Genomic DNA, 56,264 nt, shown 5'->3' with positions numbered 1-56,264 from the left:
ATATTATCGTTGATTGTCTATTAATTTTCAAGTATTCTTTTAAAAATTAATATTTATTCAACTAAATGTATTTTAACACATGTTAATAATTATGCAATATATTTTTTTGATCTATACTATTTCACTATTCTGACAAATATTCTTTTAAAAATAAATAGCAGCCTATTAATATTTCGTTGCATAAATATAAAAAATATTGGATTTTAATAATATGAACAAACAAAAGAAAAAGCCCCTAAAAAGGGACTTTTACAGGTCTTCACAATATTGTTCAAAAGCATTTTGCAGTTTTTGAACGACAGCCATTGGTTCGTGTCCTTCGATTTCATGACGTTCAATCATTGTAACTAGTTTTCCATCTTTTAGTAATGCGAAAGAAGGTGATGATGGCGGATATCCTGTAAAATACTCTCGTGCAGCCGAAGTGGCCTCTTTATCCTGTCCGGCAAATACTGAAACTAAATGATCAGGGCGCTTATCATAGTGAACGGAGTGTGCTGCTGCAGGTCGTGCAATTCCACCGGCACAGCCGCAAACAGAATTAACCATTACTAGAGTAGTTCCTGATTTTTTCAGAGCTTCTCCCACCTCGTCTGGTGTTTTTAGCTCTTCATAGCCAGCAGCCACGATTTCTTTACGTGCTTGATTAACGACATCCGTCATAAATAAATTAAAATCCATATTCATATAAATTGTTCCTCCTTATTTCAAAAGTATGCCATACTTACATCATACCAATAATTAAACATACTTTTCAATGCAACTGCATGATGGACAGCTTCCATTTACAAATTTTTCATGTATGCCTCAAATAATTCTCCCACTGCCGAAGTGACAGTGCGATTCCCAGCAATGACTTCGTTTTCCATCTTTGGCAGCAGCTGCTTGACATCCTGATGATAGAAAAAGCTGAATTGCAGCTGATCTATGATCATAGAATAAATCCATTCCTTTGTCTGCACTCTTCTGCGTTCAGCAAAAACTCCTGATTCTTTCGTATGCCGTTCAAAGGTTTTAATTGAATCCCAGATTTCCTCCATTCCTTCATTGTATTTGGCCGAACAAGTAAACGCTTTTGTTTCCCATCCTTTTGTTGCGGGCTGCAGAAAATGGAGGATTCGGCTATATTCAGATTTTGTTTTTAATGCGAGCTTTTTATTATGTCCATCTGCTTTATTAACGACAACTGCATCTGCCAGCTCCATAATTCCTTTTTTCATCCCCTGAAGCTCATCCCCTGCCCCAGTTAATGTCAAAAGCATAAAAAAGTCGACCATATCTCTGACAATCACTTCGCTTTGTCCAACACCAACCGTTTCAATAAGGATGACATCAAAGCCAGCCGCCTCACAAATCAGCATCGTTTCTCTCGTTTTTCTGTGAACACCCCCGAGCTTGCCGGCAGATGGGGAAGGGCGAATATAGGCTCTTGGATTCCGAGAGAGGTGCTCCATTCTTGTTTTATCACCAAGAATGCTTCCTCCGCTGATTTTTGAGCTCGGATCGATGGCAAGAACCGCCACCTTCAAGCCTAAATCACATAAATAAGATCCGAAAGCTTCAATAAAGGTACTTTTTCCTGCCCCTGGAACACCGGTTATCCCAATTCGAAGAGCTCTCCCCGAATACGGGAGGAGCTGTTGCAAAAGCTCCTGAGCTTTACGAAAATGGTGCTCCGCATTACTTTCAATTAAAGTTATGGCACGTGCAAGTATGGAGCGGCTTCCTTCAAGAATGCCAGCGGCTAATTCATCATTATTAAGTTCAAGCTTATTCTTCTTTTTAAATCTAGTATTCTTTGTAAATCCATAGCCCTCCTGCGGCAATTCTACCCCCTTCTTTACTACACTTGTAAAGCTGTCAGGGTTTGCGCCATCAAACCATTCAGGTTTTTTCTCCTTATCCATTTGCTACTTCCTCGTACCCTAGCCGGCTATAAATCTCACGAATGACTTTTTGCGCTGCCACAGGAATAACTGTACCGGGTCCAAATATAGCTGCTGCACCTTGTTCATATAAGTATTGATAGTCTTGAGCTGGAATAACCCCGCCAATGACGACTAGAATATCTTCCCTGCCAAGCTTTTTAAGCTCATCAATCAACTGAGGAAGTAGTGTTTTATGGCCTGCAGCCAATGAACTAATGCCGATAACATGAACATCATTTTCAACTGCCTGTTTTGCTGTTTCATCAGGTGTCTGGAATAATGGGCCAATATCTACATCAAAGCCTAAATCCGCAAATGCTGTTGCAATGACTTTTGCTCCACGATCATGTCCGTCCTGTCCCATTTTGGCTATGAGAATTCGTGGTCTTCTTCCCTCATTTTCCAGGAAGTCGTCCGTCATCGTCTTCACTTCTGCAATTTCTTCTTCATTAGAAAATGCAGAACTATAAACACCGCTAATTGATCGAATGATCGCTTTATGACGGTTAGCCACCTTTTCGATCGCATAGGAAATTTCACCAAGTGTTGCCCGAGCTCTTGCCGCTTGAACAGCTAGCTCCAGCAAATTGCCATTCCCTGTTTCAGCAGCCTGCGTTATCGATTCAAGTGCCTGAATGACCTTCTCCTCATCACGAGCAGACTTTAAATATTCTAGTTTTTCGATTTGCTTTAAGCGGACTGCGGTATTGTCAATATCCAAAATCTCAATGGGCTCTTCTTGTTCAAGCCGGTATTTATTTACACCGATAATCGTTTCTTTCCCAGAGTCAATCTGTGCTTGCCTGCGTGCAGCCGCCTCTTCAATTTTCATTTTTGGCAGTCCTGTTTCAATAGCCTTTGCCATTCCGCCGAGATTTTCAATTTCTTCAATATGCTCCCAAGCCCGTTTGATTAGTTCATCTGTTAGGGCTTCAACATAATAGGAACCTGCCCATGGATCAATTACATTTGTTATCCCCGTTTCCTCCTGCAGATAAAGCTGTGTATTTCTTGCAATCCGTGCAGAAAAATCGGTTGGTAATGCAATGGCTTCATCTAAAGCATTTGTATGAAGTGACTGTGTGTGCCCCATTGCCGCAGCATGTGCTTCAATTAATGTTCTCGTTACGTTATTAAATGGATCCTGCTCGGTTAAACTCCAGCCCGAAGTCTGAGAGTGAGTTCTAAGCGCCATCGATTTTGCGTTTTTCGGCTCAAAGGTTTTCATCATCTTTGCCCAAATAAACCGGGCTGCACGCATTTTGGCGACTTCCATAAAGTAATTCATGCCGATTGCCCAGAAAAACGATAGTCTTGGAGCAAAAGAATCGACATCTATTCCAGCCTTTAATCCCGTTCTAACATACTCCAGGCCATCAGCAAGTGTATAGGCTAGCTCAATATCTGCCGGTGCTCCTGCCTCCTGCATATGATAGCCGGAAATACTGATGCTATTAAACTTTGGCATATATTTAGACGTATATTGGAAAATATCAGCAATAATTTTCATTGACATTTCCGGAGGATAAATATACGTATTTCTTACCATATATTCTTTTAATATATCATTTTGAATTGTGCCTGATAATTTGTTCTGGCTGACACCTTGCTCTTCTGCCGTTACAATATAGAAAGCCATGATCGGAAGAACTGCACCATTCATTGTCATGGATACAGACATTTGATCTAAAGGGATTCCTTCGAAAAGCGTTTTCATATCTAGGATAGAATCTATCGCTACTCCAGCTTTTCCAACATCTCCAACAACTCTCGGATGATCAGAATCATAGCCTCGATGTGTAGCAAGGTCGAAAGCAACTGATAGCCCCTTTTGCCCCATTGCCAGGTTTCTTCGGTAAAAAGCATTACTTTCCTCAGCTGTTGAAAATCCAGCATATTGACGGACTGTCCATGGACGGTTTACATACATGGTCGGATAAGGCCCACGGGTATATGGAGGCAAACCAGGTGCACCATCCATATGCTGCAAGCCTTTAAGATCATCCTCTGTATACAGAGGTTTTATAGCTATCTGTTCATTCGTTTCAAAAAGAAGATCATCAATCGAAGCGTTATTTTCCGCTTCTGCTTTCTTAATCCACTCTTCCTTAGATGGCTTCTGCCCGTCAAAAAGAGGAATGCTTTTAAAATCTGGCTTTTTATTCATTGCTTGCCACCTCCATTTCGCTTAACAGAGAAGATAGGATTTCAAAACAATTACTGCGAAGGTGAATAAATTGATCGACCCCTGCTAGCCTATATTGCTCCTGTTTATCTGCAGCCGGAAGTCCGGAAAGATAAAGCTTCACATCGGGCCGCTTTTCTTTTATTAAGCTAATAATTTCAATTCCCGATTCGTCATACTGTTTGTCCGTTCCGCAAATAACATAGTGTTTTAGATTAGACTTTATCACGAATTGCACAGCTTGTTCTGACTCAACTATATTCGAACTTTCGTATGCGTAAACCCCGCCTGGGGCAAGGAAACCAATTATAAAATCCTTTCTTGCTTTGTGGGCCTTTAACTCCCCTAAACAAATTAATCCAGCTGCCGGCTTGTTCCCTGCTTTCCCTATTCTTTCCGCCAGTTTGCGCAGTTGTTCAAATGGCTCTGATAGTCGGACTTGAGGAATGCCCCCTTGATTGGCGTTAGCGCTTTCATTTAACTGTAGCGGAGAGTCACTTAGGTTTGCGTAAACATTCGTTCCAATTACACTTTTCTTTCTTGTGAAAATATCTTCGCTTCTTTTAGCCAGGACTTCAGCAATTTGAGCTTTTACCCAGCCAGACGCCAAACATTTCTCAATTCCATCTTGATCTTCTATTTCCTGAAATAATGCCCAAGCTTTTTCGGCAAGCTCTTCTGTTAAACTTTCAATATACCAGGAGCCCCCAGCTGGATCGATCACTTTTTCTAAATGAGCTTCATGTTTTAAGATTAATTGAGTATTGCGTGCAATTCGTTCAGAAAAAGGTGTTGACCTTCCTTCTGGTTCATTAAATGGACTAACATGAAGATATTGAATTCCTCCAAGGACTGCTGCAAATGCTTCATTCCCTGCTCTTAGAATATTTACATATGGGTCAAAAACGGTTTTCGTAAAGGCGGCCGTTTCGGCAGTAATGACCAAGCTGTGATCTTGAGAATTAAGCCCGTATGCTTCCATTACCTTATTCCAAAGAAGTCTTGCAGCACGAAGCTTTGCTATTTCCATGAAAAAGTTTGCACCAATGGAAAATTTAAAAACCATATTACTGAAGATTGTATCAAGCTTTAGTCCTTGGTTATGCAGCTCCTGTACATGGTGGACCCCTGTTGATAATGCCAAAGCAAGTTCTTGAATAGCATTGGCGCCTGCATGATTGTAGACACTTGAATTAACAAGGATAGTCCGAAGATTTGGCATGCTGCTATTTGTTGATTGAATTATATTAGCAAATTTGTCGTATGAAGCTTTTTTATCTGCTGTGCCATTTAAAGCCGTTACCGCTAAAGGATCCATAGCGATATAGCCTGATACCCTTTCACAATTAGACAATTTCGACAATTCTGCGAGAAATTCTATTTGTTTTTCATTTATTTCAATTGAAAAAGGAAATTTAGAATACAAGCCCTCTATTAAACTCATAAATTCTTCAATGGTAACATTATCGGCATTAATCGCAATGGCGGATTGGCCTTTTTCTAAAGATGTAAGAAGGGCTTCCCTAATGCTTTCTCCCTCTTGCACTACTATTTTCTGTGCAACCTTCCATCCCTGTGAAAGATAGCCAAGCGAATTGAAACCCCTTCTGTAGTCAGGCTGACCAGGAAGTTGAGAGGCTTTTTCGTTATCAAAATCCTCTTTTGTATAGAGAGGCTTTAATATAATATTTTCATACGTATTTGTGTTTAAGGAATTTACAGGTTTCCCTTTTAAGGCTTCCTCGGCTTTTTGCTCCCAATCACTAAGGGAAAACGTATCAAATGATTCATTCATCATCTTTTTTATTGTCATCATCACTGTCTTAACGACAGCTTCCCCTCCCTCCGTATGCTTATATATATTTTATTACACATAAAATAAACAAGCAATTAGGGTCTGCCCCTATCAATAAGGTATTCCATTGCCACTCGTCTTAAAAAGGGGCCACCAACTTACTTGGCAGCCCCTAAAAATCATTACCGCTTATTAATAGACGGATGTATTTTCTTTTGATGTATTTTCAAGAATTTCTTTCACACGCTGCAGGAAGCGTCCGCAAACAAGTCCATCTAATACACGATGGTCTAGTGACATACAAAGGTTAACCATATCACGAACGGCGATCATTCCGTTGTTCATTACAACCGGGCGTTTAACAATGGATTCAACCTGTAGAATAGCTGCCTGTGGATAATTAATAATTCCATTAGACTGAATAGAACCAAATGAACCTGTATTGTTAACGGTAAACGTTCCTCCAGACATTTCTGCTGAAGTCAGTTTTCCAGCCCTAACCTTTGCTGCAAGCTCATTAATTTCACGTGCAATGCCTTTGATTGTTTTCTCATCTGCATGTTTAATAACAGGTACAAACAATGCATCTTCTGTAGCAACGGCGATAGAAAGATTAATATCTTTCTTTTGGATGATTTTGTCGCCAGCCCACATGGAATTAATTTGTGGATATTCTTTCAAGGCTTGCGCAACAGCTTTCACAAAGAAAGCAAAGAATGTCAGGTTAAAGCCTTCTTTTTTCTTAAATTCATTCTTAATTGAATTACGATATTCGACTAAATTTGTTACATCGACTTCAATCATTGTCCATGCATGTGGAGCTTCATGCTTGCTGCGAAGCATATTAGCTGCGATTGCCTTACGTACACCAGATACAGGGATTTCTATATCCCCTGGTAGAACCGGGACATTCGGAGCCGGTGCAGTTTGTTTTTCAGTTACTGCAGTTTGTGTCGCAGCTTGCGAAGCAACTGGTTGCGGTGATGCAGTTTCTGTTTGTGCAGGCTGACTAGCTTGTGGAATATTACCTGACTCAATAATCTTCGTTAAGTCTTTGCGAGTAATCCGGCCGCCAGCACCTGTACCTGTTACAAGGCTTAAATCAATGCCATGCTCTTGAGAGAGCTTTAATACAGCAGGTGAGTAGCGAGCTTTGTTCCCCTCAGCTGCCGAAGGAGCAGGTACAGCCGATGCAGCCGGAATGTTGCCGGCCTTATCAGCAGGTGCTGCAGCTTTAGCTTGTGGGGTAACTGGAGCATCAGCAGTACCGCCGCCTTCTGTTTCAATAGTCAGAATCACATCACCTACTGCATAGGCAACACCTTCTTCTGCAATTAATTCTTTAATTGTTCCGGTAAAAGAAGATGGAACTTCTGCATTTACTTTATCAGTCATTACTTCTGCAAGCGGGTCATATTTATTTACTTTATCTCCAACAGAAACTAACCATTTACTTATTGTGCCTTCAGTAACACTTTCACCTAATTGAGGCATCTTAATTTGTTCAATTGCCAATGAATTTGCCCTCCTTCTAGCTTCAGAACTTTAGCTGTATTCTATAATTTTTAGCATCTGCGTCTAAACTGGACGCATGCGCTTTCCTATTAAAATTCAGCTAGTTCTCTCATTGCTTTTTCAACTTTATCTGGATTGACCATGAAGAATTTTTCCATCGTTGGAGCATATGGCATAGCAGGAACATCAGGGCCAGCAAGACGCTTAATCGGTGCATCAAGCTCAAAGAGGCAATTTTCAGCGATAATAGCTGAAACTTCACTCATGATGCTTCCTTCTTTGTTATCCTCTGTTAATAATAAAACTTTACCTGTTTTTGAAGCTGCTTCAATAATCGCTTCTTTATCGAGCGGATAGACGGTTCTTAAATCTAGAATGTGCGCAGAGATGCCGTCTTTTGCTAATCTTTCTGCTGCCTGAAGAGCGAAATGAACACATAATCCGTAAGTAATGACAGTAATATCTTCACCTTCACGCTTTACGTCAGCTTTCCCAATTGGCAGCACATAATCATCATCTGGAACTTCTCCTTTAATTAAACGGTATGCACGTTTATGTTCAAAGAAAAGAACGGGATCTTCATCACGGATTGCTGCTTTTAATAATCCCTTCACATCATAAGGTGTAGAAGGCATGACTATTTTTAGGCCGGGCTGGTTGGCAAATATGGCTTCAACAGATTGTGAATGATATAAAGCGCCATGAACGCCTCCGCCATAAGGTGCACGAATAACGATAGGACAGCTCCAATCATTATTGGAGCGGTAACGAATTCTTGCCGCCTCAGAAATAATTTGGTTGACAGCGGGCATAATAAAGTCAGCGAATTGCATTTCTGCTATCGGACGCATTCCGTACATAGCCGCTCCAATTCCAACTCCGGCAATAGCAGATTCGGCAAGCGGTGTATCAATGACACGATCCTCTCCAAATTGGTCATATAAGCCTTGAGTTGCTTTAAATACGCCGCCTTTTTTGCCTACGTCTTCCCCTAAAACAAAAACCTTCGGATCTCTCTCCATTTCTTCACGGATTGCCATTGTAACAGCATCAATATAAGAAATTACAGCCATTATAGTTCCCCCCTACTATTCAGCATAAACATATTTCAGTGCATGGTCCGGTTCTGCATACGGTGCATTTTCTGCATAATCAGTCGCTTCATTAACTTGACCCATAACACGATCATTTATTTCTTTCTCTTTGGCATCATTCATAATTCCTAATTCCTTCAGATAAGCACCAAAGGTTATGATTGAATCCTTTTCCTTCGCTTTGGCCACTTCATCAGGTGAACGATAGCTGCGGTCATCATCATCAGAAGAGTGTGGTGTTAAACGATAAGAAACTGTCTCGACAAGGGTTGGCCCTTCTCCTCTTCTTCCTCTGTCAGCTGCTTCCTTAACAGCTTTATATACGGCAAGCGGATCATTGCCATCAACCGTAACTCCAGGCATACCATATCCAATCGCACGATCAGATACATTTTCGCAAGCTAATTGCTTTTCAATTGGAACTGATATCGCATATTTATTATTTTCACACATGAAAATTACTGGAAGCTTATGCACTCCCGCAAAGTTAGCACCTTCATGGAAGTCTCCCTGGTTTGAGGACCCTTCACCAAATGTCACGAATGTTACTAAATCTTTTCCTTCCATTCTTCCTGCCAATGCGACACCTACAGCATGAGGAACTTGAGTAGTAACAGGCGAAGAACCCGTAACAATACGATTTTTCTTTTGGCCAAAGTGTCCAGGCATTTGTCGCCCGCCTGAGTTTGGATCTTCCGCTTTTGCAAAAGCGGAAAGCATTAAATCTGTTGGAGTCATCCCGAATGTAAGAACAACACCCATATCCCGGTAGTATGGAAGAACATAATCCTTTTCCTTATCAAGTGCAAAAGCTGCTCCAACCTGTGCTGCTTCTTGACCTTGGCATGAAATTACGAAGGGAATTTTACCAGCACGGTTTAATAGCCACATCCGCTCATCAATGCGACGGGCTAAAAGCATGGTTTCATACATATTTAATACCGTTTCATCACTTAAACCTAACTCTTTATGACGGTTTTCAACCATTTCAATACCTCCTAAATAAGTATGGATCAAGAGCTGAAAAGCCCTTGTTTGCTTTATGAAAAATAATAATTCAGCTTAGCCGTGAATGGCCTTTCCATCGACTGCGAGAGCAGCCTCGCCGATTGCTTCTGATAATGTTGGATGAGGGTGGATCGTATGTGCTACTTCCCAAGGGGTAGCATCTAGGACACGAGCTAGACCTGCTTCAGAAATCATATCCGTTACATGCGGCCCAATCATATGAACACCTAATATATCATTTGTATCCTCATCTGCAATAATTTTTACGAACCCATCAGCTTCACCAAAAACTAATGCTTTCCCTATTGCCCGGAAGGAGAACTTTCCTGTTTTTACCTTAAAGCCCATTTCTTTGGCTTCTTCTTCTGTATAACCGACACTTGCTGCTTCTGGTGAGCTGTAGATGCATTTAGAAACAAGGCTGTAATTTATCGGTTGAGGATTTTCGTTAGCTATATGCTCAACGGCTACAATTCCTTCATGTGAAGCAACATGTGCAAGCTGAAGTCCGCCAATCACATCACCAATTGCATAAATATGGGATTCTTTCGTTTGGAAAAATTCATTCGTTGCAATAAAGCCCTTCTCTACTTGAATATCTGTATTTTCAAGCCCAATTCCTTCAATATTTGCTTGGCGGCCAACGGAAACGAGTAGCTTTTCAGCAGTAAATTCCCTTTGCTCACCTTTCACTTCAGCTGAAATGGCAACATTGCTTTCAGCTTGTTTGAGAGTTTCAGGAAGCACTTTTGCACCTGTAACGATTTTTACACCTTTTTTCTTCATTAATCTCTGCATTTCTCTTGATACTTCTTTATCTTCTGTAGGAATGATTCTGTCCGCATATTCGACAACCGTAACTTCTGCCCCGAAATCAGAGAGCATGGATGCCCATTCGATTCCGATTACTCCACCTCCAACAATGATGATTGAGCTTGGAATCTCTTCCATCATAAGTGCTTCATCAGAAGTCATGACATTTCCGCCAATTTCAAGACCTGGTAAAGTTCTTGGACGGGAGCCTGTTGCCACAATTACATTTTTAGGAATAAGCATGGCGTTCTCGTCCCCATTATTCATTTCAACTGAAATGGTTCCCGGCATAGGAGAAAAAATCGATGGACCTAAAATACGGCCAGTTCCTTCATAAATGTCAATTTTGCCTTGCTTCATCAAATGCTGAACCCCTTTATGAAGCTGGTCAACAATTTTATTTTTTCTTTCTTGGACTTTACTGAAATTGACTTCAATATTACTTGCGGAAATACCGAACTCTTCACTTCGCTTCGTTGTTGCGTACACCTCTGCACTTCTAAGCAGTGCTTTACTTGGTATGCATCCTTTATGCAAGCATGTTCCGCCAAGTTTTCCTTTTTCAACTAGAGCTGTTTTTAAACCTAATTGGGAAGCACGGATCGCTGCAACATAACCGCCGGTGCCCCCGCCTAAAATGACTAAATCATATTCTTCTGCCACGTTTATTCCTCCTATTTGAATAGGGCTAGCACTTAGAACAAAATGTGCATTTGCTATTCAACCATATTCTAATGAACTGCAGCTCTTGTTTGCATTCCTGGATATTCCTTTTCTGCTTCCTCTCCACGAAGTATACGAAGCGCACCTTCTGCTAAAGCCTGCAGCTCGTTTTCTCCAGGATGGACGATAACATCTGCAATCCAATTAATTCGATCACTTATTTCTTTCACAAAATCTTTTCCGAACGCAATACCGCCGGTTATAACAATGGCATCGACCTTTCCGCTTAACACCGTGCTGGCTGCACCGATTTCTTTCGCTACTTGATAGGCCATTGCGGAATATATGAGCTTTGCGTTTTCATCCCCGTTTTTAATCATTTGTTCAACTTTAACCGCGTCATTTGTACCTAAATAACCAACAAGTCCACCATGACCGACTATTTTTTTCATTATCTCTTCACGATAATAGGAACCGGAATAACATAGAGAAACTAAATCCCCAACTGGAACAGTTCCTGCACGTTCAGGACTAAATGGTCCTTCCCCATGTAAACCATTGTTGACATCGATTACTTTTCCTTTTTGATGAGCACCGACTGTAATTCCTCCGCCCATATGAGTAACGATTAAATTTAGTTCTTCATATTTTTTCCCGATTTCTTTCGCTGCTCTTCTCGCGACAGCTTTTTGGTTCAATGCATGAAAAATACTTTTTCTTTCAATTAATGAAAAACCGGAAATACGTGCAATTGGAGCTAATTCATCAACGACTACCGGGTCAACAATATAGGAAGGAATATTTAATGCGGCAGCAATTTCATAAGCGATTATGCCTCCAAGATTAGAAGCATGCTGACCTGCATAGCCTTCTCTCAAATCCTTTAGCATAGCCTCATTGACGGAATAGGTTCCACCCTCAATTGGTCTTAATAAGCCTCCTCTTCCGCAAACTGCATTAAGCTTAGAAATATTAAATCCTTCTTTATCCAATGTCTCGAGGATTACATTTTTGCGGAATTCGTACTGGTCAATAATATTTTCGAAAGCATTTATTTCATCTGTATCATGGCGTATTGTTTTTTCCAAGATAGATAAGTCATTATCGAAAACTCCGATTTTCGTAGAGGTGGATCCAGGATTGATAACGAGAATTCGATGTTCTTGTTCTTGCACTTTGAAACCTCCGTGTGAAAAGCGATTATGCTCACCGAACTAAATTTTAATCCGGTGAGCAAAGTATAATCCGCTATTCTTCAGTCTATTATTAAATATTTTAACGCACCTATTTACGACGGCTTAAAATATGGTGGCCATTTTGCAGGAATTGGCTCCTAGAATTGCGCATTCTTTCAATTCTTTCTTCTACCATACGGTCAGCAGCTTTATAGGTAGGAATTTGATCTCGTTTTGAAATTTCAATAACCTTTTCAATGCTTTGGTAAAGTCCTTCAACCTTTTTCAATGCCCGCTCTGCATTGTAGCCGTATAATTCATCTGCAACGTTAATGACTCCGCCAGCATTAATAACATAGTCTGGAGCGTAAACAATTCCCATTTCATGAAGGATATCTCCATGACGCTCTTCTTTTAATTGATTATTTGCAGAGCCAGCAATGACCTTTGCTTTTAATTGTGGAATGGTTTCATCATTCACTGTTGCACCAAGTGCACAAGGCGCATAAATATCACATTCGACTCCATAAATTTCATTTGGGTCAACTGCCTTTGCACCGAAGTCATTCACTGCACGCTGAACAGCTTCTTTATTTATATCTGTTACGATTAATTGAGCACCTTCTTCATGAAGATGCTTGCATAGGCTGTACGCAACATTTCCAACACCTTGTACTGCGATTACTTTTCCTTCTAATGAATCTGTTCCGAACGCTTCTTTCGCCGCAGCCTTCATTCCAACGTAAACCCCATAAGCTGTTACAGGTGAAGGGTTGCCTGATGAACCAAATGCAGGTGAAATTCCAGTTACATAATCAGTTTCTTCATGAATAAGATCCATATCTGCTACAGTCGTACCGACATCTTCAGCAGTGATATAGCGGCCATTTAACCCTTGGATATAACGGCCAAAGGCACGGAACATTTCTTCGTTTTTATCCTTCTTAGGATCACCGATGATGACAGTTTTTCCTCCACCAAGGTTAAGTCCAGCCGCAGCATTTTTATAAGTCATTCCTTTTGCAAGACGCAATGCATCTTCAATAGCAGCTTCTTCTGATGCATATGTCCACATACGCGTTCCGCCTAAAGCTGGTCCTAATGTTGTATCATGGATCGCGATAATGGCCTTTAAGCCTGATGTTTTGTCCTGGCAGAATACTACTTGCTCGTAATCATATTTTTCTAGATATTTGAAAATTTCCATTTGAAATTCCTCCTAAGATAGTTTGCTTTTTTGTAAGTACGATAAACATTCGTTAAGTTCTAGTTTGAGATTTATATTTAATTGGCCGAGCATATAGCCAATGCTAAGGAATAAAGCTTGCTTTCGGCTGTATCTGCCCTGGATGTTAAGACAATTGGCGCCTTTGCACCTGCTATAACAGCACCAACCTTTGCTTTGGCGAAATAAATCAATGATTTATAAAGTGCATTCCCAACCTCAATCGTTGGAACTAATAATATATCCGCTCTTCCAGCTACATCGCTCTTTATTCCTTTATGTTCGGCAGCAGATATAGAAATGGCATTATCTAAAGCTAATGGTCCATCAACAATACAATCTGTCAGCTGCCCTCGCTTGTTCATTAAGGTTAAGGCTGCTGCATCAAGAGTAGCCTGCATAGCCGGATTTATCACTTCCACTGCTGCAATCGGTGCAACAAGCGGTTTGTTAATCCCAATGCTCCGCGCTATTCCGATCGCATTTTTAAGAATCTGTGCCTTCTGATCTAAATCGGGGGATATATTCATGGCAGCATCGGTAATTATAATAAATTTGTCATAGCTTGGAACTTCAAATACAGCTACGTGAGATAAGACACTTCCAGTCCTTAAACCATACTCTTTATTCAAGACGGCTTTTAAAATAGTTGCAGTTGGCACATTTCCCTTCATTAAAACATCCGCTTCATTTAATTTTACAGCCTTTACAGCATTTTCTGCTGCTAATCCATTTGATAACGTATGAATGATTTGGATATTTTTACTTGAGGCAAGGTTTTCATGCTTATTGACGATTTTTAAAATTTGTTCCTTATCACCGTACAATAAAAAATTTGCTAAATTTCGTTTAACTGCTTCAGAAACTGCCTCGATCACTTCATGATCCTCTGCTGCAGCAACGGCTACTGTTTTCATTTGAAATTGGGTTGCTCTCTCTATAAGCGAATCCAAATCCATCTAGTTCTCAACCCCTTTACTCCAAAGCGAATAATGCTTGTTTATTGCAATTTGACCTAGACTAGCTAGTTCAAATTGCAATTAACACAATGACTGCAACAGCCATTTTATTATTCTGCAAGAATTGTGCCAAACGAAATCATTATGAAAACGCTTTATTTACGGTTTATTAAGTATGAAAAAAATTGCACATCATGAAATTTATTGCACGCTATTATTTGCAATCCCATACTTCTCAAGCTTATAGTATAAATTTCTTACTGATAAACCGAGGGATTTAGCGGTAATGGTTTTGTTTCCGGCAGATTTTTTTAAGGTTTGCAATATTAGCTCTTTCTCATACTGTTCGAGCAGCTGATTTAATGTGAGATTTGGAATTGTTTCATCTCGTTCAATTTCGTTTTGGGTTTTTTCGTTTATTTTTATTAATTCCGGGACATGAGCTTCATCCAAAACATTTTCATTATAACTCATGAAAATAATAGCTCTTCCGAGAATATTATCTAGCTCTCTTACATTTCCAGGCCAATCATACAACATTAATTTATGCAATGCCGACTGAGTTATTTTTTCTACATTCCGTCCATATTCCTGATTGATTTTCTGGATCAAACGATTACAAAGCAACGGAATATCTTCCTTTCTTTTTCTCAGCGGCGGTATATGAATGGGCATTCGATTCAAACGATAATATAAGTCTTCCCTAAAAGTTCCATTTGCAATTCCTTTTTCTAAATTTACATTTGTCGCAGCAATCACTCTAACATTGATTTGTATAGGCTTTGTTCCACCTACACGAGTAATCTCTTTTTCCTGTAAAACCCTTAGTAGTTTAGCCTGTGTATTCGCTGATAACTCACCGATTTCATCTAAGAAAATACTGCCATTGTTGGCCTCTTCAAAAAGACCTCTCTTTCCTCCCCTTTTCGCTCCTGAAAATGCGCCTTCTTCATATCCGAATAGCTCACTTTCTAATAAAGTTTCAGAAAGAGCTGCACAATTAACCCGAATGAATTTATTGTATTTACGATCACTTCCATTATGAATAGCGTGAGCAAACAATTCTTTCCCTGTGCCAGATTCCCCTCTTAATAATACAGTTGCAGGAGTTTTTGCCCCAAGCCGAGCCTGCTCAATCGCAATGGTCATCTCTTCAGATTTGCCAATAATATCATCAAATGAATATTTCGCTTCAAGATTTCGAATGATTTGCCGTGCATGATTTAATTCTCTATTTAATGTTTTGATTTCTGAGACATCATGAATGACACCAACACTGCCTTTTAATTTCCCATCGACTATGACAGGAGCTACATTAACGATAACCTCTTTCTTATTAGGTCCGACTCGCATCGCAACCCCTCTAACTGCTCTTCGTGTTTGAAGGACCTTCATATGTACACTCTCACCCTCAGAAATATCTGCGGTTGCCGGTTTCCCAATAACCTCATCCTCTCTGAGACCAGTGATTCTAGAATAGGCTGGATTTATTAATAATCCTCGGCCATTTTCATCTACAACAGAAATGGCTTCGTCACTTGAATGAATAATAGCCTGAAGCATCGTTTGGATTTCTTTTAAATTTGTGATTTCCTCGGCAAGGTTCATCACTTCGGTAATATCCTTGAACACCGCAAAGGCGCCTATAAGCTCATTATTCTCCCCAACCATCGGGATTCTTGTCGTAATAATTTTCACACCATTATTTAGGACTAACTCTTGATTAGCATATGTACGTCTTGTTTCTAATACTCTTGGTAATTCACTGTTAGAAATCACCTCAAGAATATGCTTTCCGATGGCTTCCTTCCTATTTGTTCCTGTCATTCTTTCGGCACTTTTATTAAAAAAAATAATTTCACAATGTTTATTAATGACAATCATGCCATCACCAGTAGAATTGAAAATGAGATCATGCTTATACTTTTCGTTTTCTATACTTGTTATTAAATCTTCTTTTTCCTCAATTAGATTTGCAATCAAGGCAGCAACACTGCCTGGTATAAGAACTGAATCTTTTCTTTTCGCTTCTCTTAGTCCAATAAACACATCTTTATTGCCTGTCACTTCAACGATTATATCAATATCCTGCAAAATAAACTTCCGCCAGTCAGTGCCAGTGGGTATTCCTTCTTCTTTCGCAATTATGAGTCCAGGTGCATGAATATTGTGGTCTACAACAGCTATTACTTTTAACATCGCCGTTTCTTTCATAATTTTTAAGATTGCTGATCCGCCTTTTCCCGCACCTACAATCATTACGGTTTGCATCGTATGCGACCACCCTCTAGATTGAAATTTATTTCATTAATTCCAGCCTTTTTATTGCAAGTTATTTCATACAAGTTTATTTTATCCTAGAAAGTCAGCCAAGCCAAATAAAAACGGTCGCACTTATTTGTATAAAGGTATCTTAAGGCTGAATAGCTTGACAAATTTCCCTATTGATTTATTATTTTTATGAACGGTGTATTATGTAGTATTTATGAAACGAAGGGATTTTTCAGATGGTTAGATTAATCGCTTTAATAATTATGCTCATACCAGGCCTTTTCGCTGCCTATGGAATAAAATTAATGAGAGACATGGTTTTTGGAATTTTACAAAATCCTTTTCCATATTTATGGGTGCAATTTCTATCAGGGCTGCTTTTCTTCCTAGTCGGACTTGGCTTTATTGCCGGATTTATTCTTCACCGCGATCGAAAGAAAAATAAGGTACAGCCGCGTTTCCAAAGGAAAAATGAAAGAGGATGACTCAAAGTCGTCCTCTTTTTTATTCATACATTTTTCTAATAATCTTTGCTAGAACAGGATCATCCGTAATAAAAGCTGAACAGTCAACAGAAAATAATCGGTGCATTTCTTTTTCCTTATTAACAGTATAAGGCCTAACCGCAATGCCATACTCTTCTGATGCCTTTATAAGCTCTGATTTGGCGATTGTATGTTTAGGATGGATACTTTTGGAACCAATGGATTCTGCATAAATCCAAGGCATATAGAGGCCTTCAGAAAACAATGGTGCTGTTTCTATCTCCGGGGCTAGGTGGTAGCAATAAACAATGCTGTAGTGATTGAATGATGAAAGGATGACACGATCTGCTAAATCATATGCACGAATAAGGCTAATGACCTTTTCTTCCATCCCTTCATATGGAAAAACCCCATTTTTCAGTTCAATATTACAAATGATGTGATTTGTCTTCATCCATTCTAAAACTTCAATTAAAGACGGAATTGGCTCCATTTGCGAAAAAAGCCTTTTTTTCTGACTGCTTGCGTCAAGTTTTCTTAAATCTCTATATGTATAATCTTTTACATAGCCTTTTCCATTTGTTGTCCGATCTACTTTTTCATCATGGATAACAACTATTTCGCCGTCCCTCGTTAGCTGAACATCCAGTTCGATCCCGTCTGCACCTGCTTTTTCTGCTTCCCTAAATGCCTTCATCGTGTTTTCAGGATACAAGGCGGAATATCCTCTATGAGCAAAAATTAATGTCATGATCATTACTCCCCATTAGAAAAGCGCTCTCCAGAAAGAGAACGCTTTTTCAATTTACTAAAATTCCTAACTCTTTCAGGAAGCCTTATGCTCCAGCCTTAATTTATCTGCTACCATCGCAATGAACTCTGAATTGGTTGGCTTTGCTTTAGACATAGAAACAGTGTAACCAAATAGGGAAGAAATTGAATCTATATTCCCCCTGCTCCATGCTACTTCAATGGCATGACGTATAGCCCGTTCAACTCGGCTTGCTGTCGTATTGTATTTTTTCGCAATATCTGGGTAAAGAACCTTTGTTATTGAACCGAGAAGCTCAATATCATTATAGACCATGGAAATCGCTTCACGAAGATACATATAACCTTTAATATGTGCCGGCACACCTATTTCATGAATAATACTCGTAATGCTCGCATCAAGATTTTTCGGTTTTGCTTCAATTGTTGATCGATAAGCTGTCGATGAAGGCTTTCTAATGACTGGATTTGCTTTTCCACTTACTTGACGTATATGGCTAGCCAGATTCTCCATATCAAATGGCTTCAGAATAAAATAGGAAGCCCCTAAATCTACTGCTTTCTTTGTCACGTCCTCCTGTCCGAAAGCAGTAAGCATAATCACATTTGGCAAGTTAGCCTTTTTCATTTCTCGCATCTTTCCACGAACCGCTAAACCATCTAAATGAGGCATAATAATATCTAAAATAAGAACATCAGGATCTTCATGCTCTAAAATGTCCAGGCATTCCTGTCCATTATGACCGACACCCACAACTTCCATATCTTCTTGAGTTGATATATATTCTTCTAAAAGTCCGACAAGCTCTCTATTGTCATCGACAACACAAACCTTAATTTTCTTCACGTATTCTTTCCTCCTCGATCCATAATGGTCTCTTTATTATCTATTCTTATTCTAAATGAGAAATTCGACAATGCAACTGAAAATCCTTTAGTTTTTTTAAAAATTCTCAAAAATAGGTGAAAATCATTAGTTTTCTTTTGTTTTCTTTATTATTCGACCGTTTTCGATAATTGATTAGAATTTCAACACAGTTTTGTCGAAAAATCTTTATATCTATTATAGCATATGTAATTATTTTCGATTAAATGCTTTTTTAGGCTAAAAAAGAGACGGGGGATCCCCGTCTTTAGATTATGATGCTTTTTCTTTTTGTTTCTCATATATATCAATTTCTGCTTCATTTAGCATCCACTCAATATGAACACCATATCCGCTCGTCGGATCATTTACAAAAACATGTGTTACTGCCCCAATCACTTTATCATTTTGGATGATGGGACTTCCGCTCATTCCTTGAACAATTCCTCCCGTTTTTGCTAAAAGCTTTGGATCCGTTACTTTTATAACCATTCCTTTTGTCGCAGGGAATTTTTGCGGAATCGTGCTGACAATTTCAATATCAAATAAATTTACCTCATCATTTTCAACAACTGTTAATATTTTTGCCGGACCTTCCTTTACTTGATGAGATAATGCAATCGGCATCGGCTTATCCAAGATGCCATTCTTTATGTCCTGATTAAGTTCCCCAAAGATTCCAAAAGGACTATTTCTGACAATATTTCCGATTACTTCTTTATCCTCTGAAAAACGAGCTAGTTTTTCTCCAGGATTGCCATTGCTCCCTTTCTCAATAGAGGTGACTGTGGAGCGAACAATTTGACCATCATCAACAACAATTGGTTTTTTCGTATCCATATCGGAAATAACATGGCCTAAAGCTCCATATTTCCTAGATTCTGGATGATAAAACGTCATTGTTCCGATTCCAGCAGCTGAGTCGCGAATATATAATCCAAGCTTAAAGGAACCCTCTCCTTTTTCTTTTAAGGGGGTTAATTCAGTTGTAAAATGATTATTTTCTCTATTCACACCTATCGTAAGGGGCTTACCGGATTTCCCTGCTTGCTGGACAAAAGGGGCAACATCAGACATTTTTTCAATATTTTTGCCGTTTATTTTAGTGATGATGTCTCCCACTTTGATTCCTGCTATTTCTCCAGGAGAGGATTTTCCGTTTACTGTATTTATTTGATGGTGTCCCACTACTAAGACACCAACGGTATTTAGTTTGACACCGATAGACTGTCCACCTGGAATCACTTTAAAATCCTTTAGTACATTTACATCGACCTTTTTAATCGGAAAACCTGCTAATTCTAAAAACATTTCATTTTCCCCGCGTTTTTTTGCTTTTAGGGAAACTGAATGATTGTCCTGTTTAAGTGCAATACTTGAATCTGTAGACATAGTTGCCGTTACCATTTCTGCTTTAGCCAGATCAATATGCTGGCCCTCAAAAAGAGTGATTGAAGTTGGAATTTCTAAATATTTTTGAATGGGTTTGGAAAATCCAATTGCAATTAATGAAACAAGGAGAATTCCACCAATTATTTTTCTTAAAACTTCTGTTATCAAAACTTTCACTCTCCTCGCTTCTAATCCACAACGTCAAATGGCTACATCTATAATTTTGCCTGTAAAGCGCGCATTTATAACTGATATGGCGATAAAAAAAGCTATCCTGCTTTGGATAGCTTTTCATGTATTTTTTTTTCTACACCTTAATTTTGTTTGCAAGCTGAAGAAGCTCTTTAGCATGCTCTTTCGTTAAATCGGTAATTTCGACTCCTGATATCATCCGGCCAATTTCTTTAATTTTTTCTGCTTCATTTAAAGCTTTAACCGTTGTTTTCGTCCGGCCATCTTTAATATTTTTTGCGATATACAAATGAGTATCTGCCATTGCAGCTACTTGCGGTAAATGGGAGATGCACAACACTTGCGAATTAATGGCAACATGGTGAATCTTTTCTGCAATCGCTTGTGCAACCCTGCCACTCACTCCCGTATCCACTTCATCGAAAATAATAGAAGTAACCCCTTGATGCTTTGAAAAAATACTTTTTAGCGCAAGCATAATTCTAGATAATTCTCCACCTGATGCAATTTTGGAGAGGGGTTTTGATGGTTCCCCTGGATTAGTCGATAAGTAAAATTCAACTTTATCAAATCCATTTTTTGTGAAGTTCTCCATATCTGCTTCAAATTTCACTTCAAATACAGTCTTGTCCATATAAAGCTCTTTTAATTCTTTATGTATTAATTTTATTAAAGTTTTAGCCGTGTTTTTCCTTAAATTTGATAATTCTTCTGCTTCAACTGTAAGATCCTTTCGCAATGAGGAAATTTCTTTTTCTAACTTTCCGATATGTGTTTCTTTATTTTGCAATGTTTCTATTTCTTCTTCAATTTTTGAGGCATATTCAAGAATTTCAACAATTGTCTTCCCGTACTTTCGTTTTAATTGTTGAATCTCATTAAGCCGGTCTTCGATTTCGGCAAGTCTTCTAGGGTCGTATTCCAGAAAATCAAGCTCATTCCGAAGACTTCTCATGACATCCTCAAGCTGATAAAAGCTATTCGACACAGATTCAGCAAGTTCCTTATAGGCAGGATCAACTTCCGCAGCATCTTCAACATGCCCCATAACAAGACCAATCCAATCGAGTCCTCTTTGTTCCCCTTGAAGACCAGCATATCCTGCCTGTAAGGAATCATAAATCCGTTCGAAGTTACTAAGCTTTTTGCGCTCTTCGAAAAGCTCTTCATCTTCATTTAGCTTTAAATTCGCTTTAAGAATTTCATCATATTGAAACTGTATTAAATCTAGCCGATGGGCCATCTGCTGATCATTTTCACTTAATGTTTTTAATGATTTTAATTTTTGCTCATACTTATGATAAACTTGCTGGTATTCTAAAAGTGCAGAGCTTATCTTCCTGCCGCCAAATTGGTCAAGAAGACTGATATGCTTTATTTCGTCCATCAATTCCTGATGCTCATGCTGCCCATGAATATCAATCAATGTACTTCCAATTTCCCTTAAAATCGAAATTGTGACAAGCTTGCCATTGATTCTGCATACACTTTTTCCTGATTTCGAAATATCTCTTCTAAGTACAATCATTCCATCTTCAAGCTCAATGCCAAATTCATAAGCCTTTTTGCAAATAGGATGATTGGGATCTTCAAACTGAAAAAGACCTTCTATTTCTGCCTTTTCCTCTCCATGCCTTACAAATTCAGCTGATCCTCTTCCTCCAACGAGTAAGTGTATCGCATCAATGATAATTGACTTACCAGCACCTGTTTCTCCGCTTAATACAGTTAAGCCCTTGTCAAATGAGATCGAAAGGGCTTCAATAATAGCAAAGTTTCTAATTGATAATTCAGTTAACAAATGAAATCATCCCCATTACAGCATTTCTAGAAAACGATTTGTGATAGCTTCAGTTTGCTCAGGTGTTCTGCAAATAATTAAGCACGTATCATCGCCGCAAATAGTCCCCATTATCTCTTCCCAATCCAAATTATCAATAAGCGCCCCTATCGCCATCGCATTTCCAGGCAGGGTTTTCATTACGAGCAGGTTTCCTGCTGAATCTATCCGGACAAATGCATCCATTAGGTTACGTCTTAATTTTTGTAAAGGATTGAATCGCTGATCAGCAGGAAGGCTATATTTATATCTGCCATCTTGCAGAGGAACTTTTACAAGATGAAGTTCTTTAATATCTCGTGATACTGTTGCTTGTGTTACATTGTATCCGGCATTTTTTAACTCATCTACAAGATCATCCTGTGTCTCAATATCATTATTTGCAATAATCTCCCGAATTTTAATATGACGTTGACCCTTTGTCATATACTCACCCCAATTATGAAAAACGCTATGCGCCTAAATTTTATAACAAACTTCAAAATAGTTGTAAATAAAAGAATAAAATCTAATTATATGTTAGCTGATTTTCCCTATAAAGTACAATTTTTCTTTGTTTTTCATGATATTATTAGTCTTTTAGACATACATAAATAAAATGAAGAGGAATAAGCAGCAGCCTAATCCTCTTCATTTTGCTTTGTCTTAAGTTCTGTATGGGCTTCATTCACTACTGCCTGAGCTTCAAAATTTAAAATATTTTCACCGATTTCCTTCTGACCTGTCCAATAAAGGTGCAGCAGGAATTCAATATTCCCATCACCGCCAGTTATAGGAGAAAACGATAGATTTTTCACATCGAATCCCAGATTTAGGGCAAAGGAAATCATTGATTCTAAAACCTGTACATGGACCTTGGCATCACGTACAATCCCTTTTTTTCCAACCTGTTCGCGTCCTGCCTCAAACTGAGGCTTAACGAGCGCCACTACATCACTGCCTGAAACTAATAAGGTCTTTAATACAGGAAGGATAAGCTTTAAAGAGATAAATGAAACATCAATGGAAGCGAAGGTTGGCATTCCTTCTTGAAGATCGGCTGGTGTTACATAACGGAAATTAGTTCGCTCCATAACAACAACACGTTCATCCTGTCTTAACTTCCAAGCGAGCTGATTGTATCCGACATCAAGGGCATAAGACATTTTCGCCCCATTTTGTAAAGCACAATCAGTAAATCCGCCAGTTGATGCACCGATATCAAGAAGAATTTTGTCCTTCACTTCAAGATCAAATATTTTTAATGCTTTTTCAAGCTTTAGCCCGCCTCTGCTAACATACGGCATGACTTTTCCCTTTACTCTTAGCGGAATATCGCTGCTAACCTTTTCTCCCGGCTTGTCGAGACGAGTTTCATTACTAAATACAATTCCAGCCATTATCGTTCGTTTTGCCTTCTCCCTCGTCTCAGCTAAGCCTCTTTCAACTAATAAAATATCTAACCGTTCCTTCTTTGCTTTCATTCCTTAAGCCCTTTTCTGTTTCTTTCTTGCAAGATTATTTATTCGATCGACTACATCACCCGTAGTCATTCCGATTTCTTCTAATAGCTTATCAACGCTGCCATGCTCGATGAAACGGTCTGGAATACCCATCCGGTCAATTTCTATATGATGAAAGCCGTTTTCATGGGCAAATTCAAGTACCGTACTCCCAAAACCGCCTTGAAGAACTGCCTCTTCAATCGTTAAAATCGGCATATGATCTTTAAATAATTCGAGAAGCATTTTTTCATCTAAAGGTTTAATAAATCTTGCATTGATTACCTTTATAGATTGGCCTTGTTTCTCTAGAATAGCAGCCGCTTTTAATGCCATTGGAATCGTTGTACCGAATGTGAGAATGGCAGCATCTGTACCATTCTTAAGCACTTCCCAAGTCCCAATCGGAATTTTGTGAAAGCTTGTATCCATTGGTACACCCAATCCATTTCCGCGTGGAAATCTCAAAGCTATCGGGCCATCATCATAGTTTACAGCAGTATAAACCATATGCTGGCCTTCATTTTCATCTTTAGGCATCATCAATACAAGATTTGGCACATGTCTCAAAAAGGCAATATCAAAAACACCTTGATGTGTTTCACCATCAGCACCAACTAAGCCAGCACGGTCAATTCCAATAAAGACATTTAAATTCTGCCGGCAAATATCATGCACAACCTGATCATAGGCACGTTGAAGAAATGTTGAATAAATAGCAAGAAACGGCTTCATTTTCTGTGTTGCTAAGCCAGCAGCGACAGTTGCAGCATGCTGTTCTGCAATTCCAACATCAAACATCCGTTCAGGGAATTCACTTGCAAACCCTTCTAATCTAGAGCCTACCGGCATAGCTGGAGTAATGGCAACAATCCGGTCATCTTCTCTTGCTAATTTTCGAACCGTTTCACTTACAAGCGAGCTCCATGCTGGCGGCGTATTAACCGGTTTCACAAAATCCCCTGTTTCAATTTTGTATGGTCCTGTACCATGCCATGTTCCAGTTGTATCACGTTCAGCAGGGGAATAACCCTTTCCTTTTTTTGTAATAACATGCAACAGGACGGGTCCCTCAGTTTTCTTAGCATAGCTTAAATTTTCAAATAAGCTTTCAAAATTATGACCATCTACTGGTCCAAGATAGGTGAAGCCCATCTCCTCAAAAAACATCCCTGATACAAAAAGATATTTAAGGCTATCCTTTAATCTTTCAGCTGTTGAAGCAAGCTTGCCTCCTACTGCAGGGATTTTTTTCAGGAGAAGTTCGAGTTCATCCTTTGCCCACTGGTATTTTCCAGCTGTACGAAGTCTTCCAAGAACATTGTGCAGTGCCCCTACATTTGGAGCAATGGACATTTCATTATCATTTAAAATGACAATCATATTCTTTTTTTCATGGCCAATATGGTTTAATGCCTCTAAAGCCATTCCGCCCGTTAAGGCACCATCACCAATAACAGGTATTACGAAGGATTTTTCTTTTTTCAAATCCCTGGCAATCGCCATTCCCATTGCAGCAGATAATGAGGTTGAACTATGCCCAGTTTCCCATACATCATGTTCACTCTCAGCCATTTTTGGAAATCCGCATAAGCCCTTATATTGCCTCAATGTATCGAATTGATCGGCACGGCCAGTTAGGATTTTATGAACATATGATTGATGGCCTACATCCCAAATAATTTTGTCCTTCGGGCTGTCAAAGCATTTATGCAAAGCAATCGTTAATTCGACAACGCCTAAATTAGGTCCAATATGGCCCCCGGTATAAGACAACTTTTCAATTAGAAATTGGCGTATATCTTGACTTACTGCCTCTAGTTCTTTATTTGATAACCCTTTTAAAAAAGAAGGGTCTTTAATTTTCATTAGATCCATACAGAGGATCACTCGCTTTCATTTCTTTATCATGCACATATCTCTTAGATGTTCATAAAACTTAACCTTATATATGGTTTATTATAACAGTATGAATGAAATCCTCAAGGTAGTGTAGTAATTTGCCAATTAGAGATATTGCCTAATGCTTTATCATATAGTGTTTAATGATTTCGCGTTTCTATTAGTTCAGTAATTTCCTCAAGCAGCTTTGTATTCAGACCTGTAACTGAAAGCTTGGACTTTGCTTGCTGGATATGATGGTGCAGAGCTTCTTTTGCGCCATCCAATGTAAGCAATGATGGATAGGTACTCTTATGTTTAGAAGCATCACTGCCAACAGGCTTTCCAATTACTTCTTCCGTTCCTTCTAGATCAAGGATGTCGTCACGTATTTGAAAGGCGATTCCAAGATGGTAAGCAAACTCAGCAAGTGTTTTCAATGTTTCCTTGTCTGCCCCTGCAAGAATAGCACCTGCCACTACACTGTATTGCAACAGTTTACCCGTTTTGTGAACATGAATATACTCTAATTCATTTAAGTTTAAGGCCTTGTCCTCTCCGCTTATATCAGCAACTTGTCCGCCGACCATTCCTTCAGCTCCAGCTGCTATTGACATTTCTCTAATGAGATTAAGCTTCGTTTCTGCATCCGTAAATTCTGAAGGGGTTTCAGTAATTAATTGGAAGCTGTATGTTAATAAGGCATCACCTGCCAAAATCGCAAAAGCATCACCAAACACCTTGTGATTTGTTGGCTTTCCCCGCCTTAAATCATCATTATCCATGCTCGGAAGATCATCATGAATGAGCGAGTACGTATGAATCATTTCTATTGCTGCAGCAGTTTGAAGACCTTTTCGTGTGTCTTCTCCAAATGCTTCGAGAGTAGCGAATAACAGAAGCGGTCTTATTCGCTTCCCTCCGGCTTCTAATGAATAAAGCATCGATTCTTTTATAACGGAAGGTGCATTCAGTTTGCTGACACTTTCCTTAAACATATTTTCTAACAAGATTTTTTGATTTTTTGCAAATAAAGAAAAGGATGACTGCTGCAAAATTACTCCTCCTCGGAGATGACGAAATTTTCTTTTCGGCCATCCTCTGTCAAAATTTGAGTGAGCTGTGATTCTACACTTTTCAGCTTATCATGACAAAGCTTAGATAGCTCCATACCTTGCTTATAAATATTGATGGCCTCTTCAAGAGGGACGTCCCCTTCTTCCAGCTTTTCTACAATCACTTCTAATTTCTCCATAGCCTCTTCAAATGTTAATTTTTGTTCTGAAGACAACGTATTCACTCCTCTATTTCCGTAACAAGGCAATTAATGATTCCATCAGGTACCTTTATTTTTACTTGGTCATTTTCCTTAATTTGTTTAACGGATTTAATTAAGTTTTCTTGCTTTGTATATACAAGACTATAGCCTCTATCCATAATTTTTAATGGACTTAATGCTTCTAAAGTAGCAATTTTATGTGAAAAGTCTTTTTCTTTAGCGGCTAAAATATTAAGCATGACTTTGTTTAGCTGTTTTTGCATTTTTTCCTGTTGTTCTTTAGAGGCTAGTATTAAATCGTTCAAAGGCTTTCGCTGTATTCGTTTCTGTATTTTCTGCCATTCGTCAATTTTTTGATCAAAAAGCTTTTTAGAACCTTTCTCAAGCTGCTCTGCTAATCTGTCTACCTGCTCAAGCTTTTGTTCATACAATTTCTGCGGGTAACGAAAAGCATATGATTTTTGAATTCTTGAAAGTCTTTCGCTTTTTAGTGTCATATGTTCCTTAAGTGCCCTTAGTAAGCGCGACTCTCGATTTAGAACTCTTTCTGTCAAATCCTCAATATGGGGGACGGCCATTTCAGCAGCACCTGTTGGCGTAGGAGCACGTAAATCAGCTACAAAATCAGCAATAGTAAAATCAGTTTCATGACCAACAGCCGAAATGATGGGAATTTGCGAATGAAAAATGGCTTTTGCCACCTCTTCTTCATTAAAAGCCCAAAGCTCTTCAATCGAACCCCCGCCACGCCCAATAATAAGCACATCTGCCTCATTTAATTGATTGGCTAATTGTATTTGCTTCACAATAGATGGTGCAGCCTGTAAACCTTGTACAAGTGCAGGGAATATTAAGATATTTACCACTGGATAACGCCTCTTAATCGTGGTCAAAATATCACGGATTGCAGCTCCAGTTGGGGAAGTAATAATACCGACTGTCTTTGGAAATTTCGGGATAGGCTTTTTATTTTGAGGTGAAAAAATTCCTTCCTTGTCAAGCCGTTCTTTTAACTGTTCAAAAGCTAAATATAAATCGCCAACTCCGTCAGGATGCATTTCTTTAATATAGATTTGATACTGACCACTTGGCTCATAAACGGTGAGATCGCCTCTAATAAGAACCTTCATCCCATTTTCAGGCGAAAATTTCATTCCCCGATTATTGCTTGAAAACATGACAGCAAGAACGCGGGCTTTCTCATCCTTTAATGTAAAATACATATGTCCGCTGGAATGCTGTTTATAATTCGAGATTTCCCCTTTTACAAGGACATTCTGCAAATGCGGATCAGCATCAAATTTTCTTTTTATATATTTAGTAAGAGCATTCACCGATAAATAGCGTTGGTCTTTCATAATATTCTCCTTATAGAAATGCGCAAGCGCCTTGCTCACCCCCGACAAGCACAANNTGGAGCTAGACAGTTCTCAAATTTGAAAAATGTTCATTATCTTTAGTATACCAACACAACAAAACTGCCCTTTCATTATAGATTTAGTTTCTCAAACCGTCACGTAAAAAGCGTGCAGTGTAAGAGGACTAAAGCATCATTTGAAAAGGGCAGAAGCTAGACAATTTATTAATTTTTACTTTGCAATTTTTGCTGAATGGACTTAGCGGCCTTTAATGTATTGGACATAAGCATCGTAATCGTCATTGGACCTACACCGCCTGGTACAGGTGTAATATAGCTTGCTACTTCTTTCACTTCATCGAAGTCCACGTCTCCGCACAGCTTACCTTCATTATTACGGTTAATTCCAACATCAATAACGATCGCACCTTCTTTCACATGCTCCTTCGTTATGAAATTCACCTTCCCAACAGCTGCCACAAGAATATCTGCTTGTCTAGTAAATTCTTTCAAATCTGTTGTTTTGGAATGACAATATGTAACCGTTGCATGTTTATTTAGGAACAGCTGGCCTGCCGGTTTTCCCACAATATTACTGCGGCCAACGACAACTACATGCTTGCCCGAAATATCTGCATTAATAAAATCAAGCATTTCCATTACACCATATGGGGTACATGGCAGAAACGCATCCTGGCCTGTCATCATTCTTCCAATATTAACAGGGTGAAAACCGTCAACATCTTTATCTGGAGAAATTGTTTCAATTACTTTCACTTCATCAATATGTTTAGGCAAAGGCAATTGGACTAGAATCCCATGAATATTTGGGTTCTCATTAAGTTGTATTACTTTCCCAAGGACCTCTTCTTCACTTACCCCTTCAGGCAGCTCAATTAACTCAGAATGCATTCCAAGATCCTTACACGTTTTCTCTTTACTCGTGACATATGTTCTGGATGCTGGATTATTGCCGACTAAAATCACCGCAAGTCCCGGAGTAATGCCTTCATTTTTTAATTTTTCTACTTCTTCAGCAATAAAGGATTTTTTTTGTCTAGCTATTTCTTTTCCATCAATCAAATTCACAGTCATGTCATCTTCCCCCTAATCATTAATAAAGGAACCTGCTGAATCATCAAAGCTGCTGTTTAATCTTGGAAAGAACTCCATTTATAAACTTGCTCGACTGGTCATCCCCATATAATTTTGCAATTTCAATTCCCTCGTCAATAACGACATTTTGTGGTGTATCTGTGCAAAATAATAGCTCATAAACGGATAGTCTTAAAAGATTTCGATCTACAGTTCCCAATCTTTCTAATGTCCAATTTTCTAAATTTTTCTTAATTGTTTCATCAATTGTTACTTTGTTTTCTACAACTCCATTGACAAGCTGACTGAGAAATTCATTGCTTGGTGAATCCTCTAAAACGTGTTCAATGGCTAAGGCTGGATCTACTTCGCTTACATCAATTTGAAAAATGGCTTGTAATGCTTTTTCTCTTGCTGTTCTTCGTTTCATCTATTATTAACTCCTTTAACAGGGAAAGATTCAGTTAACGCTCAATTTTCTTATACTTACATGGGCTATTATCATTTATGCCATTTACTTCTCTAAAAAATACATTTTAAATCATAGCACAAGTATGTCCAATAAGCACTGAGTAAGAAAAAATTTTTCCCCCGTTAAGCCAATACCTATACCCACCATTACTCTAGCAGAAAACAGAATAAATTTAAACTATGTAAAGAAGATTCAAGTAAAAAAGCCAAAGACAAATTTGGCGTCTTTGGCCTTTTCATATTCAATTACATTTCCTGCTCATATTCCACTGCTTGTTTTTGATTTTCAAAAACGATTCCAACAACATGGACATTTACTTCTTGTGCTTCTAGTGCAGTCATATTCAATAATGCCTGCCGAATATTGTCTTGAATTTTCTGGGCAACATTTGGAATAGAGATGCCGAATACCATAGAACAATATACATCTACCTTAATACCGTCCTCAGAAAGCTCAACCTTTACACCTTTGCCATGATTTTTCTTTCCTAATCGTTCTACAACGCCTGTAGCGAAGTTGCCGCGCATTTGCGCCACTCCTTCTACTTCTGACGCAGCGATACCAGCAATGACTTCAATTACTTCCGGAGCAATTTCAATTTTGCCTAATCCACTATTCTCATGACTCATTTCCAGAATATTCTCGTTCACCTCAGCACCTCCAATTAGTCTTCTTTCTGCATAACATTATACATTTCTAAGAATTTAGTGTTAAATTGACCATCCACAAATTTTTCATGACTAAGAAGCTTTAAATGGAACGGAATAGTCGTGTGCACACCTTCAATAACAAATTCGCTTAACGCTCTTTTCATTCGGGCAATGGCTTCGTCCCTTGTTGCCCCATAGGTGATTACCTTTGCAATCATAGAGTCATAATAAGGAGGAATCATATACCCCGGATATGCAGCGGAATCAACACGAACTCCTAAACCGCCTGGAGGAAGATACATATTAATTCTCCCTGCTGATGGCATAAAGTTCTTCTCTGGATTTTCAGCATTAATTCGGCATTCAATTGACCACCCGCTAAAAGTAACATCTTGTTGCGTAAAATTCAGCTTTTCACCTGACGCAACTTTAATCTGTTCCTTAATCAAGTCAACCCCAGTTACCATTTCAGTAACTGGATGCTCAACCTGAATCCGAGTATTCATTTCCATAAAGTAAAATTTACGATTTCGGTAATCATAAATAAATTCTATCGTGCCAGCGCCTGTATAATCAACTGCTTTTGCTGCTTTTACTGCAGCATTTCCCATTTCTTCACGTGTTTCCCCATCTAATGCTGGAGAAGGTGTTTCTTCTAATAGCTTTTGCAGTCGTCTTTGAATCGAGCAATCTCTTTCTCCAAGATGAACTGTATTTCCGAATGTATCAGCTAGAACTTGAATTTCAACATGGCGGAAATCCTCAATGTACTTCTCTAAATACACGCCCGGATTGCCGAAAGCCGTTAAAGCTTCCTGCTGGGTTATAGTAATTCCTTTTACAAGCTCTTGCTCATTACGGGCTACACGTATTCCTTTTCCACCGCCGCCTGCTGTTGCTTTAATAATAACCGGATATTCAATCTTGTTAGCAAGCTCTATAGCTTCCTCAATATCCTTTATAATTCCATTCGAACCTGGGACAATTGGAACACCTGCTTCCTTCATTGTCTCTCTTGCAATATCCTTCGTTCCCATTTTCGTAATGGCCTCAGGCGTTGGACCTACGAAAATAATATTGCATTCACGGCATAGCTCAGCAAAATCTGCGTTTTCTGCTAGGAAACCATACCCTGGATGAACCGCATCACAATCTGTTAACTTTGCGACACTTATGATGTTGGTGAAATTTAAATAGCTATCTTTAGACGCTGTCGGCCCAATGCAATAGGCTTCATCAGCAAGCTGGACATGAAGCGCATCCTTGTCAGCCTCAGAAAAAACGGCGACCGTTTCAATCTCCATTTCGCGGCATGCACGAATGATTCGAACAGCGATTTCTCCCCTGTTTGCAATTAGCAGTTTTTTAATCATCCTGTTACCGCTCCTTATTCTGCTTTTACTAAAAATAATGGCTGGCCGTATTCTACCAATTGGCCATCTTTCACTAGTACTTCAACAATTTCCCCATTGACTTCAGCTTCGATTTCATTGAATAGCTTCATTGCTTCTACGATACAAACAATCGAGTCACTAGAAACCTTAGAACCCGCCTTTACATATGGATCTGAATCTGGTGATGAGGATTGATAGAATGTTCCAACCATTGGAGAAACAATTTTATGTAGGTTCTTCGTATTAGCCTCTGCTTCCTTAACAGGTTCTTGAACAGCAGTTTCAACTGGAACCTGTTGAACAGCCGCAGTTTGTACTGGCTGTGGAACTTGAACTTCCTGAACTGCAATCTTCGCTGGCTGAACAACAACTGCTTCAGCCGTATTCTTTTTCATTTTTATTTTCGATCCTTCATGCTCATATACAAATTCATCAATATTTGACTGATCGACAAGCTTAATAAGCTCACGAATTTCTTGTACTTTTAACATATTGGGCACCCCTTGTTTTCACTTGAGTCCATATATTTCTGGCTAATTCACCTGATGAATAATGAACCCGTAGAATAATTTATGACTAGCTACTAATATCATACGATAAAATCTTGTTCAAATTCAATCATCTATTACGGTTATGAATAATAATTATGCCCAATTACCCTTTTCTCAACGAATTTTTTCCATATTTTCTAGCGATATGTTAAAAATTCGTGAATTTCCTCAGAGGAATTTCAAATAAAATAGCGAAATAATAATTCAAATGAACTAGGAATAGAGGAGCAGATAGAAAATGAGTTCGATACATGATATAAAAAGAGAAAATTTGATTCGAAAAAATTCCTTAATTATCAAAGCAGCCTTAGTATGTGTCGTTCTTGCTGCCATTGTCGATATTGTGATGAAGAAGGATTTGGCAGTCATTCTTTCCATTATTATCGCCGGTGGAGCAGGAGTCGGGATCGTTTCTTCCATGCATTATTTTAAAAAAGGAATATCCCTCATTCCATATTTATCTATTCTAATAGTTTCAATCGTTATATTTGTCATAATGGAAAATAGTGTATCCCCGACAGCCTATTTTTTAATTTATTTAGTTGTTGCCATGGCCGCTATTTATATGCAGCGAATTATCCTTTTGCTTGCTTTTATTCTAGGATTGGCGGTGATAACGGTTTTCACTTATTTACACCACGGTCAACTGCCACTTGAAATGAAAAATTATGTAACTATTTATTTACTCTATTTTCTTGTAACTATTCTGCTTTTTTTCCAGCTAACCTTATCTAATAAACTATCGGAACATATAGTTTCGGCACAAATCGAGACACAATTATTATTAGAAAATAATATTAAAATGAAAAAGACAGTCCAAAACAGTTCAACAGACCTCTTTTCCATGATTGAAAATGTGAAACAAATGAGTAAGGAAAATTATGAGGCAGCAGTAGAGATGAGCCATTCTATTGCAGAAATTTCCTCTGGCATTCAATTCCAAACTGATACTGTCCTTGACATTACCCATTCTCTTGACCGTGCTAATGGTCTAACAGATCGTGCAAGTATGCTTATAGAAAAACTTCATAATGATTCTATTGAAGCTGAGCAAATTACAGAAAAGGGACGGTCTCTCGTTCATCATTTAAGAAAAGATTTAGAGCACTCCTATAATGAGATGCATAAAGTGTATAATGAGATTTCTTCACTAGCGGACCTTGTGAATGAAACTTCCCATTTTTCAGCCAGCATTCGTGCAATAGCAGAGCAAACGAACCTATTGGCACTCAATGCATCCATAGAAGCAGCAAGGGCTGGGGAGAGTGGAAAGGGCTTCGCTGTCGTAGCTGAGGAAGTAAGGAAGCTAGCCGATACAACTGGAAAAACAGCTAAACAAATAACAGACAATCTTAATAGAATTATGATGAATACAGATGAAACGAAAAATAATGTTCAATTAGCAGGAAATAAAGTCAGCAGTAATCTTACACTTTCAGATGAAACCCATGGCGCATTTCTCGATGTGCATCAAAAATTTAGTCATCTAAAAGAGGATATTTCAAATTATGATTCCCTTACAAAAGATATTAATGAATCTTCTAAGTCTATCAGTAAGTCTGTTAACGAGTTTAGTGCTGTGATTGAACAAACTTGTTCAGCCTTACAAGAGCTTTCCGCAACAGTCGGTTTACAGACACAACACCATGAGCATTTAGTTCATGCTGCAGCAAATGCAAATAATTCAATGGAAGAGTTAATTAAGCTACAGGAAAAATAGCGGCGCCCCATGGGTTCCGCTATTTTTGCATCTATCAACGTTATTTACTTTGGAGCTTTAAACTCAACTGTAACTGCTTGAAGACCGCCAATTTCGTTATTTACTTCACGAATAATATCGTTTGCAGCTGAACGGGAAAGTTCCTTCGCTTTTACAGTCACACGGACATTTTTCCCCTCTGCACGTACTAGTACATCTTCGTAGTTCATTGAGCGAATTAACATTTCTAGCATTTCTTCTTTTTTAGCAAGGGCATCAAGCTGGTCAATCTGATCTTTTGCCGCGCTGATTTCCTCGGCAGGAAGCTCGGTATTGCCCATCTTAGCTGATAACTCTTCAATCATTTTACTGCGCTCATCATTAAGCTTCAGGCGTAAAGCTTCAAACATTTCATCACCAGATGCATTGGTAATGACTTGGCTATCGTCTAAATTCTCTGTTGCTGCTGTTTCGTTTGACTGATCAGCTTTTTCAGGCGTATTGGCCAAATTCTGGACATTTTGCTCAGGTGAGGTAATATAATACACCGACAATACTACGACTAAGCTCAACATCGTTAATAACCATACTGTTTGTTTTTTTAATAACATCATGAATCCCCCTTAGTTTTTTTGGGCATTACCGCAACTCTGTGGCTAGGTACATCCAAGACACGGGTTACTGCTTCTATAATCCATTTTTTAACTTGTATATTATCAGCCCCTTTTGCAACGACCAGAACCCCTCTAATTTTAGGTTTCTTTGTTTCTATTACAATTGGAACCTCTTCTTCTCCTCTTCTTGTAATGACTAGCTGCTCTTCATTTGAAATATCCTCGACATTTCTCTTGCCGCCTTCACGGTCGGTTTCGTCTGTAACTTGAGTCTTGCTAGTTCTGTTCTTCTCGAGAATCTTCGCTTCAGTCGCATCAACGTTAACAACTACAGTCGCATCCTCTACACCAATGATGGCATCGAGTGCTTCCTTCAACTGGGCTTCATATGACCTTTCATAAGCAGCAATCATGTCATTGCCTGCCTTCTGCTTCTGGCCAAATGCTGGTACATCCTCTTCCTCTTTCGCTTCCTGCTGATTATTCATGACAGGTATGTTTGCATTTGAAGACTTATCATTAAAGAACATATTGCTAATTAACATAATGGCTGCCCCAAAGAGAAGGACAAGAAGCAAATATTGATACTTCCCAGGCTTTTTATCAGGCTGATCGTCTTTAGAAAGCCATTTTTTCAATAATGTAAAAGGCCCTTTATCTTTATCCATCCTTTTTTAACTTCCCTCCTTCTACTCGAACTTCAATTTTTTCTTCATTCACATTCCATTTTTCTGCTAATAGTAAGGTAATTTTTTCAGTTCCGCTGCTTGGACTGTTCGAAGGAAGAGATTCCCGCGTATTGATTTCAACTTTTTTAACAACTTCAACAGCTTCCTTTTTCTCGTCTTTAGCCTTCAAACGCACTGTTACTTTTTGAAGGTTTTCCGGGAAAGTGTTATCGGCTTTTTCATTAACTTCAACATCAATTCTTGAAATTTCTAATTGATACTGTGCCATCAGCTCCTCTTCCACTAGCTTTTCTAATTGGACAGCCATGTCTTCTAGAATATATGCGTCTTGCCAGGCTTGTATTTCTCTTTTCTTCATTTCAATTGAATTTTCTAAGTTTTTTTCTCCCGGCCCTTCTATAGCTGGTACAGAAGCAAGCACTTTTTCGAAATCATTTGAAATGAGCTTTAAAACTGGTGTTAATATAACGGCAATCAGTAAAAGCCCTGTCACCATTTTTGTATACTTTTGCAGATTTGAATTTGGAAGCAGCATATCGATCACTGTGGCTAATAAGACAAATAAAATAATATTTGTAATCCATTCTTTAATAAATTCCATTTCGCTTACCCCCTACCTGACCATCATCGTCAAGTTTCCAGCTGCAATGATTACAGTGATACTTAAAAAGAACATGAGGGAAACAACGGCTAGTGCAGCAAAAACATAGATGACACTTTTACTGATTATGTCAAGGCAGGAGATAATAGGCCCGCCGCCTAAAGGCTGTAAAATAGCAGCCGCAAATTTATATATAAACGCAATCATGAGAATTTTGATTGCGGGAAATGCGGCAATTAGAATTAGGATGGCAACTCCAGCAATTCCTACTGTATTTTTAAGTAAGACAGAGGCACTAATGACAGTATCTGTAGCATCCGTAAACATTCTGCCGATCACCGGTATGAAATTGCCGGTAATAAATTTAGCCGTCCTAATTGCCACACCATCTGTTACAGCAGCAGATGCTCCTTGAACCGAAATAACGCCCAAGAATACTGTTAAAAACAGACCAAGCAGGGCAATACTCCAATTTCGCAATAAATTTGCGAGCTGAGTGACCTTGTAGTGATCAGACATGACACTGACTATACTGAGCAATGCCGATAGGAACAGTAAAGGCAATACAACATATTGGATTAATAAACCGCTGATATTCATTAAAAATAGAATGACTGGATGGAAAAATGCAGCGGATACAAGCCCTCCCGACGAGGCGATTAATGCGAGCAATAAAGGAATAAGCGCAAGTATAAAGGAAATCATCGTATCAATTGCTTCCTGAGTATAGCTAATGGCTATATGGAAACTGTTTAATGCCAAGATGATTAGAACCATAAATACGATTGCATAAGCAGCCTTGCTAACCGTGCTCTTTTCAAAGGAGTTTTGCAGAGATTGCAGAAACATACTGAATATTGTTAGTAATATTAGTGATCCTAATAGTTTTCCATTGACAATAAATTCATGGAAAATAAATTTCAAGAACCCTGATGACCAGTCTTTAAAGGAAAATTTCTTGTCTCCTTTTAGAAATTCATATAGACTTCCTTTTTGGCTTTCAGGCAAAAAACCTCCATACTCACTGCTGATTTTTTCCCAAAAACTTTTTAATTCATCTATATTGAGAGAATCCAGCTGAGCATTAACAAGTGCTTGCGGACTTACTGTTTTATTTACTTCTTCTGTTTGCGGAGAGGCTTGTACACTTGGTATTAGTAAAAAGAAGAATAGTAGATTGAGAAATAAAATTTTCTGCAGCCGTTGCTCCATCCGTTACACCTCATTTAAGAAAAATGCCGCACATCTATTTAGCTAGGTATCATTTTAATAATCGTTTCAATCATGACAGTTAATATCGGGATTGCCATTGCCAGAATAAGAATTTTTCCTCCTAGTTCAATTTTTGAAGCAATTGCTCCTTGGCCTGCATCCTTTGTAATTTGAGCCGCAAATTCAGCAATATAGGCGATGCCTATAATTTTTAAGATCGTTTCAATATAGATCATGTTCACTTTTGCATTGACTGCAATTCTTTCAATCATGTGAATAATGGCATAGATTTGATCGACTAAAAAAAGAAAAATCGCACAGCCAACAAATACAATGAGCAAAAAAGCAAAGTTTGGCTTTTGTTCCTTTACAATTAATGCAAGAAAGGTTGCTACAAGTGCGACTCCGACTATTTGCATAATTTCAATGGCAAAGACCTCCCTTAGCCCTGAAATAAAAACACCGATTTAATTTTCTGAAATAGGTCATCTACAATGGAGGCAACCATGAACAAAATATAAATAAATCCAAACAGTGTCACCCACTGGGCATATTCCTTTTTTCCAACTTGATCGAGAATGGTATGCAGAAAAGCGACAACAATTCCCACACCCGCAATTTTGAAAATAATATCAACCTCAAGGCCCATCCTTTTCCCTCCTATGAAAATCAAGCAGCATGCTTCGCTCCAAGTACGTGTTTCCGTCATTTACATTAATAAAATGATTAATAACAATCCTGATAGAAATCCTAGACTTTTCACCATCTTTTCATATTTAGCTTGTTTGTCGTAGGCATCATTCTCTTCTCGTTCTAAGTGTGATAATGTCAGCATGATTTGCTTTTGCTGCGACTTTCGATCATGGCGGCCTAATGTTTCTCCAAATTGTTTCATTATTTCAAATTCGCCTTGTTTCAAAGCGGTCTTCTTCCAAATTTCCTTTAAGCTTTGTTCCCATGCATCCCTTACCGTTGTTTCAGTATTTGTAAGTTTTATTGCGAAATTTTCAAAGAACCAGGATAATGGCTTTGCCGATTGAACCGAGAGTCTCCTTGCCGCTTCATGCAATGGAGTATGCCCATACATAATTTCAGCTTCTAAAGACTGTAAGGCTGATTTCAACTGCCTAAGCTGGCGAGGCCGTTCATGCAGATGCCTAGATGCTTCAAAACCCGCCCATGTCGTGGCAACGATAATCAAGACGGCACCAATTAATTTCATCATTTAGGTCACTCTCACTTCATTTATAATCCCTTTTCCATTCCCATCCTTTAAGCCAGCTACAGTTCCAGGGCCATTTTTTCTATTTAACTCAATAAACCGCTGAAATATTCCCATCTCTAGGACAGGCCTCATCGTGGGCCTCTTTCGTATTTCTTCTAATGAGTTACCGTGTGTAGTCATGATGAGCTTAATTCCTGCATTCACAGCCTCCATGATTGCTTCTGCATCTTCTTTTCTCCCGATTTCATCAACGATGAGTACTTCAGGACTCATTGAACGAATCATCATCATCATGCCCTCCACTTTTGGGCAAGCATCCAAAACGTCTATTCGCGGACCGAATGTCATTTGAGGAATGCCATTCACGCTTCCGGCAATTTCAGATCGCTCATCAATAATTCCAACCTTGTAGGCTGCAAACCGATTATTTTTGTCGCCGCTTGAAATAATTCTTGCAATATCACGAAGCAATGTTGTTTTTCCCGTTTGCGGCGGTCCAATGATCATCGTATGAAGCCAAGAGCCATTTTCTAGCAAGTTCGTAATCAATTTATCTGCTATCCCAATTTGTTCTCTTGCAATACGGATATTAAAGGAAGAAATATCTCTTATAGCCTTTACACTCCCATTCTCTAGGATGACTTTTCCCGCTAAACCGACCCGATGTCCGCCCTCAATCGTGATATAACCCCTGCGTAATTCTTCCTCAAGGGTATAAATAGAAAAATGGCTAATCTTATTTAACAAATTCAGGGCATCCTCTTGCTTTACAACATAGGGCAGAAATTGTGGTTTTCCTTTAATCGTTAATTCAAGCGGGCGATTAATTCGTACACGTATCTCTTCCAATTCATTTAAATGTGGAGGTGAAATATGCATCATTTTTTCAGAAATATTTTTCGGTAAAAAAGCTAGAATCGTTTCCAATGCGCTGATCCTCCTATATGGCTTTTCCTAGTCGGATGCTCTCCACTTATCCTGTCTAGCTTCGAGCACCATCGGCTCGAGGTCATAAGCCAATCCATCAAGAAGGTTAAAGGACAACCTTCTCGCTGGCTTGTCTTATGCTTGAGGCCGGCAGGATGCGGGTTATGCAGACGTTGCCACAGGACGTGGCGTTTTTAGTCTGCGTTCCTACTTAGCGGGTGCTCTCCGCTTTTCTATTTGGACTAGCATGTTTCTATTTAAAATGTATGCCTGCGTTGAAACATTATGACTTTGATTTAATGTGTTGTACTTTATTTAATCTTTTTATCTGAGTATTAAGTGCTGATTTCACAAAAAATAAAAGAAATGATCCAAAAGGAGACAAAAGAATAATGAGAAAAAATATATTTAGCCTTTTTCTAACTATTATCGTGATCGGACTGAGTTTTCACTCTAATAGTTATGCAGGAAGAAGTGAGCATCCTATAGTCAGGGAAATAGATTCCGCCCCAAAAAATGTCATTTTCTTAATTGGGGATGGGATGGGGATAGGGCAAATTGAGGTTGCCAGACAAATGGAATATGGGAAAGACGGTCGGCTTTTTCTTGAATCCCTTCCATTTGTTTCTCTTGTCCATACGTCTTCATATAATAATGCCGTTACTGATTCGGCTGCCGGGGGAACCGCTTTAGCTATTGGGAAAAAGACAAATAATGGAATGATCGGTGTAACAGCAAATGGGAATGAATCTGACAGTATTCTTGATGTATTTAAGAATCATGGAAAGAAAACAGGTGTGATCTCTACTAATACAGTTACAGATGCAACACCAGCAGCGTTTACTGCCAGTGTCAAAAACCGTTGGACTGGCCAAGATGAGATTGCTCACCAGCAGCTTAAAAATGAAGTAGATGTTTTGTTAGGTGGAGGGGCTGATTTCTTTCGGGCAGACCACCAAAATGGAAGGGATTTGATAAAAGAGGCTATTCATGAAGGGTATACTTTTGTTTCTAATCGTGATGAATTATTAGCAGCGAAAGGCATGAGAATGCTTGGTTTATTCAATCCTTCTTATATGAGTTTTAAATTAGATCGAAAATTTTTAACCAGCCAAGAACCAAACTTAAAAGAAATGACTGCAAAAGCGATTGAATTTTTAGCTAAAGAAGAAAAGGGTTTTTTTCTAATGTCTGAAGGAGCACGCATTGATCATGCCTCACATGCAGCAGATTTAACAAGTGTCTGGAAGGAAGTCATTGAATTTGACGATGCTGTGAAATATGCCGTGAATTGGGCAAGAAAGGAAGGAAACACACTCGTCCTCGTTGTTGCTGACCATGAAACAATGGGTATTTCTGCGACAGAGCCGCTAAACATTGAAGGGCTTAAAGAAGTGAAGGCCACACCTGAATATATGGTTAGTAAGTTTATCAGAAAAACTAATTCATTGGAGTTTGAAGCGAATAGTGTTCAAAACACGGTAAAAAAATATGCAAATATCGAATTAACTGCTAATGAAATTACTCAGTTGAATGATAGGGTAAGGAATGTACAAGGAGTTGTTTATCCTCAGCATCAGGCAGCTTGGGTATTAGGAAGTATAATAGCTAAACATTACCATGCGGGAATCGTTGACTCATCCATACGGTCCATAAGTTCCACAGGAGGTCATACCGCCAATCCAGTCCCGCTATTTGCATTTGGAAAGGGTGCAGAGGTTTTTAATGGTGTGCTAGATAATACGGATATCCCTAAGAAAATTGCTGAATTAATGGGATATGAATGGTGAGTAAAAAATATTGTTCGAATGTTCTATTTCCTATAGCCGTATATATTTACAAATCCCAATATACGGAAAGCGAGGGAAAAAATGATGTATTATCAACAGCCATCCTTTAGAACACCTCCTGCCGGTGGAAGAAAGAAAAATATCATCAGAGTTTCCGGCATAGGAAAGGTAACTGCGGCGCCAAATCGAGCAGAAATCACATTAGGTGTTTCGACAGAAGATATTCAATTAGAGAAAGCTCAAAACGATAATGCTGCCACAATAGGTAACATAAAAACCGCCATAAATTCAATAGGCATTCACGATGAGCAAATACGAACGGTGAATTATTCCATTTTTCCACAATATGATTATATAGAAGGTAAACAAACCTTCAGAGGTTACAGAGTAGAACATCTCCTGCTTATTACGATTGGTGATATGGAGAAGGCGGGATTAGTCGTTGATACGGCAGTAAAAAATGGAGCCAATATTATCACAGGCATTAAATTTTCTGTAAGTAATCCAATCCAATATGAACAACAGGCATTAGCTATTGCTGTTATCAATTCTTTTCAAAAGGCTGAAGCGATTGCAAAAACCTTAGGAGTTCAACTGAATAATACCCCTATTTTAATAACGGAAATGGGGCTGCAGCGCGGAGAACCTTTTCCGATTCATACAGCCGCTTTCGTTAAAAGTGAAGTTGCCACGGCAATTCAGCCAGGCACATTAGAAATGAGCAGTGAGATTTTAGCTGAATATTCTTACCTTCCATAAACATAAAAAAGCAATAACCGAGTGGTTATTGCTTAAGTATCCATATGTATAGCCGCCTTTGCCGCCGATTTATATGGAGTTTCATACCTGCTCCTCCAGGTGGGTGTCCGCAATTACTGCCAAAACGTCCTCTCATTGGAGGCATGTTTTTCAAGTAATGGTATTGAACTCCCTTAAAAAATATAAAGGTTGAAAACTTCATATACAAGCGTACAACGCAGCTTCTATATACTTATAATACGTAATATGGACGAAAACTTCAAGTGGAAATCATTTACAGCATAGGGCCATTAATAGGAATGACCCCTTTCAGATTCATTTATTTACGCCCTAGATACGTATGAGCCTTCATCTGTATTGATAATTAATTTATCACCTTGGTTGATGAAGAAAGGCACTTGAACGATAAGGCCCGTTTCAAGCTTCGCCGGCTTAGAACCGCCAGAAGCTGTATCCCCTTTAATACCTGGCTCTGTCTCGATTACTTCCAACTCAACTGTATTTGGAAGCTCCACTCCTAAAGTTTCAGTATTATACATCAAAATATGAACTTCCATGTTTTCTTTAAGAAATTTCAATTCATACTCAATGGCAGATGCCGGTAATTCAATTTGATCATATGATTCATTGTCCATAAAAACATGCTGGTCCCCATTAGCATATAGGTATTGCATTTTTCTATTATCAATTTGTGCTTTTGCAACTTTTTCACCCGCACGGAACGTTTTTTCCTGAACATTTCCATTACGAAGATTACGCAGTTTTGAACGTACGAAAGCTGCACCTTTCCCTGGTTTTACGTGTTGGAAATCCATTACACGCCAAATTCCGTTATCTACCTCGATCGTTAAGCCTGTACGAAAATCATTAACAGAAATCATTAAAAAATCCTCCTAATTGTCTAACATGTCTTTGCTAGCTCATTCGCCAAAAAGGGCGTACTTTAAAGCTATTTACATTATAAAATGATTAGTTCTTTTGTTGAATGAGTGAGCGATTCATTATGGTCTTTTGTAATAACCGTATCGTCTTCAATCCGAACTCCGCCAAGTCCAGGGATATATATGCCCGGCTCCACAGTTACGACCATACCAGGTTCTAGAATAACATCTGATTTAAAGGAAAGTGTTGGTCCTTCATGAACTTCCAGTCCAATCCCATGGCCAGTGGAGTGACCGAAGTTTTCCCCGTAACCCTTTTCAGTAATATAATCGCGTGTAAGAGCATCTGCTTCTTTTCCGCTCATTCCAGGCTTAATGCCATTCATACCTCGTAATTGTGCTTGAAGAACAATATCATAAATCTCTTTAAGCTTGGCGTCAGGCTCTCCAACTGCTAGAGTTCGAGTGATATCTGAAATATATCCATTATAATAAGCACCAAAATCTAATGTAACGAAATCGCCTTTTTCAATTACTTTGTCACTAGCTCGTCCATGCGGAAGTGCAGATCGGTAGCCGGAAGCAACGATAATATCAAAAGAAGATGAAGCAGCGCCAGCTTTTCTCATAAAGAACTCTAATTCATTCGACACATCAAGCTCCGTTATACCGGGACGAATGAATTCAAGAATATGTTTATATGCAGCATCCGCTATATCAGCTGCTGCCTTTAATATCTTAATCTCTGCCTCACTCTTAATCAAGCGTAACTTTTCAATTTCGCCAGATACAGGTACTAATTCTGTATCTACTGCCTTTTCATATGCTTTGTAAGCAGAAAAAGTTAAATGGTCCTGTTCAAAGCCAAGCTTTTTAATGCCTAGTTTCTTTGCTTGTTCAGCTACCTCATCAGGGATGGAGCCTGCATGTTTTACAATTTCATAGCCTTCACATTCCGCAGAAGCCTGCTCAATATAACGGAAATCAGTAATGAATTGTGCATTTTCCCCGCTGATCAGGACTACACCTGCAGAACCGGTAAAGTTTGTCATATATCGGCGATTATACTCACTTGTGATCAGCATACCATCAATGCCTAATCGTTCGAGAACCGATCGAAGTTTCTGAAGCTTTTCCATTTTTTCTTCTCCCCCTAAGTAAGCTGAATATCCCTATTTTCTAATAGTAAATGTACAGCTGAATAATTCACCAAGAACATTCTATCACAATTGAATTTATTTTAACTACCATGAAAAACCAAATTCGTTTAATCATTCACCTTTTCATATAGGATGATAGCCATTAGGATTTCGCCTCATTTTCCCTGCTTTCTTTATATTTCACTTCGCCCTCTTCATAAGATATCGAATATCCGACAAATACACCATATAATACATATAAACATATAGATGTAATAATCGTATTCCTCTTAAGTTCATGGAAAGGGCTTATCCCAGGAAAAATAGGATTTAGCACAAAAAAAACTAGCAGAAAAAGAACAATTCCATAAAAAACCCCTACCCAAATACTAGGCATCCTTCTTAGCAGGGCATAATAGATAAGTGCTGCTACAATAGAGATCACACCTATTATCAGAAGGGAAATGACTGTTCCGAGCCAGCTATCCTTCCAATCTCCAATTGTCCATGGATCTAATATGACCTTCGGGTGTATTTCTGTTAAATTAATAAAGTGAACAAAATAACCAATCCCGCTCCAAAGTATCCCTCCAATTAGTCCTGTTAATATAACCATCGTCAAGAAAGACATCGGCTTTTCACTTTGATTTTGATCAGTTTGTTTATCTTCTGCCATATTTTCCACCTCCATTTATATTATGTCCCTATGCCATTATTCACTTGCATGTCAAAATGAATTAAGGCTCCCTGCTTGATTAAATATATCTTCCTAAAAAAGTTAAATTATTTAAGATCAAATATTTAGTCATTCCTAGAGGTTTTTTTGGATTTCTAGTAGAATAAAGATAGGTACATACAGCTTTAGACGTATTCACATTTTGAACAAGGTTTTTCAAGCATACTTTATGTTTTGAACTAATAAGGTGATTTTGAAATGCACCCTTGTTTATTTAGCTGTTAAATTCCGAGTTCAAATTAGGTTGGTGCAATTACACATGTCAAAAAATCAAAAGCCTGTATACGGAGGTCAAGCAGTTGTAGAAGGAGTCATGTTTGGTGGAAAGCATCATTATGTCACTGCTGTCCGTCGCAAAGACGACTCTATAGAATATTTCGAGCTTCCCCGCAAATCGAATTCTTCCTTACAATTAATCAAAAAAATCCCATTTCTTCGAGGGATTGTTGCCATTATTGAGGCAAGCGCAAATGGCTCCAAGCATTTAAACTTTTCAACTGAAAGATATGATTTGGATCCAAGCGATGATGAAAAATTGAATGAACAAGAAGGCTCTAAATTAACTATGTGGCTAGGTGTAGCCGCGGTTGGTGTTCTTTCCTTTCTTTTCGGAAAGTTTATCTTTACTCTTGTTCCTGTTTTCTTAGCAGAGTTGACTAAGCCTATTTTCCCCGGACATTTTGCTCAAATCCTAGTAGAAGGCTTTTTTAAACTGCTGTTACTGCTTGCCTATATATACTTTGTGTCATTAACCCCTATCATCAAAAGGGTGTTTCAATACCATGGTGCAGAGCATAAAGTAATTAATGCTTTTGAAAACGGAAAAGAGCTAACAGTTGAAAATGTTCAAGCCCAATCAAGACTGCATTACCGCTGTGGAAGCAGCTTCATATTATTCACAGTTATTATTGGGGTTTTTGTATATTTACTCGTACCAACTGAACCATTATATGTACGTGTCCTCAACCGTCTTGCTCTTATTCCTGTAGTACTCGGCATTTCATTCGAGGTTCTGCAATTGACGAACAAAGTCAGAAATGTCCCAGTATTGAAATATTTGGGAATTCCAGGTCTTTGGCTGCAGCTTCTCACAACAAAGGAGCCAAAAGACGATCAAGTAGAGGTAGCGATTTTATCGTTTGAAAAATTATTAGAAAAAGAAAAGGCTTCAGAAGCACAATTAAAAACAGAAGAAATCGTTTAATTTTTTAATTTTCGTAAGTTTAAAAGAATGGAAAAATGCTCATCATGCTCATAGGGAGGTGGCTTTCTTGAAAAATCGGATTACACTATTGATTATCTCTGGTCTCGTTCTCCTAGCTGTTTTAGGAATAACAACCAGCATGATTACAGATCCTGCCGGTTTTTTGCGGAGAATAGCTGTCATTTTATTAGTTGGTGCTATCGTGTTTTACATCTTTCAACGTTTTAATAGAGCTAGCCCTAAGAAACAAGAGCAGCGAGCATTTATTCGAGCAGCAAAGAAATCAAAGAAACGTTTTCATAAGCCCGATGCTGGAAAGGGTAGCAGCAGCCGCAAGGCAAACTCCGGTTCTTTAACTTCCATTAAAAGGACTAGAAAAAAATCTTCAACACATTTAACTGTTATTGAAGGAAAAAAAGGCAAAAAGAAAGATCGAGCTTCGCTTTAACTGGCTCGATCTTTTTATTTTACTAATAACTCCATTGTGAGAAGAATTGCTTTGTACACTTTTTACCTAAATCAACAAGTTGTTGCTTTTTCTCAGGGGTTAAATGAAATTCAGTCGTTAATACTCCTTCTGTCGGGATAAAAATAATATTACTAGCATGTTTTCTAGAAATATATCGAGAGTCATGAGCCTCTTTCATTGTCTCAAACAAAGCTTCAAACATTTGAATCGCATTTCGGATTTTATGCTGGGGATGTTCACTAATACTATGGCTTAATTGAACACCTAACACTGGCCGTACTTTATTGACATTATCATTATCAAATAAGAACATTGGAAAGTTGCTTAATACACCGCCATCCACGATGATATTTGCGTTACGTTTAGTATATAGCTTTACTGGTTCGAAAAAATATGGAAGGCTGCAGCTCATGCGGATCGCTTTTGCAACAGAAAATGCCCCCGGGTCAATCCCATACTTAATTAAGTCATCAGGCAATACGATAAGTTGACCATTCGTTAAATCTGACGCTATGACACGCAACGCTTGTGGAGGAAGATCCGAAAAATCCCTTACTCCCTTGGCCGCAAGCTTTTCAGCCAACCATTTCTCAAGCTCATCGCCTTTATATAAGCCTAGACGCCAAAAAAGAAAAATCCATTTTGTAACGGCAAAAGGAAGATACGTCTTTCGTGGATCAAGAAATTTTTTCAGTTGTAATTCATCAAGCATTTCGTAAATCTCTTTACTTGAATAATTAGCCGCAATTAAAGACGCTATGATAGATCCGGCACTTGTACCTGCCAGTCTTTTAAAGCGGAAACCCCTCTTTTCGATTTCTTCATAGGCACCGATTAGCGCAAAACCTTTAATGCCTCCTCCTGAAAAAACACCATCTATATACATGGCAGCCACCCCTGTCGATGTATTAATACATTTTTAATCGATGGCTTATGAAATTAGTACGGGGGACAAAATGTATTTTTCAAATACCAGCAATTAATAAGCAAAAATTGGATTAAGCTTCAGACAGTTGAGAAAATAATAAAACAATGCCTACCAAGTTGTCTATCAAAAATGAAAGGACACCCGTGCCGTTATTCATGAAAATAACGGATTTATTGTCCGCATTAATTTCTTCAATTGCCACTGTTAATTGAAAAAGGACATAAAAAAGGAGGTACTAAATCTGATGCGATTTGTACCCCCGAAATTGATTCCATATAAGGCTTATCCCCTTTGGGCCGGAACCCATTAAGATAAGTTTTTATCCTTTATTTGCATTAATTTATTATTATAAACCGCACTTTAATTGGGCATTGCAGTTCGTACAAGTATTACATCCACCGATTTCTTCTACATTACCTTTACGGCATACTGGGCAAGTGTTTCCTACTTCTGAGCCAATGACGTTTGTTGAACGAAGATCATTGATGGTGTCAACAAGCACAACATGCTGCTTCGTTTTTTCTTTTTTCCCGAAGCTCGTTTCTTCAAAGCTGTTTTCTTCAGCCTTCAACGTTAGAACCTGTGAATCACGAGAACCATCAACGTATACAGTTCCACCTTTTGCTCCACCGCGATACAGGCGCTCATACACTTTTTCAACCTGCTCTACGCTGTAGCCTTTTGGTGCATTAACGGTTTTACTAATAGAGCTATCAATCCAGCGTTGGATAATACATTGCACATCCGCATGTGCTTCAGGTGCTAAATCCATCGCTGCTATAAACCAATCTGGCAGATTATTTGGATCTGCTTGACTGTTTTTATCTAAATACTCTTGAACGATATCAGCTTTTACTTCAATGAATTTTCCGAGACGACCGCTTCTGAAGTAAGAGAATGAGAAGTAAGGTTCAAGTCCTGTTGATACACCAACCATTGTTCCTGTGCTCACAATTGTTACTCTCTATTTCTAGAGGGCAGGATTATTATTACCTGCTCCATATGTCGCCATATGGGTCAGACTATATCATCAACCATTTGAAATGGTTGCTCGGCATGTAGTCGTTGAGGGGTCAGCCACGACTTCCCTGCGGATTGCCTGGTAGACAATTGAGTCAACACTTTTGCATTTTTACCTAATTGTTCGCTGGCAAGGCGAGGTAGCAAAAGATACGCCAGGGTTTCCCGCATATAGCCAAGTTTACGCTACGTTTTTACAAATGTAGGGGGCAACATGTTTACCCGTAGGAGCAACGGTTAGCAAATGAGAATTACGAATACCATTTTCAAGGATAGCTTCTCGGATATCCTCAGGCATTTTCTGCATGAATCCTGTCTCAGTAAAGGCTTTTCGCAATCTATTTGTTTCATTTTCTGTTTCAGCAGTTAAGAATGGGAAGCTTCCCTTTTCTTTTGCGAGTTCTACAGAAGCACGGTATGCTGTTGTCGCAATTGTTTCGAATACTTTATCGACAAGCTCATTGCCTTTTTCAGAACCATATTCAGTCTCACAATAAATTAATAAGTCATGAAGACCCATTACACCAAGACCAACACGGCGCTCGCCAAGGGCTTGCTTTTTATTGTCTTCTAAGAAGTATGGCGTGGCATTAATGACATTATCCTGCATTCTGACTCCAACTTCGACTGTTCGCTTTAACTTTTCAAAATTAACTGTTTTATTGTCTTTATCCGCCATTTCAGCTAAATTGACAGCGGCTAAATTACAAACACTATACGGTGCGAGAGGCTGCTCTCCGCATGGGTTTGTTGCTACTACCTTCTGTCCATACGCTTTAGCATTCGTCATGTCGTTAGCATTGTCGATGAAGAAAATTCCTGGCTCTGCTGAGTAAGTAGCGCAAATATTAATTAAGTTCCAAAGCTCTTTCGCTTTGATTTTGCGGTAAACTCGTACCTTATGACCAAGCTTTTCCCATTCACGAACATCTCCAACTTTATGCCATTCTTCATTATAAATGCTCATTTCCTCTTTATCATAAGCTTCTACATCTGGGAAGCGAAGTTCATATTCAGCATCATTCTCAACCGCATCCATGAATTCCTTTGTTAAACATACAGAAATGTTGGCTCCTGTAAGGAATTCAGAATTATGAACAGAATAATTACCGCCCATTTCAAGCTTATCTTCTGCATCATGAATAATTTTCTCGCTGAATCCACCATATCCAGGAATATTTTTATAATTAATTATTCCTTGGTACATAGCAATCTCTTGCTCAGTGAAAGGAGTAAATTTCAGTTTTTCTTTCGCATATTTTTTGATCATTTCATCATTTGTCGTTTCAAGAAGGAATCTTAAGATTCTTGGGTTTTGCATTTTTGAAATGATAAATTCAATAATGTCAGGATGCCAATCCGCCAGCATAATCATTTGCGCACCGCGTCGCGACCCACCTTGCTCTACAAGATGCGTCAGTTTAGCAATATCATCCAGCCAAGATACTGACCCAGATGATTTACCATTCACGCCCTTTGCCAGTGTATTGCGTGGTCTTAATGTTGAACCATTCGTTCCAACCCCGCCTCCTCGGCTCATGATTTCCATCACCTGCTTGCGGTGCTCGGAAATGCCTTCACGGGAATCAGCGACAAACGGCATAACGTAACAATTAAAATACGTTACATCCGTATCCGCTCCCGCTCCGTAAAGAACACGGCCAGCTGGAATAAAATTCAAGCTAGAAAGCTCTTGATAGAACTTTTCGAACCATTCTTGCCTTTTTTCTTCTGTTGCCTCAACAGAAGCTAAGCCAGTTGCGTTACGTTTCGCAATTTGCTCATAAAAAAGCTCTAGCGGTTTTTCAATGACATCTAGAGATTTCTTGATGAGTCCTGTTTTTACTTNNCTCGATAGTCTTCTTCCACTAGAACTGTTGCAGCTTTGTTTTCCCAATCAATATCTACAATGTAACCGAGCCCTCTGGCAGGGAATTTTGGATCTTCTTTGATGGTGAGTACGACAAAGTCCCCATTAGTTAAGGTGATTTTTTCCGTATCCTTAAATGTATACCTATCAAGCATAACTAAACGGGAGACCCCTTTGTGGGTCATTTTCATATCAGAGGTGATAGGATGAACTTGAGGAAATAATCGAATGTCCTGGTTTAAACGATCAATATTTAAACTCATTTTTTGTCCTAATGCTACAGACATTTTTACAACTCCTTCAAAATATGATATTCAATTTTTTAATATGAAACTAGGATTTGGCAGATTCTAGTTGTTTTTATTAATACACTTAAGGTATCATATCAAAAATCTAAAATCAATAAATAAATCTATATATAGTAGTGAAAATATTTCTTGCACTACTACATATTGTGTTTGATTCACGTTTATTTTTTTTTGTCAAAATCAAAAAAAACTAGAATCGGGAGAAAATAAAAGATAATCCTAGTTAATAGACAGATTTAGACAAAATTTAATATATTTCGCGGCTTGCATTTATTCTGCACAAAAAAAAGCATGTCCTGAGCAAACCACTACAATTGGTTATCTCCACAAAAACAAGGATGACTCAAAGTTAAAGAGTCACCCTCTGCATTCTCTGTTTATTTCTCTTCATCCTTAGGAATAAAATCAAAAATCTTCCCGGAATCAAAACTGTCAACTAGTCGATTTAGCCATTCATAATAGCGAAGTGCATCCTTCAATTTCTCCATATCAATTCTGGCAGCCATACGAATTTCCTCATCTGTTTCCTCAGAGTTAACTAATGACTCAAGCTCTCTTAATGATTTTTTCATGGCTGACACATTCATTGAAATTCCTGCCCTCCATTTAATCGTAAAAAAGTCGGTGAAGGTTTGATACCAATCTTCCTCCGCTTGATATAGATCCTTTCTAATTCCCTTTTTCCAAATCTTTTCTACCATCTTAAGCTCAAGCAGCGTTCTTACAGAAGTACTCATACTTGTTTTGCTCATACCGAGTTCTTCTTTCATTTCATCTAGAGTCAATGGCTGATCGTGAAAATACAACATTCCATATAATCGCCCAACCGAATCGGTAACACCGTATAAGTTCATATTCATAGCAATCGTTTCAATAACACGCTCACGTGCGTGCTCAAGCTGTTCTTTTCCATTCATGTAAACATTCACATCCATAAATGTAAATTTATTTTATTTGTATTTGAAAAACCTTATTTTTGAAAATTGGCTGATCATTTTATAGATTAACATGTTTTTTTTGAAAGTAAAGCTGCTTTTGATTATGGAAATGGCAGTAAATGAAAGGGATTGTAAGGAAACGCTAATTACAGTACGTTCAGTTTTAACTGTACAAACTTTACGGATTAATATGAAAGAATATCGACTTTGCCCTTTAGTTGCTAAAACTTATACAATTAAAAAGTCTTAATGCTCGGCGTGAATATAAACGAGGTGAATGATTTGAGTGATAAAAACGCGAAATTAAGTGTGAGAAATGTAACAAAAATATTCGGAAGGAATGGAAGAAAAGCATTACAGCTTCTAAATGAAGGAAACAGCAAAAGTGAAATTCTAAAAAAGACCGGTGCGACAGTAGGTGTAAACAAGGCAAATTTTCATGTTTATACCGGAGAAATCTTTGTCATTATGGGACTTTCAGGAAGCGGTAAATCCACATTAGTTCGTATGCTTAACCGGCTTATTGACCCATCTGTTGGCGAAGTATTGATTGACGGAAAAGATATTACGAAAATGAAAAAAGACGAGCTAAGGGAAGTTCGCCGAAAAAAAATAAGTATGGTTTTTCAGAAATTTGCCTTATTACCCCATCGGACTGTGCTAGAAAATACGGAGTACGGTTTAGAAATTCAAGGGGTAAATAAGGAGCAAAGGAAACAAAAGGCATTAACTGCTTTAAAACTTGTAAATCTTGAAGGATATGAAAACCAATTTCCTGATCAGTTAAGTGGGGGAATGCAGCTGCGTGTCGGGTTAGCAAGAGCGCTCGCTAACGATCCGGATATTTTATTAATGGACGAAGCCTTTAGCGCATTGGATCCATTAATTCGGAAGGACATGCAAGATGAATTAACAGAGCTTCAATCAAAAATGGAAAAAACGATTGTATTTATTACCCATGATTTAGATGAGGCCCTTAGAATCGGCGATCGCATTGCGTTAATGAAAGACGGGGAAATTGTTCAAATCGGCACTCCCGAAGAAATATTAATGAATCCTTCAAACAAGTATGTTGAACGCTTTGTCGAAGATGTAGACTTGTCTAAAGTATTGACTGCAAACCATGTTATGAAAAGAGCAGAAACCGTACAAATCGACAAAGGTCCTCGAGTTGCTTTGCAAATGATGAGGGAGCTCGGAATTTCTAGTATATACGCAGTAGATAAGAAAAAATCTCTCCTTGGAGTAATTCATGCAGCCGATGCAAAATCAGCTGCTGAGCATAGTAAAACCTTGTTTAACATCCTCGATAAAAAGGTGCAAAAGGTTGCAGGAGATACATTATTAGCAAACTTGTTTGATAAAGTATCGACTGCAACGATTCCAGTTGCTGTTGTAGATGAAAATGACCGCCTTCAAGGCATACTTGTCCGTGGTGCAGTAATCGGCGCCCTAGCTGGGAATAATGACGTAATCAATGATTTTGAAAAAGCAAAAGAGGAAGCGGCTGTAAGTCAAACCGATAAAGGGGTGATCAAATGGAAAGCGTAATGCCAAAACTGCCGATTGCAAAATGGATGGATCAATTTGTTGATTGGCTGACAATTACCTTCGAAGTAGCCTTCGATGGCATTTCTACAGTCCTTGAAAGTGTTGTTGATGGCCTAGTTGCAGGCTTAAGTTTTATTCCATTCTATCTATTTATGATTCTATTAGCATTAATAGCCTGGAAGCTATCATCAAAAGGAATGGCACTGTTTACTTTTATTGGCTTGTTCCTCATCTATAATTTAGGCTACTGGGAACCGATGCTTGAAACACTCGCGTTAGTATTAGCAGCTGTATTTCTATCCGTTCTAATCGGGGTTCCTGCGGGAATTTGGGCTTCTCAAAGTAAACGGGTGAAAAAGATTGTTACACCGATGTTAGATTTTATGCAAACAATGCCTGCTTTCGTCTATTTAATTCCGGCTATCTTCTTCTTTAATATTGGTGTTGTTCCAGGTGTTGTTGCATCCGTTATTTTCGCTATGCCGCCAACGATAAGATTAACGATACTCGGCATTCAACAAGTCCCTGCTGATATTATTGAAGCAACTGAAAGCTTCGGCTCTACGACAAGTCAGCGCCTCATCAAAGTTCAGCTCCCGCTTGCCATGCCTACGATTATGGCAGGGATTAACCAAAGCATTATGCTTGCGTTATCAATGGTCGTCATCGCATCGATGGTAGGTGCACCAGGACTAGGTGCTGATGTGTATCGTGCTGTTACACAAATTCAAATCGGTAAAGGTTTTGAGGCTGGTCTAGCGATCGTGGTTATTGCCATAATCCTCGACCGGATTACCCAAAATATAGGAATGAAAAAACAAGGGGGAAATATGTAATGAAGAAAAAATGGATGTCTGCACTAATGATTCCTGTCCTCGCATTAGGACTTGCTGCTTGCAGTTCAGATGAAGCAGGTAATAACGGAGATAAGGCCGAAAAAGGAGCTTCTAATCAATCTGTAGGTGACAGCGTTGATTACAAGATCATCGGGATTGATCCAGGTGCTGGAATCATGAAAGCAACAGAAGCTGCTGTTAAGGAATATGAGCTAAATGACTGGGATGTCGTTGAAGGTTCAGGTGCCGCAATGACTGCTGCATTAAAAAAAGCCTATGCCAAGGAAGAGCCAATCATTATCACTGGCTGGACTCCACATTGGAAATTCTCTAAATTTGATTTAAAATATTTAGAGGATCCTAAAGGTGTATACGGTGGCGAAGAGAATATTCATACAATTGCACGTTTAGGGCTTGCTGATGATTACCCATCAGCCTACAAGTTTCTTGACCAATTCAATTGGACTTCAGAAGAAATGGCTGACGTAATGGTAAAAGTAACAGATGGTGAAGATCCGGAAAAGGCTGCTAAAGCTTGGGTTGAAGCAAATGCTGATAAAGTGAGCGAATGGACTGAAGGCGTAGATAAGGTAGATGGTGACAAAATTACACTTGGTTATGTAGCTTGGGACAGTGAAATTGCTAGTACTAACGTAATCTCAACCGTGTTAACAGACCTCGGATACGAAGTCACACTTCGACAAATCGAAGCAGGCCCACTATGGGCTGGTGTTGCTGACGGAAGCCTAGACGCAAGTGTCGCTGCCTGGCTGCCTGTCACACATGCTGATTACAATGAAAAATTCGATGGCAAATTCGAAGACTTAGGTCCGAATATGGAAGGGACAAAAATTGGGCTAGTCGTTCCCGCTTATATGGAAATCGATTCTATTGAAGATTTGAAAAAATAATCGTAAAAAAAGACAATNNATTGTCTTTTTTTACGATTCTTAACACATTTCACGTTCCCGCTCTGTCAGCGGTTTTTCAAGAAATGAGTCCTCTTTAATTTATCCAACTTGTACTTCTTTTTGCTTCTGACTCTCTACCATATTAACGAATATTTGAAGAAAACGAGTATCAGAAGTTAACTCTGGATGGAAAGCACAAGCAAGAACATTCCCTTCTCTTGCCGCAACAATTCTCTCATCATATTTTGCTAAAACCTCTACATTTTCACCGGTACTTTCAATAAATGGTGCACGAATAAAAACAGCCTTATAAGGATCGTCAATACCAGCTATATTAAGATTTGCTTCAAAGCTAGCAACTTGCCGGCCAAACGCATTTCTTTTTACAGTAATATCCATGATTTGCAGGTGGGATTCCTCTGAACCAACAAGTTTCTTCGCAACTAATACCATTCCAGCACAAGTTCCAAAAATGGGTTTTCCGGCCGTATAGAATTCTTTTAATGGATCGAAAAAATTGTAGCGGTCGATAAGATTTCGCATAGTTGTACTCTCACCGCCAGGGAGAATCAGTCCATTAATTCGTTCAAGCTGTTCTGGTTTCTTTACAACAACAGCCTTTAATCCCAAGGTTTCAATTTGTTTTACATGCTCCGCAACGGCACCCTGCAGTCCTAAAACCCCGATTGTTGTCATATTACCAGCCACGCTCCTGCATTCTGTCTTCAAGAGACAGCTTGGAAATATCAATTCCTTTCATTGCAGCTCCTAGCTCTTTAGAAAGCTTCCCAATTAAATCGTAATCAGTGTAATAAGTTGTAGCTTGAACAATGGCACTTGCAAATTTTTCAGGATTTTCGGATTTAAAGATACCTGAACCAACAAACACTCCATCAGCACCAAGCTCCATCATTAATGCAGCATCAGCAGGAGTAGCAATACCACCAGCAGCAAAGTTAACAACTGGCAGCTTTCCTAGTTCTTTAATTTGCTTTAAAATTTCAAAAGACGCACCAAGAACTTTTGCTTCTGTCATTAATTCATCATTACTCATCACAGAAATTTTGCGAACCTGCGCATTTACTTTACGCATATGTCGAACCGCTTCCACAATATTACCTGTACCAGGCTCACCTTTAGTACGCAGCATTGCTGCACCCTCGCCAATACGGCGTGCAGCTTCTCCAAGATCACGGCAGCCACAAACAAACGGTACAGTGAAATCACTCTTCAATAAATGGAACTCTTCGTCTGCAGGCGTTAATACTTCACTTTCGTCAATGTAGTCAACACCCATAGCTTCTAATACTCTTGCCTCCACAATATGACCAATACGAGCTTTAGCCATTACTGGGATGGATACTGCATTCATTACTTCTTCAACAATTCGAGGGTCTGCCATTCTTGCAACCCCTCCCGCAGCGCGGATATCAGAAGGCACTCTTTCCAATGCCATTACAGCCACAGCACCTGCCGCTTCCGCTACTCTTGCTTGCTCTGCGTTGACAACATCCATAATAACGCCGCCTTTTTGCATTTGAGCCATGCCTCTTTTTACAGTTTCAGTTCCTAATAATTTTTCCATACTTCACACTCCATCTCATTAACTATTGTATTTTAC

51 protein-coding genes, 1 other RNA gene and 2 pseudogenes are annotated in these 56,264 nt (G+C 38.8%); 9 read left to right on the top strand and 45 right to left on the bottom strand.

What is annotated here, in order from left to right; genetic code table 11:
* Positions 1-249 precede the first annotated feature (249 nt).
* The 12 genes from V7149_RS02785 to V7149_RS02730 form a co-directional block, all read right to left on the bottom strand.
* Positions 250-687, bottom strand: coding sequence for a BrxA/BrxB family bacilliredoxin (locus V7149_RS02785; RefSeq protein WP_335344136.1), 438 nt, complete (start codon positions 685-687; stop codon positions 250-252).
* 98 nt (positions 688-785) lie between these two features.
* Positions 786-1,907, bottom strand: coding sequence for a methylmalonyl Co-A mutase-associated GTPase MeaB (meaB, locus tag V7149_RS02780; protein WP_335344135.1), 1,122 nt, complete (start codon positions 1,905-1,907; stop codon positions 786-788).
* Positions 1,900-4,095 (bottom strand): methylmalonyl-CoA mutase, encoded by a 2,196-nt coding sequence (scpA, locus tag V7149_RS02775; RefSeq protein ID WP_335344134.1) that lies wholly within the window; start codon positions 4,093-4,095, stop codon positions 1,900-1,902. The genes meaB and scpA overlap by 8 nt, the downstream gene beginning before the upstream one ends.
* The gene (locus V7149_RS02770) at positions 4,088-5,929 is read right to left on the bottom strand and encodes a methylmalonyl-CoA mutase subunit beta (protein ID WP_335344139.1); all 1,842 of its coding nucleotides are present in this window, start codon (positions 5,927-5,929) and stop codon (positions 4,088-4,090) included. The genes scpA and V7149_RS02770 overlap by 8 nt, the downstream gene beginning before the upstream one ends.
* 171 nt (positions 5,930-6,100) lie before the next feature.
* The gene (locus tag V7149_RS02765; RefSeq protein ID WP_335344133.1) at positions 6,101-7,423 is read right to left on the bottom strand and encodes a dihydrolipoamide acetyltransferase family protein; all 1,323 of its coding nucleotides are present in this window, start codon (positions 7,421-7,423) and stop codon (positions 6,101-6,103) included.
* Between the two features lie 89 nt (positions 7,424-7,512).
* A complete protein-coding gene (locus V7149_RS02760) occupies positions 7,513-8,496 on the bottom strand; it encodes an alpha-ketoacid dehydrogenase subunit beta (protein ID WP_335344132.1) in 984 nt (327 codons plus the stop codon).
* Positions 8,497-8,511: 15 nt separating this feature from the next.
* On the bottom strand, positions 8,512-9,504 hold the full coding sequence (locus tag V7149_RS02755) for a thiamine pyrophosphate-dependent dehydrogenase E1 component subunit alpha (RefSeq protein ID WP_335344131.1): 993 nt from the start codon (positions 9,502-9,504) through the stop codon (positions 8,512-8,514).
* A gap of 75 nt (positions 9,505-9,579) precedes the next feature.
* Positions 9,580-11,001 (bottom strand): dihydrolipoyl dehydrogenase, encoded by a 1,422-nt coding sequence (lpdA, locus tag V7149_RS02750; protein WP_335344130.1) that lies wholly within the window; start codon positions 10,999-11,001, stop codon positions 9,580-9,582.
* A gap of 68 nt (positions 11,002-11,069) precedes the next feature.
* On the bottom strand, positions 11,070-12,176 hold the full coding sequence (buk, locus tag V7149_RS02745; RefSeq protein ID WP_335344129.1) for a butyrate kinase: 1,107 nt from the start codon (positions 12,174-12,176) through the stop codon (positions 11,070-11,072).
* 109 nt (positions 12,177-12,285) lie between these two features.
* A complete protein-coding gene (gene bcd / locus V7149_RS02740; protein ID WP_335344128.1) occupies positions 12,286-13,383 on the bottom strand; it encodes a branched-chain amino acid dehydrogenase in 1,098 nt (365 codons plus the stop codon).
* 77 nt (positions 13,384-13,460) lie between these two features.
* Positions 13,461-14,360 (bottom strand): phosphate butyryltransferase, encoded by a 900-nt coding sequence (gene yqiS, locus V7149_RS02735; protein ID WP_335344127.1) that lies wholly within the window; start codon positions 14,358-14,360, stop codon positions 13,461-13,463.
* Positions 14,361-14,561: 201 nt separating this feature from the next.
* Positions 14,562-16,631 (bottom strand): sigma 54-interacting transcriptional regulator, encoded by a 2,070-nt coding sequence (locus tag V7149_RS02730; RefSeq protein WP_335344126.1) that lies wholly within the window; start codon positions 16,629-16,631, stop codon positions 14,562-14,564.
* Between the two features lie 236 nt (positions 16,632-16,867).
* Here V7149_RS02730 and V7149_RS02725 point away from each other — a divergent pair, with 236 nt between their 5' ends.
* Positions 16,868-17,116, top strand: a complete 249-nt coding sequence (locus V7149_RS02725; RefSeq protein ID WP_335344125.1) for a DUF2627 domain-containing protein — start codon at positions 16,868-16,870, stop codon at positions 17,114-17,116.
* 19 nt (positions 17,117-17,135) lie between these two features.
* Here the strand turns inward: V7149_RS02725 and V7149_RS02720 are convergent, their stop codons facing one another.
* The 15 genes from V7149_RS02720 to accB all read right to left on the bottom strand — a co-directional run bounded on the left by V7149_RS02720 (position 17,136) and on the right by accB (position 32,276).
* Complete coding sequence (locus tag V7149_RS02720) at positions 17,136-17,867, bottom strand: glycerophosphodiester phosphodiesterase (protein WP_335344124.1); 732 nt, start codon at positions 17,865-17,867, stop codon at positions 17,136-17,138.
* A 75-nt stretch (positions 17,868-17,942) separates the two neighbouring features.
* Positions 17,943-18,734: a sporulation transcription factor Spo0A gene (gene spo0A / locus V7149_RS02715; protein ID WP_335344123.1), complete on the bottom strand. Its 792-nt coding sequence runs from the start codon at positions 18,732-18,734 to the stop codon at positions 17,943-17,945.
* A 291-nt stretch (positions 18,735-19,025) separates the two neighbouring features.
* On the bottom strand, positions 19,026-20,312 hold the full coding sequence (spoIVB, locus tag V7149_RS02710; protein ID WP_335344122.1) for a SpoIVB peptidase: 1,287 nt from the start codon (positions 20,310-20,312) through the stop codon (positions 19,026-19,028).
* Positions 20,313-20,451: 139 nt separating this feature from the next.
* A complete protein-coding gene (gene recN, locus V7149_RS02705) occupies positions 20,452-22,137 on the bottom strand; it encodes a DNA repair protein RecN (protein ID WP_335344121.1) in 1,686 nt (561 codons plus the stop codon).
* A 15-nt stretch (positions 22,138-22,152) separates the two neighbouring features.
* Positions 22,153-22,602: a transcriptional regulator AhrC/ArgR gene (gene ahrC / locus V7149_RS02700; RefSeq protein WP_335344120.1), complete on the bottom strand. Its 450-nt coding sequence runs from the start codon at positions 22,600-22,602 to the stop codon at positions 22,153-22,155.
* Positions 22,603-22,796: 194 nt separating this feature from the next.
* Complete coding sequence (locus V7149_RS02695) at positions 22,797-23,639, bottom strand: TlyA family RNA methyltransferase (RefSeq protein WP_335344119.1); 843 nt, start codon at positions 23,637-23,639, stop codon at positions 22,797-22,799.
* Between the two features lie 3 nt (positions 23,640-23,642).
* Positions 23,643-25,535, bottom strand: coding sequence for a 1-deoxy-D-xylulose-5-phosphate synthase (gene dxs, locus V7149_RS02690; protein ID WP_335344118.1), 1,893 nt, complete (start codon positions 25,533-25,535; stop codon positions 23,643-23,645).
* Positions 25,536-25,699: 164 nt separating this feature from the next.
* The gene (locus tag V7149_RS02685; RefSeq protein ID WP_438824078.1) at positions 25,700-26,593 is read right to left on the bottom strand and encodes a polyprenyl synthetase family protein; all 894 of its coding nucleotides are present in this window, start codon (positions 26,591-26,593) and stop codon (positions 25,700-25,702) included.
* Positions 26,594-26,595: 2 nt separating this feature from the next.
* Positions 26,596-26,829: an exodeoxyribonuclease VII small subunit gene (locus V7149_RS02680; RefSeq protein ID WP_066293716.1), complete on the bottom strand. Its 234-nt coding sequence runs from the start codon at positions 26,827-26,829 to the stop codon at positions 26,596-26,598.
* Positions 26,830-26,834: 5 nt separating this feature from the next.
* Positions 26,835-28,175 carry an exodeoxyribonuclease VII large subunit gene (gene xseA / locus V7149_RS02675; protein WP_335344117.1) on the bottom strand — a complete coding sequence of 447 codons (1,341 nt, stop codon included), beginning with the start codon at positions 28,173-28,175 and terminating at the stop codon, positions 26,835-26,837.
* A 224-nt stretch (positions 28,176-28,399) separates the two neighbouring features.
* Positions 28,400-29,269 (bottom strand): bifunctional methylenetetrahydrofolate dehydrogenase/methenyltetrahydrofolate cyclohydrolase FolD, encoded by an 870-nt coding sequence (folD, locus tag V7149_RS02670; RefSeq protein WP_335344116.1) that lies wholly within the window; start codon positions 29,267-29,269, stop codon positions 28,400-28,402.
* A gap of 43 nt (positions 29,270-29,312) precedes the next feature.
* On the bottom strand, positions 29,313-29,699 hold the full coding sequence (gene nusB / locus V7149_RS02665) for a transcription antitermination factor NusB (RefSeq protein ID WP_335344115.1): 387 nt from the start codon (positions 29,697-29,699) through the stop codon (positions 29,313-29,315).
* Positions 29,700-29,986: 287 nt separating this feature from the next.
* Entirely contained in the window at positions 29,987-30,370 is a 384-nt protein-coding gene (locus V7149_RS02660) for an Asp23/Gls24 family envelope stress response protein (RefSeq protein ID WP_335344137.1), read from the bottom strand.
* Between the two features lie 35 nt (positions 30,371-30,405).
* The gene (accC, locus tag V7149_RS02655; RefSeq protein WP_335344114.1) at positions 30,406-31,764 is read right to left on the bottom strand and encodes an acetyl-CoA carboxylase biotin carboxylase subunit; all 1,359 of its coding nucleotides are present in this window, start codon (positions 31,762-31,764) and stop codon (positions 30,406-30,408) included.
* A 14-nt stretch (positions 31,765-31,778) separates the two neighbouring features.
* The gene (gene accB / locus V7149_RS02650; RefSeq protein WP_335344113.1) at positions 31,779-32,276 is read right to left on the bottom strand and encodes an acetyl-CoA carboxylase biotin carboxyl carrier protein; all 498 of its coding nucleotides are present in this window, start codon (positions 32,274-32,276) and stop codon (positions 31,779-31,781) included.
* 298 nt (positions 32,277-32,574) lie between these two features.
* Between accB and V7149_RS02645 the strand changes: the two genes are divergently transcribed.
* A complete protein-coding gene (locus tag V7149_RS02645) occupies positions 32,575-34,056 on the top strand; it encodes a methyl-accepting chemotaxis protein (RefSeq protein WP_335344112.1) in 1,482 nt (493 codons plus the stop codon).
* Positions 34,057-34,100: 44 nt separating this feature from the next.
* Here the strand turns inward: V7149_RS02645 and V7149_RS02640 are convergent, their stop codons facing one another.
* Genes V7149_RS02640 through spoIIIAA form a run of 8 tightly spaced genes read right to left on the bottom strand, consistent with a single transcriptional unit; the run spans position 34,101 to position 39,303 of the window.
* Complete coding sequence (locus V7149_RS02640) at positions 34,101-34,649, bottom strand: SpoIIIAH-like family protein (protein WP_335344111.1); 549 nt, start codon at positions 34,647-34,649, stop codon at positions 34,101-34,103.
* Entirely contained in the window at positions 34,646-35,317 is a 672-nt protein-coding gene (spoIIIAG, locus tag V7149_RS02635; RefSeq protein WP_335344110.1) for a stage III sporulation protein AG, read from the bottom strand. The genes V7149_RS02640 and spoIIIAG overlap by 4 nt, the downstream gene beginning before the upstream one ends.
* Entirely contained in the window at positions 35,310-35,939 is a 630-nt protein-coding gene (spoIIIAF, locus tag V7149_RS02630) for a stage III sporulation protein AF (protein ID WP_335344109.1), read from the bottom strand. Before spoIIIAF ends, spoIIIAG begins: the two co-directional genes overlap by 8 nt.
* A gap of 12 nt (positions 35,940-35,951) precedes the next feature.
* Positions 35,952-37,151, bottom strand: a complete 1,200-nt coding sequence (spoIIIAE, locus tag V7149_RS02625; RefSeq protein ID WP_335344108.1) for a stage III sporulation protein AE — start codon at positions 37,149-37,151, stop codon at positions 35,952-35,954.
* A gap of 38 nt (positions 37,152-37,189) precedes the next feature.
* Positions 37,190-37,570 carry a stage III sporulation protein AD gene (gene spoIIIAD / locus V7149_RS02620; RefSeq protein WP_335344107.1) on the bottom strand — a complete coding sequence of 127 codons (381 nt, stop codon included), beginning with the start codon at positions 37,568-37,570 and terminating at the stop codon, positions 37,190-37,192.
* A 23-nt stretch (positions 37,571-37,593) separates the two neighbouring features.
* On the bottom strand, positions 37,594-37,800 hold the full coding sequence (gene spoIIIAC, locus V7149_RS02615) for a stage III sporulation protein AC (RefSeq protein ID WP_009794945.1): 207 nt from the start codon (positions 37,798-37,800) through the stop codon (positions 37,594-37,596).
* Between the two features lie 60 nt (positions 37,801-37,860).
* Positions 37,861-38,376 carry a stage III sporulation protein SpoIIIAB gene (spoIIIAB, locus tag V7149_RS02610; RefSeq protein ID WP_335344106.1) on the bottom strand — a complete coding sequence of 172 codons (516 nt, stop codon included), beginning with the start codon at positions 38,374-38,376 and terminating at the stop codon, positions 37,861-37,863.
* On the bottom strand, positions 38,377-39,303 hold the full coding sequence (gene spoIIIAA, locus V7149_RS02605; protein ID WP_335344105.1) for a stage III sporulation protein AA: 927 nt from the start codon (positions 39,301-39,303) through the stop codon (positions 38,377-38,379).
* Between the two features lie 392 nt (positions 39,304-39,695).
* On the opposite strand from spoIIIAA, the gene V7149_RS02600 reads away from it, so the two are divergent.
* Together V7149_RS02600 and V7149_RS02595 are read left to right on the top strand one after the other, a co-directional pair.
* Positions 39,696-41,093: an alkaline phosphatase gene (locus tag V7149_RS02600; protein WP_335344104.1), complete on the top strand. Its 1,398-nt coding sequence runs from the start codon at positions 39,696-39,698 to the stop codon at positions 41,091-41,093.
* Positions 41,094-41,174: 81 nt separating this feature from the next.
* Complete coding sequence (locus V7149_RS02595) at positions 41,175-41,852, top strand: SIMPL domain-containing protein (RefSeq protein ID WP_335344103.1); 678 nt, start codon at positions 41,175-41,177, stop codon at positions 41,850-41,852.
* 45 nt (positions 41,853-41,897) lie between these two features.
* Here V7149_RS02595 and ssrS read toward each other — a convergent pair.
* The 4 genes from ssrS to V7149_RS02575 all read right to left on the bottom strand — a co-directional run bounded on the left by ssrS (position 41,898) and on the right by V7149_RS02575 (position 44,548).
* A non-coding RNA gene (gene ssrS / locus V7149_RS02590) (6S RNA) lies at positions 41,898-42,079 on the bottom strand.
* A 96-nt stretch (positions 42,080-42,175) separates the two neighbouring features.
* Entirely contained in the window at positions 42,176-42,733 is a 558-nt protein-coding gene (gene efp, locus V7149_RS02585) for an elongation factor P (protein WP_335344102.1), read from the bottom strand.
* Positions 42,734-42,810: 77 nt separating this feature from the next.
* Positions 42,811-43,872: a M24 family metallopeptidase gene (locus V7149_RS02580; RefSeq protein ID WP_335344101.1), complete on the bottom strand. Its 1,062-nt coding sequence runs from the start codon at positions 43,870-43,872 to the stop codon at positions 42,811-42,813.
* A 163-nt stretch (positions 43,873-44,035) separates the two neighbouring features.
* Positions 44,036-44,548, bottom strand: coding sequence for a YqhR family membrane protein (locus tag V7149_RS02575; protein WP_335344100.1), 513 nt, complete (start codon positions 44,546-44,548; stop codon positions 44,036-44,038).
* A gap of 319 nt (positions 44,549-44,867) precedes the next feature.
* Between V7149_RS02575 and V7149_RS02570 the strand changes: the two genes are divergently transcribed.
* Positions 44,868-45,812 carry a DUF1385 domain-containing protein gene (locus V7149_RS02570; protein ID WP_335344099.1) on the top strand — a complete coding sequence of 315 codons (945 nt, stop codon included), beginning with the start codon at positions 44,868-44,870 and terminating at the stop codon, positions 45,810-45,812.
* A 67-nt stretch (positions 45,813-45,879) separates the two neighbouring features.
* Positions 45,880-46,260: an SA1362 family protein gene (locus V7149_RS02565; RefSeq protein ID WP_438824077.1), complete on the top strand. Its 381-nt coding sequence runs from the start codon at positions 45,880-45,882 to the stop codon at positions 46,258-46,260.
* A 22-nt stretch (positions 46,261-46,282) separates the two neighbouring features.
* On the opposite strand, the gene V7149_RS02560 is transcribed toward V7149_RS02565, so the two are convergent.
* From V7149_RS02560 to V7149_RS02545, 4 genes and pseudogenes are all read right to left on the bottom strand, one after another.
* A complete protein-coding gene (locus V7149_RS02560) occupies positions 46,283-47,167 on the bottom strand; it encodes a patatin-like phospholipase family protein (RefSeq protein WP_335344097.1) in 885 nt (294 codons plus the stop codon).
* 388 nt (positions 47,168-47,555) lie between these two features.
* A pseudogene (locus V7149_RS02555) lies at positions 47,556-48,158 on the bottom strand (hypothetical protein); the annotation flags it as partial.
* Between the two features lie 291 nt (positions 48,159-48,449).
* A pseudogene (locus tag V7149_RS02550) lies at positions 48,450-50,386 on the bottom strand (vitamin B12-dependent ribonucleotide reductase); the annotation flags it as partial.
* A 398-nt stretch (positions 50,387-50,784) separates the two neighbouring features.
* Positions 50,785-51,324 carry a GbsR/MarR family transcriptional regulator gene (locus tag V7149_RS02545; protein WP_335344096.1) on the bottom strand — a complete coding sequence of 180 codons (540 nt, stop codon included), beginning with the start codon at positions 51,322-51,324 and terminating at the stop codon, positions 50,785-50,787.
* 270 nt (positions 51,325-51,594) lie between these two features.
* Between V7149_RS02545 and V7149_RS02540 the strand changes: the two genes are divergently transcribed.
* From V7149_RS02540 to V7149_RS02530, 3 genes are read left to right on the top strand one after another with little or no spacing between them, the layout of a single operon-like run.
* A complete protein-coding gene (locus tag V7149_RS02540; protein WP_335344095.1) occupies positions 51,595-52,896 on the top strand; it encodes a quaternary amine ABC transporter ATP-binding protein in 1,302 nt (433 codons plus the stop codon).
* A complete protein-coding gene (locus V7149_RS02535) occupies positions 52,884-53,732 on the top strand; it encodes an ABC transporter permease (protein ID WP_335344094.1) in 849 nt (282 codons plus the stop codon). The genes V7149_RS02540 and V7149_RS02535 overlap by 13 nt, the downstream gene beginning before the upstream one ends.
* The gene (locus tag V7149_RS02530; protein WP_335344093.1) at positions 53,732-54,643 is read left to right on the top strand and encodes a glycine betaine ABC transporter substrate-binding protein; all 912 of its coding nucleotides are present in this window, start codon (positions 53,732-53,734) and stop codon (positions 54,641-54,643) included. The genes V7149_RS02535 and V7149_RS02530 overlap by 1 nt, the downstream gene beginning before the upstream one ends.
* 99 nt (positions 54,644-54,742) lie before the next feature.
* Here the strand turns inward: V7149_RS02530 and pdxT are convergent, their stop codons facing one another.
* Together pdxT and pdxS are read right to left on the bottom strand one after the other, a co-directional pair.
* Positions 54,743-55,339, bottom strand: a complete 597-nt coding sequence (pdxT, locus tag V7149_RS02525) for a pyridoxal 5'-phosphate synthase glutaminase subunit PdxT (protein ID WP_335344092.1) — start codon at positions 55,337-55,339, stop codon at positions 54,743-54,745.
* Position 55,340: 1 nt separating this feature from the next.
* The gene (gene pdxS, locus V7149_RS02520) at positions 55,341-56,228 is read right to left on the bottom strand and encodes a pyridoxal 5'-phosphate synthase lyase subunit PdxS (protein ID WP_335344091.1); all 888 of its coding nucleotides are present in this window, start codon (positions 56,226-56,228) and stop codon (positions 55,341-55,343) included.
* Positions 56,229-56,264 lie beyond the last annotated feature (36 nt).

It is taken from the genome of Bacillus sp. JJ1503 (genome assembly GCF_036965125.1).
In the GTDB taxonomy this organism is placed as follows: domain Bacteria; phylum Bacillota; class Bacilli; order Bacillales; family Cytobacillaceae; genus Cytobacillus.
Note: the sequence above shows the minus strand (reverse complement) of the source record. Positions and strands in the feature narration are given on the sequence as shown.

What these genes read in the sequence shown, in the direction of transcription:
- V7149_RS02580 (WP_335344101.1), bottom strand. Translation starts at nt 43,872, where the DNA reads ATGGAAAAGCTTCAGAAACTTCGATCGGTTCTCGAACGATTAGGCATT.
- V7149_RS02560 (WP_335344097.1), bottom strand. Translation starts at nt 47,167, where the DNA reads ATGTATATAGATGGTGTTTTTTCAGGAGGAGGCATTAAAGGTTTTGCG.
- pdxT (WP_335344092.1), bottom strand. Translation starts at nt 55,339, where the DNA reads ATGACAACAATCGGGGTTTTAGGACTGCAGGGTGCCGTTGCGGAGCAT.
- spoIIIAE (WP_335344108.1), bottom strand. Translation starts at nt 37,151, where the DNA reads ATGGAGCAACGGCTGCAGAAAATTTTATTTCTCAATCTACTATTCTTC.
- V7149_RS02785 (WP_335344136.1), bottom strand. Translation starts at nt 687, where the DNA reads ATGAATATGGATTTTAATTTATTTATGACGGATGTCGTTAATCAAGCA.
- spoIIIAB (WP_335344106.1), bottom strand. Translation starts at nt 38,376, where the DNA reads ATGATGAAATTAATTGGTGCCGTCTTGATTATCGTTGCCACGACATGG.
- V7149_RS02575 (WP_335344100.1), bottom strand. Translation starts at nt 44,548, where the DNA reads ATGGCAGAAGATAAACAAACTGATCAAAATCAAAGTGAAAAGCCGATG.
- V7149_RS02570 (WP_335344099.1), top strand. Translation starts at nt 44,868, where the DNA reads ATGTCAAAAAATCAAAAGCCTGTATACGGAGGTCAAGCAGTTGTAGAA.
- efp (WP_335344102.1), bottom strand. Translation starts at nt 42,733, where the DNA reads ATGATTTCTGTTAATGATTTTCGTACAGGCTTAACGATCGAGGTAGAT.
- ahrC (WP_335344120.1), bottom strand. Translation starts at nt 22,602, where the DNA reads ATGACAAAGGGTCAACGTCATATTAAAATTCGGGAGATTATTGCAAAT.
- V7149_RS02645 (WP_335344112.1), top strand. Translation starts at nt 32,575, where the DNA reads ATGAGTTCGATACATGATATAAAAAGAGAAAATTTGATTCGAAAAAAT.
- V7149_RS02530 (WP_335344093.1), top strand. Translation starts at nt 53,732, where the DNA reads ATGAAGAAAAAATGGATGTCTGCACTAATGATTCCTGTCCTCGCATTA.
- nusB (WP_335344115.1), bottom strand. Translation starts at nt 29,699, where the DNA reads ATGAAACGAAGAACAGCAAGAGAAAAAGCATTACAAGCCATTTTTCAA.
- V7149_RS02540 (WP_335344095.1), top strand. Translation starts at nt 51,595, where the DNA reads ATGCTCGGCGTGAATATAAACGAGGTGAATGATTTGAGTGATAAAAAC.
- spoIIIAG (WP_335344110.1), bottom strand. Translation starts at nt 35,317, where the DNA reads ATGGATAAAGATAAAGGGCCTTTTACATTATTGAAAAAATGGCTTTCT.
- V7149_RS02760 (WP_335344132.1), bottom strand. Translation starts at nt 8,496, where the DNA reads ATGGCTGTAATTTCTTATATTGATGCTGTTACAATGGCAATCCGTGAA.
- accC (WP_335344114.1), bottom strand. Translation starts at nt 31,764, where the DNA reads ATGATTAAAAAACTGCTAATTGCAAACAGGGGAGAAATCGCTGTTCGA.
- V7149_RS02600 (WP_335344104.1), top strand. Translation starts at nt 39,696, where the DNA reads ATGAGAAAAAATATATTTAGCCTTTTTCTAACTATTATCGTGATCGGA.
- pdxS (WP_335344091.1), bottom strand. Translation starts at nt 56,228, where the DNA reads ATGGAAAAATTATTAGGAACTGAAACTGTAAAAAGAGGCATGGCTCAA.
- yqiS (WP_335344127.1), bottom strand. Translation starts at nt 14,360, where the DNA reads ATGGATTTGGATTCGCTTATAGAGAGAGCAACCCAATTTCAAATGAAA.
- scpA (WP_335344134.1), bottom strand. Translation starts at nt 4,095, where the DNA reads ATGAATAAAAAGCCAGATTTTAAAAGCATTCCTCTTTTTGACGGGCAG.
- accB (WP_335344113.1), bottom strand. Translation starts at nt 32,276, where the DNA reads ATGTTAAAAGTACAAGAAATTCGTGAGCTTATTAAGCTTGTCGATCAG.
- folD (WP_335344116.1), bottom strand. Translation starts at nt 29,269, where the DNA reads ATGACTGTGAATTTGATTGATGGAAAAGAAATAGCTAGACAAAAAAAA.
- V7149_RS02545 (WP_335344096.1), bottom strand. Translation starts at nt 51,324, where the DNA reads ATGAATGGAAAAGAACAGCTTGAGCACGCACGTGAGCGTGTTATTGAA.
- V7149_RS02660 (WP_335344137.1), bottom strand. Translation starts at nt 30,370, where the DNA reads ATGAGTCATGAGAATAGTGGATTAGGCAAAATTGAAATTGCTCCGGAA.
- bcd (WP_335344128.1), bottom strand. Translation starts at nt 13,383, where the DNA reads ATGGAAATTTTCAAATATCTAGAAAAATATGATTACGAGCAAGTAGTA.
- V7149_RS02640 (WP_335344111.1), bottom strand. Translation starts at nt 34,649, where the DNA reads ATGATGTTATTAAAAAAACAAACAGTATGGTTATTAACGATGTTGAGC.
- V7149_RS02720 (WP_335344124.1), bottom strand. Translation starts at nt 17,867, where the DNA reads ATGACATTAATTTTTGCTCATAGAGGATATTCCGCCTTGTATCCTGAA.
- V7149_RS02770 (WP_335344139.1), bottom strand. Translation starts at nt 5,929, where the DNA reads ATGATGACAATAAAAAAGATGATGAATGAATCATTTGATACGTTTTCC.
- xseA (WP_335344117.1), bottom strand. Translation starts at nt 28,175, where the DNA reads ATGAAAGACCAACGCTATTTATCGGTGAATGCTCTTACTAAATATATA.
- spoIIIAF (WP_335344109.1), bottom strand. Translation starts at nt 35,939, where the DNA reads ATGGAATTTATTAAAGAATGGATTACAAATATTATTTTATTTGTCTTA.
- spoIIIAC (WP_009794945.1), bottom strand. Translation starts at nt 37,800, where the DNA reads ATGGGCCTTGAGGTTGATATTATTTTCAAAATTGCGGGTGTGGGAATT.
- V7149_RS02695 (WP_335344119.1), bottom strand. Translation starts at nt 23,639, where the DNA reads ATGAAAGCAAAGAAGGAACGGTTAGATATTTTATTAGTTGAAAGAGGC.
- V7149_RS02535 (WP_335344094.1), top strand. Translation starts at nt 52,884, where the DNA reads ATGGAAAGCGTAATGCCAAAACTGCCGATTGCAAAATGGATGGATCAA.
- dxs (WP_335344118.1), bottom strand. Translation starts at nt 25,535, where the DNA reads ATGGATCTAATGAAAATTAAAGACCCTTCTTTTTTAAAAGGGTTATCA.
- V7149_RS02730 (WP_335344126.1), bottom strand. Translation starts at nt 16,631, where the DNA reads ATGCAAACCGTAATGATTGTAGGTGCGGGAAAAGGCGGATCAGCAATC.
- V7149_RS02755 (WP_335344131.1), bottom strand. Translation starts at nt 9,504, where the DNA reads ATGGTTGAAAACCGTCATAAAGAGTTAGGTTTAAGTGATGAAACGGTA.
- meaB (WP_335344135.1), bottom strand. Translation starts at nt 1,907, where the DNA reads ATGGATAAGGAGAAAAAACCTGAATGGTTTGATGGCGCAAACCCTGAC.
- V7149_RS02725 (WP_335344125.1), top strand. Translation starts at nt 16,868, where the DNA reads ATGGTTAGATTAATCGCTTTAATAATTATGCTCATACCAGGCCTTTTC.
- spoIIIAD (WP_335344107.1), bottom strand. Translation starts at nt 37,570, where the DNA reads ATGCAAATAGTCGGAGTCGCACTTGTAGCAACCTTTCTTGCATTAATT.
- V7149_RS02595 (WP_335344103.1), top strand. Translation starts at nt 41,175, where the DNA reads ATGATGTATTATCAACAGCCATCCTTTAGAACACCTCCTGCCGGTGGA.